Here is a 51,022-nt window from a genome sequence, read left to right on the forward strand (position 1 = left end):
ATCCTCCCGAGCGGGCGTGGCGTCGGGCCGAGCGCGACCGGTCTGCGGTTCGCAGGCGGGAGCACGGCGACTCCGTCCAGCGTGACGTCCCGACCGCACTCCGACCGGCGAGACGGCCACCCGCCGCCGGTGTCCTCGGCGGTACCCTCGCGGCATGACCTTCGTGAACGTCGGCACCCTCGGGGCCGTCCCCGGCAGACGCGACGAGCTCGTCGCCGTCCTCACCGAGCACAACGACGACCTCGTCGACGCCGGCTGCCTACTCTACGAGGTCGGGGTCGACGACGAGCAGCCCGACACCGTCTTCGTCGTCGAGCTGTGGGAGAGCGCCGAGGCGCATCGGGCCTCCCTCGCCCTCCCCCGGGTCCAGGCCGCGATCGCGACGGCGCGCCCGCTGCTCAGCGGCGCCTTCGGCGGCTACCGCTTCGACGCAGCAGGCTCTCCCCTCCGGAGCTGACTCGCGCCGAAGGCCTGCCGGCCGTCGGCACAGGCCGACCTGGAGTGAGCGGGCCGTCCGTCAACGGAAGACCTCTTCCTCTCCCGCCACCCCGACACCTCGAAGCGGAGCACCGTGATCAGCACGTTCCTCGTCGACCACGCCGCGCTCGTCCCGATCGCCTTCTGGATCGCGGTCGCGGTGGTCACGGCGATCGCCTGGCTGCTGCACCGGCGCGGCGCGGAAAGGTCTCTTCTCGTCCTCGCCGCGCTCGCCTTCGTCGTGGGGATCGCGCTGACCGTGTATCCGCCCGACGGGACGCCGCGGGTCTTCTGCACCGTGCAGTTCTCGGTGCCGTTCGACGGCATCGACACCCTCGCGAACATCGCGCTCCTGCTCCCCGGGGCCCTGCTGCTCGCGGTCGCGGTCGGCCGGCCCCTGCTCGTCGCCGCCGCCGTCTCCGGCCTGTCCGCCCTGATCGAGCTGGTCCAGGCGGGCGTTCCGGCGATCGGCCGCTCCTGCGACACGAACGACTGGTTCATGAACACCATCGGCGCAGTCCTCGCCGCGTTCCTCGCCGCCCTGATCCTCAGAGGGGAGAAGCGGCGCGGGCGTCGGCGAATGGTCCGCTGACACCGCCTGTCACGTCGCCCTGCTCTCGGCCGGGTGTCTCGGCGGCCGACATCAGCACGGGTCCGTCGATCCACGTCCCTGTGACGCGGACCTGCTCAGAGGACGGCCGACGCCACGGGTGCCGTCTCGGCGACGCCGAGGACGACCGGGCGCGACCGGGCGTCACCGGGTGGCGCGGTCGCGTCTGTCGACCGCCCCAGGAGCTGTCAAGTCTCTCCCCCGTCGGCCTCGGCGCTGCGCACGCTGGGGGCATGAAGCATCTCCTCTTCGCGAACAAGACGATGCTGGTCGGAGACGACGCGGCGGACGCTCTGATCGAGTACGGCGTCGCCCTCGCCGCGAGCAGCACGGCGGACCGCGTGGAGTACACCGGCATCGGCGGCGACGGCGGCACCGTGCAGTCGGTGTTCCTGCTCAACGCCGGCGCCGCTCTGGTCGCCGAGACCACTCCCTCCGATCTCCCGGAGCCGGACAACACGGCCGAGGTCGCCCGCATCCGCGAACGCACCAGGACGCTCACGGGAGTGTTCCCCGTGCAGCCGAGCGAGGACGACGTCACCTTCGACGTCGAGCTCGAGCACGGCTTCGGGCACTGACCGGCCCGCCCATGCCCTCCCTCCACGCCCCCTGGCCGACGCTCTGACCGGGGACACGGACGACGCCGAGGTCCGTCGCTGGGCGGCGTCCCGCGCCCCGCTCACGCCGGGGACGATCGCCGTGCTGCAGGCCGTCGGCTTCATCAGCGCAGCGCAGCGGGTCCCCGCCGACACGGCCCTCGCTCTCCTGCTGACGGCGGCGGAGCACGACCGGCGCGATCCGCCCGACGTGGCTCGCGATGTCCTCGCGCGCCGCCATCCCCTGGCCGATCCCGGTGACGATCGCGGCGCGTCGGTGACCCCGTGATCACCGCCCTTCCAGAGCCGTGGTCGGTCCGCCGCCGGAGGCGCTGTCTCCCGAGTCCGCGACGTGAAGCGCACCGCGCGCCGCCCGCCCCGCGCGCTGGATGCGCGCCCGCACCAGCCGCTGCAGCAGCGCGGGGTAGAGCTGAACGGCGATCGTCGACCCGAGCAGCCAGGCCGCGCCGCCCGTCGCACCCGTGACTGTCGCGGCGAGGGCGAGCGCGACTCCGACGGCCGTGCACGCGACGTGCACCGCCTCGGAGCGGCGGGTGTGCTGATCGAGAGCGGCCAGCCCCGCGCGCGTGCCGTCGAAGCCGCGCTCGCGGGTGACGAGGCGGTTCCACCCGACGACGTCGAGCAGCCGACCGAAGACGCCGACCCCGAGCGCTCGCAGCAGCGCCGGCTCGCGGCGACCCACGTCGAACCAGGACTGCTCGAGCGGACGCGTGCGCCCGCCGAAGGTCAGTGCCGCCCAGCTGGTGAGGACCATCTGCGCGACCGCGGCGAAGACCGGATGCGAGGGTCCGATCGCGGTCCAGCCGGCCGCGAGGAGGGCGGCCGCGAGGACGGTGGCGACGAGGATCCGGATCACGTCCGCTCCCTCCTGCTCGTGCTGCTGTGCTCGAGGCCAGTCCAGCAGATCCGCGGCATCCGTGCGCCGAGTCCTCCTCCGGACGCCCCGCGCCGGGCATCCACCGCCTACTCGGCAGCGCTTCCTTGACACCGCCGCCGGCCGGTCATCATCATGCAGTCACGACCGGCGGCGGCGCGCCACCGGCGTCCCGACAGGAACGGTGCACCGATGCCCACCATGCTCTTCGTCAACCTGGCCGTCGCCGATCTCGCCCGGGCGAGGGCCTTCTACGAGTCGCTCGGCTACTCGATCAACGAGGGCTTCAGCGACGAGAACGCCGTCAGCGTGGTGATCAGCGACACCATCACCGCGATGCTGCTCACGAGGGAGTTCTTCGCCGAGTTCACCAGCAAGCCGATCATCGACGCCACCACCTCGACCGAGGTGCAGCTCGCCCTCAGCGCCGACAGCAGGGAGGAGGTCGACACCCTCCACGGGAAGGCCCTCGCCGCGGGCGCGACTCCGGCCGGCGAGCAGGACCACGGGTTCATGTACTCGAAGAGCTTCGACGACCTCGACGGCCACCACTGGGACTTCGTCTGGATGGACCCGGCGGCCGCGGCGGGCGGTGCGCCGGAGCTGTCCGTCGAGGAGATCCGGGCGAACACGACGCACAGCTGAGTCACGACCCGCGGACTCCGAGCGGTCGACGTCCACGACCCGCGACGGCGCGCCCGCGCAGTCACACTCCGTCACGATCCGGCGCGCACTCCCCTCGGCCTGACAGGCTCCCGGCATCCGCCTTCAGGGCGTCTGGACAGGAGCACACCGTGACGATCACTGCACCGGCGACCACCGCGACCACCGCTGCGGCGACCACAGCGACCACTGCGGCGAGCGCCGCGACCTCGACCCCGGCGCCCGAAGACCGTGCCTCCGCGGCGGCCGGCTTCACCACGCGCCAGGTGCACGCCGGTGCCGCGCCCGACGGCGCCCACGGAGCGCGCGTCACGCCCGTGCACCTCAGCGCCGGCTTCGTGTTCGACAGCTTCGAGCACGCCCGCGAGCGGTTCGCCGGCGAGGACGAGGGCTACCTCTACACCCGCAACGGGAACCCGACCACCGAGGAGGTCGAGCGTCGGCTCGCCGATCTCGAAGGCGGCGCCGAGGCGATCCTGGTGGCGAGCGGCCAGGCGGCGACCGCCTCCGCTCTCCTGGGGATGCTGCAGGCCGGCGACCGGGTGCTCTCGTCGCGCCGCTTGTACGAGGGCAACCGCGGACTGCTGGTGCAGAACTTCGGTCGGCTCGGGATCGGCGTGGACTTCGTCGACGACGCGTCGGACCTCGGCGAGTGGGAACGGCGGATCGGGCCCGACACCCGGGTCCTCTTCGGCGAGCCGATCCCGAACCCGAAGAACGATCTGCTGGACCTCCCGGCGCTGGCCGCGATCGCGCATCGGCACGGGCTGCCGTTCGTGGTCGACAACACGCTCGCGACCCCGTACCTCCTCCGCCCGATCGAGCACGGGGCCGACGTGGTCGTGCACTCGACCAGCAAGTTCCTCGCCGGGCACGGCTCCGCCCTCGGCGGCGTGATCGTCGACGCCGGCACGTTCGACTGGGCGGCGCGCCCCGCGCTCTTCCCGCACCTCAACCAGGAGGAGCGGTCGTTCGGCGGCCGCAGCTGGACCGAGCAGCACGGCCGGCGCGCCTTCGTCTCGTACACGCGGGACATCGTGGTCTCCCGCCTCGGACCGACGCCGTCACCGCTGAACTCCTTCCTGCTGCGGCAGGGCGTCGAGACGCTGTCGCTGCGGGTCGAGCGGCACTCCGCGAACGCCCTCGCCGTCGCCCGCTTCCTCGAGGGGCGGCCCGAGGTCGTGTCGGTCGACTACTCCGGCCTGGAGTCGAGCCCGTCGTTCGCCCTCGCGCAGCGGCTGCTCCCCCGCGGGCAGGGCTCCGTCTTCTCCTTCACCGTGGCCGGAGGCGAGGCGGGCGCGGCCGCCTTCATCGACGCCGTCGAGCTGTTCAGCCACATGACCCACCTCGGCGACGTGCGCTCGCTGGTGCTGCATCCCGCGTCGACCACCCACGCCGGACGCACCCCCGCCGAGCGCGCCGCCGCCGGGATCCACCCCGGGCTCCTCCGGCTGTCGATCGGGATCGAGGACGTCGACGACCTCCTCCGCGACCTCGAGCGCGGGCTCACCGCGGTGCGCGAACGCGCCCTCCCCGCGCTCGCGGAGGTGTGAGCGTGGCGCGCCGTCAGCACTTCGGCTGGTTCTTCTCCCGGGGCTTCGGACCGCAGGGATGGGGGCACCCCTACCGGGAGTGGAACCACGACTGGACGAAGCCCGGCCTCTACCAGCAGTCGGCCCGCGAGCTGGAGCAGGCCGGCTTCGAGCTGATCGTGATGGAGGACGCCGTCTCGCTCGGCTCCCCGGAGACGCTCGACCTGCGGGTGCGGGGAGCGTACGGCGGGCCGAAGCACGATCCGCTCCTCCTGGCGCCGTACCTGTTCGCAGCGACCGAGCGGATCGGGCTGGCACCGACGATCAACGCCGGCATCACGCCCCCGTACCTCGCCGCCCGGCAGGCGGCGACCCTTCAGCACCTCAGCTCCGACCGCTTCGGGATCAACCTGGTCACCGACGTCGGCAGCGCCCGCCACGTGGGGCTGGAGCCGCTGTCGCACGACGCGGCCTACGACCGGGCCGACGAGTGGATGGCGGTCGTCCGCCGGCTCTGGCACAGCTGGGGCGAGGGCGCGCTGGTCGCCGACCCCGGGTCGGGCCGCTACGCCGACGGCACCCGGATCGACGCGTTCCGGCACCGCGGGGAGCACTTCCGCGTGGACGGCCCCCTCAACGCCGTCCCCTTCGAGAACGGCGACCCGATCGTGGTCTCCCCCGGCGGCTCGCCCCGCGGGCTGGCCTTCGCCGGCACGCAGTCGGACGTGCAGCTCGCTCTCGCACCGCTGGAGGCCCGGGCGGTGCGCGACTACCGGACGCGCGTGCTCGCCGCGGCCGAGCAGCACGGGCGGACGGCGGATGACCTGCGCGTGCTCTTCGTCGTGAAGCCCGAGATCGTGTCGAGCCCGGAGGAGGCCGCGCGCGTCGTCGAGGCGTCGCGCCACCCCGACGAGGACGCGCTGCGGCGGATCGCGCTCGGCTGGTCGAGCGACCTGGAGACCGACCTCACCGGGCTGAACCTGGACCTCCCCGTCCCGCGGTCGGTGTTCGGCGAGCACGTCTCGCACGGCACCATCGCCGGCCTGTACGGCGGCACGGAGGACGCTCCGCTGCGGGAGCTGCTCACCAGGAAGGCGCGCAAGGGCCGCGTCGCCGAGCGCGCCGGCTTCGTCGGCACCGCGGAGGAGTTCGCCGACTTCGTCGAGGAGCTCGGCGACGACGGCGGCAGCGACGGGCTCCTCCTCTCCGGGGACCTGCACCCGGTCACCCTGCACCGGATGCTCGACGACCTCGTCCCCGTCCTGCGCCGCCGCGGGATCCTCCGCGACGAGCTCGCTCCCGGCGGGACCCGCGCCAACCTCTTCGGGACGTAGGGGGGGGGTCCGCCCCGTCTCACTCCGGATCCTGCGACCGGCCGGGCACCGGGCGGAAGGATCCGTGCTCGATCTCGTGGGCGAGCTGCACCGCCTCGACACGCGAGGCCGCCCGGTCCACCGCCGGCGGCCCGGCCTCATCGGGGGTGCAGAGGGAGCGGAGGCGCTGAATGACGGCTCCTCGCCACTGTCGTGCGATGCCGCCCGCCTCGGTGCTCCGCCGTCCCACCTCGTCGAGTCCCCGCGAAGGCGCTCCGCCGTTCACACAGCGGCCCGCACGGCTTCGAGCGCCTCGAGGAGGAGGGGACGCGGCATGGCGAAGACGAGACGCACGTGGTCGGCGTAGCCGGCGCCGCACAGGCGTCCGGAGGTGAGCGTCACTCCCGCCTCGCGCTGCAGGTGCTGCGCGGGATCGGCGAGGCCGAGAGCACCCAGGTCGAACCAGGCGAGATACGTCGCCTCCGGGGTGCGGTGCCCGATCCGGGGCAGCTCGGAGGCGAGGAAGTCGGCGATGAGGCGCCGGTTGCCGTCGAGGTAGTCGACGACCTCGTCGAGCCACGCTCCGCCCTCCCGGTAGGCGGCCGTCGAGGCGATCACGCCGAGATTCGAAGCGCCGTGCTGCACCGCGAACCCGAAGCGCGAGTAGACGTCCTCGTCTGCGTCGTTCGTGGTGATCAGCTGCGCGGCCTTCAGGCCGGGGATGTTCCACGCCTTCGAGGCGCTCGTTCCGGTGACGGAATGCCGGGCGGCCTCCTCCGAGACCGAGGCGTAAGGGATGTGGGGGACGCCGTCGAACCGCAGCGGCGCGTGGATCTCGTCGGCGAAGACCCGCCCGCCGTGGCGCTCGACGACAGCGGCGAGACCTTCGAGCTCGGACCGCGGCAGGACCGAGCCCGTCGGGTTGTGCGGATTGCAGAGCACCAGGGTGCCCGCTCCCTGCGCGAAGGCCTCATCGATCCCGTCGAGGTCGTGCTCCCAGCGGCCGTCGACGATCGTTCCCGGGACCTCGATCACCTCGCGTCCGATGGCCGACAGGTAGGTGAGGAACGGCATGTAAGCGGGGGTAGGCACGATCACCGGTGAGCCGGGGCGGGAGAACTCGGTGACGGCCACTCCGAGCGCGGCCATGACATCCGAGACGGAGTGCACGCGGGCGGGGTCGACCGTCCACGCGTACTGCTCAGCGAGGTACTCCGCGGCGGCCTCGCCCAGCTCGCCCGCAGTCGAGGGGGACAGATAGCCCAGCACGTCGCCGGCCACGGCGTCGTGGAGTGCCCTCCGAACGGCCGGCGCCGTACCGAAGTCCATCTCGGCGACCCAGGCTCCGATGGTGCCGGGGCGGAGGCTCCACTTGCGGCTCGTCGGGCGGTCGAGTCGTTCGCGCGTGAGCGAGTCGAACAGGTGCATGGGAGTCCTCGGGGAAGCGGGCGGAGGGCGCCCCGCTGGTCGATCGGGGCGCCCGAGGCGGGGGCGGCTCAGCTGTTGTCGAGCGGGAGCCCGGGCGGGTTCACCAGGGCCTCGTCCACGGCCTCGTCCTGCAGGCCGTAGGCCGACAGCCAGTCCTGGTACTGACCGTTCCCGATGAGGTAGCCGAGGGCCTGGGCGATCGGCTCGGCGAGTCCGGAGTCCTTCTTCACAGTCGCCGCGATCAGCCCGTCGAGCGATTCGCCCGCTCCGGAGAACGTGCCGGCGTTGCGGGTCGGGTCGGCGCCGTCCTCCAAGATCCGGTTCTGGTAGACCGTCGTCGGGTTGGGCCCGAAGTAGGCGTCGATCCGGCCGGAGCCGAGAGCGAGAGTGACGGAGTTGGCATCGGGCAGTCGCGTGATCTCCAGGGACCTGCCCTCGGACTGCAGACGGGCCTGCCACTCGAGCAGGATCTTCTCCTGGTTGGTGCCGCTGCTGACCGCGACGGTGAGTCCGTCGAGGTTCTCGTAGTCGCCGTCGAACTCCCAGTCGTTCGAGGCGAGGACCTGGAACGCGAGGGTGTCGGCGCGGTAGGAGGCGAAGTCGTACTTCTCCTTGCGCTTCTCCGTGACGGTGATGTTCGAGAAGCCGACGTCGCTGCCTCCGGTGTCGATGCCCACGAAGAGGTTGTCCCAGGTGGAGTTCTCCACCTCGGGCTGCAGCCCGAGGACGGCGGCGACGAGGCGGCCGAGATCGGGCTCCGAGCCGGTGAGGGTCTCGGTGTCGGTCCCGGTGAACGCGAGCGGAGGGAAGCCTGCGGGGAGAGCGCCGACGCCGATCGTCAGGGTCCCGCGGTCGAGGATCTCCTGCGGCAGCGTGCCGCGGATCTCGTCGACGACCGGCACGTCGATGTCCGTCTCGGTCGCCGCTCCGTTGGAGAGGGCACCCACGGTGACGGTGGTGGTGCCGGAGGCGGCTCCCGGGGAGGCCGGGTCGGAGGCGGCGGCACCGGAGCAGGCCGCGAGGCCCGTCGTCAGCGCGGCGGCAGCGAGAAGCGCCCCGACTCTGGTCCAACGAGTGATGTGCGGTCTGGTCATGATTCGATTCCTGTGTCTGTCGTGCGGATGGAGAGGAGGAGGAGTGCGGGGGCTCAGCCGAGGACTCGGCCGAGGAAGTCGCGGGTCCGCGGATTCTGCGGGCGGTCGAGGACCTCGCTCGGGCTGCCCTGCTCGACGACGAGGCCGTCGTCGACGAACACCACCCGGTCGGCGACCTCGCGGGCGAAGCCGATCTCGTGGGTCACGACGATGAGGGTGCGGCCGCTCTCGGCCAGCGACCGGATGACCTGCAGCACCTCCCCGACGAGCTCGGGATCGAGAGCCGAGGTCGGCTCGTCGAAGAGGATCACCTCGGGGTCGAGCGCGAGCGCACGCGCGATGGCCACGCGCTGCTGCTGGCCGCCGGAGAGCTGCCTCGGATAGGCCGCCGCCTTGTCGGCGAGACGGACGTGCTCGAGCAGGGCGCGTGCCCGCTCGCGGGCCTCCGCGGGCGGCTGCCCCTGCGAGATCGGCGCCTCGGTGACGTTCTCGAGGATCGTCAGGTGCGGGAAGAGGTTGAAGCTCTGGAAGACGAAGCCGATCCTCGCCCTCTGGCGCAGGATCTCCTTCTCGCGCAGCTCCTTGAGCCGACCGCCGCGCAGCCGCACCCCGATCAGCTCGCCGTTCACGGAGACGAACCCCTCGTCGAGCTTCTCGAGATGGTTGATCGCCCGCAGCAGGGTCGACTTGCCCGAGCCGCTCGGACCGAGGATGACCGTGACGGTGCCCGCCTCGACGCGCAGGTCGACTCCCCGGAGCACGGTCCGGTCGCCGTAGGACTTGGTCGCGTTGTGGATCTCGATGGCGGCGGTCATCGCGCACTCCTCAGGCCGGCGAGCGAGCGCCGCACCCGCTGGAGGGGCGTGGGCGCGAGCTCCCGGTGCGCGCCGCGGGCGTAGAAGCGCTCGATGTAGAACTGCACGACCGAGATCGCCGAGGTCAGCACCAGGTACCAGATCGTCGCGACGACGAGCAGGGGGATGATGTCCGTCGGGTACGTGCTGCTGAGGTTCTGAGCGACCCCGAACAGGTCGAGCAGCGAGACGTAGAACAGCAGCGAGCTCGCCTTCAGCAGGCCGATGATCTGGTTCACGTAGGCGGGCACGATCGAGCGGAGCGCCTGCGGGAGGACGATGCGGGTGAACTGGCGGCGCTGCGGGATCCCGAGCGCCTTCGCCGCTTCGTGCTGCCCCTGATCGACCGCGAGCACCCCGGAACGGACGACCTCGGCGCTGTAGGCGATCTCGGACAGGCTCAGGCCGATCACGCCGAGGGCGAGCGGAGGCAGCAGCGACAGCGTCGGCACCGACCACTGCGGACCGAAGGGGATGCCGATGCCGACGGTCGGATACAGGTTGCCGAGATTGAACAGGAAGATGAGGACGAGGATCAGCGGCACCGAGCGGAACAGCCAGATGTAGACCCAGCTGAGCGTCGACAGCACCGGATTGCCCGAGAGCCGGGCTACGGCGACGACGATGCCTCCGACGAAGCTGATCACGGCGCTGATGGCGGTGGCGAGGAGCGTCAGCTGCAGCCCCTTCAGGATCGCCGGACTGAAGAGCCAGGTCCCGACCTTCGGCCACTCCCACGACGGGTTCGTGAAGAGGGTCTGTCCGGCGTTCAGCAGGAGCACGAGGACCAGTGCGGCGACCACCCAGCGCACCGGGTGGCGCAGCGGCAGCACCGGCCGCTCGCCGAGTCGGGCGAGGTCGATGCCTCCGGGAAGGGGGCCGGACGTGTCCCGCTGTCGAGGCGGCGCGATCGTGCCGCTCATGAGGCACGCCCCGTGACGCCACCGCGCAGGCGTGCTCCGCCGTCGGGCAGGGACGCGGTGAGCTGCGCGAAGGAGTCGTCGTGCGCGGTCCGGATCCTCGCGACGTCGAGCGGCCGATCGGTGAGCGTCCGCGCATAGCCGTGCAGGACGACCACCTCCGGAGGCTGGGTCACGTCGTAGAGCGGTGTGTAGCCCGCGGTGAGGTAGAGCCGCTGCGCCTCCGGCTGGAGCGGCCCGGTCGTGAGGTAGACGGTCGAGTAGCCGAGCCGGCGGGCCTCCGCCTCGAGCTCTGCGACCACGCGCAGGGCGAGTCCCTGCCGACGGTGCGCCGAGGATGTCCAGATGCGCTTGAGCTCGGCGGTCGTGTCGTCGAATCTCTTCAGCGCGCCTCCGGCGATCGCGGTGCCGTCGCGCAGAAGCAGGACGAAGGATCCCTCCGGCGGGGCGAACACCTCGCTCGGGTAGCGCGCGAGCTCGGCCGATGCCGGCTCGCCCCAGGCGGTGCCGTAGCGGGTGTCGTACTCGCGCTCGAGCTCGTCGAGCAGGGGCCGGGCCCGCGGGTCATCGGCCCGCACATGGACGAACTCGTCGGCCGCGACGGTGTCAGACGAGGACACGAGCGGCCTCCTCGGCGGCCTGGGCGGCCGCGGCGTCGCGTCGAGCGACCTCCTCGCGCACCAGCGGTATCACGTGGCGACCGAAGTCGAGGGTGTCGTCGACGTAGTCGTAGCCGCGCGCCGAGATGATGTCGACCCCGAGATCGACGTAGTCGAGCAGCGCGGCGGCCACCGTCTCCGGCGTCCCGACGAGGGCGTTCGAGTTGCCGCGCGCTCCCGCGGCGACTCCCGCCCTGGTCCAGAGCGCGCGATCGAAACGGTCGCCTGCGGCGGCGATCGCGAGGAGGCGCTGCGAGCCGGTGTTCTCCGGCGCGGCGAGGCCTCCGGGGGCGGTCTCGCGGGTGCGCGCCTCGATGCGGCGGAGGATCCCCTCCGCCTTCTCCCAGGCCTGCTCCTCGGTGGCCCCGAGGATGGGTCGGAAGGCGACCTGGATGCGCGGCGCGACGTCGCGGCCGGCCGCCGCCGCCGCCTCCCGGATGCTGCGGATCTGCTCGGCGGTGTCCCGCAGCGGCTCGCCCCAGAGTGCGTAGACGTCGCTCTCGGCGGCACCGACGGACAGAGCGGCGGGAGAGGAGCCTCCGAACGAGATCTGCGGCCGAGGCTGCTGCACCGGCCAGACGTCGCTGACGAACCGGGAGAAGCGGTAGTGCTCCCCGACGTGATCGAACGGCTCACGGGTCGTCCAGACCTGCTTGACGATCCTGATGTACTCGGCGGTGCGCGCGTAGCGCTCGTCCTTGCTCAGGTAGTCGCCCTCCGCGGCCTGGTCCGCGTCCGACCCGCCCGTGATCACGTGGACGCTCAGGCGGCCTCCACTCAGCTGATCGAGGGTCGCGAAGGCTTTCGCCGCGACCGTGGGGTAGGAGACGTTGGGCCGGTGCGCCAGCAGCAGCTGGATGCGCTCGAGCCGCGACGCGATGAAAGCGGCGGCGACGGCGGGGTCGGGGGCTCCGGAGTGGTAGGCGAACAGGATGCGGTCCCACCCGCTGTCCTCATGAGCCGCGGCCAGACGCACCGTGTACTCCGGGTCGAAGCTCGCGCCGCTGCGTGCTCGTGTCTCGCTGCCGTCGTTGAGCGCGGCGATGCCGAGGAATTCGATGGGCACTCGAGGCTCCTGCCTGTCGGGGCGCACCGTTCTGCACGCCGTGGGGGCCGACGCTAGGGTCCGCGGCCACCCGGCTCCAACCCGCCGCTACACACTTCTTCACATCGTCACGAGTCGTCACAGAGCGGCGTCCTCACGGGGGAAGGGTCATCGTGGACGCATGTCAGCGCCATCGGACGGGACCCGCTCCCTCGTGATCGTCGGGGGAGGTCCCCGCGCGGTCGGGGTCCTCGAGCGCCTCGCCGCGAACGCCGCCGAGGACGCCCTCGGGCCGGCCGCGCTCGTCGTCCACGTCGTCGACCCGTACCCCGTCGGCCCCGGCCGGATCTGGCGCTACGAGCAGTCGCCGCTGCTGAAGCTCAACTCGCTCGCAGCCGACGTGACGATGTTCACCGACGCGAGCGCGACGATCGAGGGGCCGGTGCGCCCCGGACCCTCGCTGATCGAGTGGGCGGAGGCGGTGCGGGCCGGCCGGATCGCGCTCGCAGAGGGCGACGAAGCCGTGCGCCGCGAGCTCGACGGGCTCCGCGCCGACAGCTTCCCCACCCGCCGGCTGCAGAGCCTCTATCTGCGCTGGTTCCACCGGGAGGCGCTCGCCGCTCTCCGCCCTGACGTCGAGGTCCGCGAGCACGCGGCGCGCGTCGTCGAGGTGCTCGGCCGCGACGACGGTGCGCAGCGGGTCGTCCTCGACTCCGGCGACGTGATCGAGGCGGACCTGGTCCTGTTCTCGCTCGGGCACAGCGGCGCTCTGCCGACGGTCGACGAGACCCGGCTGGCCGGGTTCGCCGAGCGCCACGGCCTCGCCTACCTGCCGCCGTCGTTCACGGCCGACGCCGACCTCGGATCCCTCCGCGCCGGACACGACGTGATCGTGCGCGGCCTCGGCCTCGTCGCGGTCGACCTCCTGGTGCTGCTCACCGAGGGCCGGGGCGGCCGCTTCGAACGGGACGACGCCGGCGGACTGCGCTACCACCCGTCGGGACGTGAGCCGCGCATCCTGATCGGCAGCCGCCGCGGGGTCCCCTACCACTCGAAGATCGGCTCGACGCTCCAGGGAGCCGCGCCCGAGCCCCGCTGGTTCTCGGCGTCCGTCGTCGAGGAGCTGCGCTCGCGACACCGCCCGCTCGACTTCAGCGAGGACGTCTGGCCCCTGATCGCCCAGGAGATGCTCTGGGGCTACTACCGTGAGCTCTTCACCGGGCACCCCGACCGGGTGAGCACCGACTGGACGCACTTCTCGGAGGTGTTCTCGCGGCTCGACCCGCGCGCCTCGGTCCTCGCCGGCTCCCGCGGCCCGCGACCCGAAGCGGGACAGGGGTACGCTCTCCCCGCACTCGGGGCCGACGCCGAGCGGGTCCTCGGAGATGCGCGGACCCTGACCGCGCTCGTCGCGGACACTGTGCCGGACAGCCTCGACAGGCTGCTCCTCCCCGATCTCGACCGCCCGTTCGCCGATGTGCGGTTCGCCGACGGCTCGGCGCTGCAGGAGGCGGTGCGCGCCTACATCCGGGACGACCTGGCTCTGCGCAGCGGGCAGGAGCACAGCGCCACGATGGCGCTCTTCCTCGCGCTTCTGCGCAGCCACTTCCTCGTCGCCGATCTCACCGCGTCCGCGAGGTGGACGCCCCGCTCGCGGATCGAGGATCTGCACGGATGGTGGCTCGGCTGGTTCAGCTTCCTCGCGAGCGGGCCGCCCGCGCACCGTCTCGAGGAGCTGCTCGCACTCTCGGACGCGGGCGTCGTCGACTTCCTCGGCCCGGGCATCCGTGTGGAGACCTCCGAAGAGGAGGGCCGCTTCGTCGCGAGCGGCGGGGCGACCGATCAGGTCGTCCTCGCTGACGCTCTCGTCGACGCGCGCCTCCCCCGGACGTCCGTTGCGAGGAGTGACGACGCGCTGATGCGAGCGCTCGTCGCGTCGGGGTCGGCGGTCGAGGACCTCGTCGACGTCGGCGACACTCTCCTGTCGACCGGGAGGCTGCGCGTGCACCAGGACGACACCCTGCTGCGCTCGACGGCGGGAGGCCGCGTCGGCCGCCGGTACGCGATCGGCCCGTACACCGACTCGCCGTTCGTCGGCGCCTTCTCCCGGCCGGGCACGAACGCGGTGTCGTTCCGCGAGAACGACAAGGTCGCGCGCGCGCTGCTGCGCCGCCTCCGCGCACTCGACGACGAGGAGCTCGTCCGAGCCGGCACCCTGATCCGAGGAGCACGATGACCGCCGCCCCACCCCTCAGCCTCGCCGTCGCCCTTGAGGGCGCCGGCTGGCACCCCGCGTCCTGGCGCGAGCCTGGCGCCCGTCCCGACGCGCTCTTCACCGGCGCGTACTGGGCGGACATCGTGCAGCGGGCGGAGCGCGGCGGGATCGACTTCGTGACGATCGAGGACTCCTTCGCCCTGCAATCGGCGGACCCCTTCCTGGCCGACGACCGCACCGACGAGGTCCGCGGCCGGCTCGACGCGCTGCTGATCGCCTCCTACGTCGCCCCCCTCACGAGCCGCATCGGGCTCGTGCCCACGGTCACCGTGACGCACACGGAGCCCTTCCACGTGTCGAAGGCCGTCGCGACGCTCGACCACCTGAGCCGGGGGCGGGGCGGTTGGCAGGTCAGGGTGTCGTCACGCGTCGACGAAGCCTCGCACGTCGGACGACGAATCGCGGCGATCGTGCCGCCGGAGCCGGGCACGCCCCTTCTCGAGGACCCCGCGATCCGCGCCGTCGTCGACGAGCTCTTCGAGGAGGCGGCCGACGCCGTCGAGGTCGCACGGAGACTCTGGGACAGCTGGGAGGACGACGCCGAGATCCGCGACGTCGCCACCGATCGCTTCCTCGACGCCGACAAGGTGCACCGCGTCGACTTCGCAGGACGCTGGTTCTCGGTGCGCGGCCCCGCGATCACTCCCCGGCCGCCGCAGGGGCAGCCCGTCGTCGCCGCGCTCGCACACGCCGACATCCCGTACCGTTTCGCCGCGCGCTCGGCCGACGTCGTGTTCGCGACGCCTCAGAACGCAGCGGACGCCGAGAGGATCCTCCAGGAGATCGCCGAGGCGGAGCGCGGGGCGGGGCGCACGGGCGAGCGCCTGCGGGTCCTCGCCGACCTCGTCGTCGTCCTCGACACCCCGGCGGAGTCCGCCGCGGCCAGACTCTCGCGCCTCGACGCTCTCGGCCGACCGCTCACCGGCGACGCCGCCGTCGCCGCCGGGTCGGCCGCGTCCGTCGCCGACCGCATCGCCGAGCTCTCACGGCTCGGCTACGACGGCGTCCGCCTCCGACCCGCGGTTCTCGCCACCGATCTGCCGCTGATCGCCGACGACCTCGTGCCCGAGCTGCGCCGACGCGGTCTGCTCGTCGGGACGGAGGAGGGCCGCACCCTCCGCTCAGCCCTGGGCCTGCCCACGTCGATCCCGAACCGCTACGCCTCCGAGGAGCAGTCATGACGCGGCGACCGAAGCAGATCGTCCTCGCCGCCTACGTGGGCGGGGTGAACGAGCACACCCTGTGGGAGCACCCCGACGCCGGCAGCCAGGTCGACTTCTCGACGTTCCGCCGCGTCGCAGAGACCGCGGAGCGCGGGCGGTTCGACTACTTCTTCCTCGCCGAGGGTCTGGCCCTGCGGGAGCGCGCGGGGCGCCCGTTCGACCATGACATCGCCGGACGACCGGACACTCTGCCGCTCCTCGCCGCGCTGGCCGCGGTCACGGAGCACATCGGCCTGGTCGGCACGCTCAACGCGACGTTCAACGAGCCCTTCGAGCTCGCCCGTCAGATCGCGACCCTCGACCACCTCTCAGGCGGACGAGCGGGGTGGAACGTGGTCACGTCCTTCGACGCCTTCACGGGCGCGAACTTCCGCCGCGGCGGCTTCCTCGACCGCGCCGACCGCTACGCCCGTGCCGAGGAGGCCGTCCGCGCGGTGACGACGCTCTGGGACACCTGGACCTCCGACGCCGTGCGAGCCGATGCCCCCTCCGGCGAGTTCCTCGCCGACTCGTCGACGGGGTCGTTCGCCGTCTCGAGCAGCCAGTTCGACGTCTCCGGCCGTTTCACCGTGCCGCGCAGCCCGCAGGGCCGCCCGGTGATCGTGCAGGCGGGCGTCTCTCCGCAGGGTCGCGACTTCGCGGCGTCGAGCGCCGACGTGATCTTCTCCCCCTACCACCGGGGACCTGAGGCGCACGAGTTCGCGCGCGACATCGCGGCCCGGGTCGCGGCGGCGGGTCGCCCGGCCGGCTCCGTGCGGATCCTCCCGTCAGCCGCCGTCGTCCTCGGCGGCACCGCTGCGGAGGCGGAGGAGAGAGCGCGGTGGATCCGCGATCAGCAACTCACACCGCGCACGATCCAGGTGCTCTTCGAGCAGGTCTGGAACCGGGACCTGTCGGGCTTCGACGTCGACGGGCCGGTACCCGATCTCGAGCCCGACCTCGAGGCGCCGCCGCTGATCGAGGGCCGCGCACTGATCCACGGTGATCGCGCGGGGACCGTGCGCGCCTGGCGTGCGCTCGCTCAGGAGCGCGACCTCACCCTCCGCGGTCTCGCCGAGACCGTCTTCGACCGCACGGAGTACGTGGGCACGGCTGAGCAGGTCGCCGACCGTCTCGACGAGTTCGTGCAGAGCGGAGGCGGCGACGGGGTCGTCCTCGGATCGCACCTGCACCCGGGTGGTCTGGACGAGTTCGTCGACCGCGTCGTGCCGCTGCTGCAGGAGCGCGGTTCGCTGCGCACCGAGTACGAGGGCACGACCCTGCGGGAGAACCTCGGCCTGGAGATCCCCGCCCGGCCGTGACCTCATCCCCTCCGCCCCCTCTCCGACCTCCGAAGGAAGACCATGACCGACGCCTACTACGACCGCGCAGCCGACCGCCGCTACACCGCCGCCTACAAGAAGGAGACCCCCGACGTCCTTGCGGCGTTCACCGCCTTCGACACCGCCGTCTTCGCTCCGCAGGGTCGCGAGATCCCGCTCAAGTACCGCGAGCTCATCGCCTACGCCGTGGGCATCAGCAAGCAGTGCGTCTACTGCATCGACGGCCACGGCCAGAACGCCGTGCGCGCCGGTGCGACCGAGACCGAGCTCGCCGAATCAGCCTGGGTCGCGGCCGCCATCGGAGCCGGAGCCGCCTTCGCGCACGGCCGACTCGGCTTCAAGCTGACCGAGGACCACCCGCACTGATCGTGCCCCCGCCCCAGTCCCTCCTACCGATCGGCCGATCATGACGAACGAACCCGCCTTCAGCATCACCCTCACCCCCTTCGACGAGGACTACTCGCCGGCCCAGAGCTCCCGGATCACCACCAACTTCGCGAATCTGGCCCGCGGCGAGCGCCGCCGGGAGAACCTCCGGACCGCGCTGCGGATGATCGACGACCGGTTGAACGATCTCGTGCCGGGCGACGATCCGAGCCGCGGCCGCTACACGGTCGGGCTCGACATCGTCTCCGTCGGGCTGCGGCTCACCACGGACGGCGAGGACCGGGAGTTCCCCCTGCTGGAGGTCCTGCGCACCCGGATCCTCGACCGCCGCACCGGCCGATGTCAGCCGGGGACACTGGGGAACAATTTCTCCTCCTACCTCCGCGACCACGACTTCAGCGTGCGGCTGCCGGCGGTCAACGCCGCGCAGGCCGGCTTCACCGTCCCCGACGACTTCGGCGTCCTGCACGGCGCGCTCTTCCAGCACTTCCGGGACTCCGCGCAGTACGCGGAGCTCTCGTCGACGCCGCCCGTCATCTGCATCAGCGTCTCGACGAGCAGGACGTACCGGCGCACCGGGACCCTCCATCCGATCCTCGGCGTCGAGTACCGGCAGGACGAGCTCTCGCTGACCGACCGGTACTTCGCGGAGATGGGCCTCGGGGTCCGCTTCTTCATGCCGCCCGGCAGCACGGCGCCGCTCGCGTTCTACTGCGGCGGCGACCTGCTGGAGGACTACTCGGACCTCCAGCTCATCGCCACCATCAGCACGATGGAGACGTTCCAGAGGATCTACCGGCCCGAGATCTACGGCGCGCGCTCAGCCGCCGCCGACGTCTACCGGCCGGACCTGGAGCAGCAGGACTACGTGCGGCCCGCGGTCTCCTACGACCGCGAGGAGCGCGGTCGGCTCGCGGTCGAGCAGGGGCGGTTCGCGGAGGAGCACCTCATGAAGCCGCACGGGGAGCGGCTGCGGCAGTGGGCCGCCGGGTACGCGGGAGCGGTCCGATGAGCGCCCGCGGATCCTCGACGTCCCTCCCGCTCCTGCCCACCTCGATCGCCGGCAGCCTGCCGAAGCCGTCGTGGCTCGCGCAGCCGGAGACCCTGTGGTCCCCGTGGCGCCTGACCGGCGACGCCCTGGCCGAGGGCAAGCAGGACGCCCTGCGCGCCGCCGTCCACGAGCAGCACCACCGGGGCGTGGACATCGTCAGTGACGGGGAGCAGACCCGGCAGCACTTCGTCACGACGTTCATCGAGCACCTCACGGGTGTCGACTTCGAGCGGCGCGAGACGGTGCGCATCCGCGACCGGTACGACGCGAGCGTGCCGACCGTCGTCGGCGCCGTGGGGCTCGAGAGGCCCGTGTTCGCCGACGACGCCCGGTTCCTGCGCGAGCAGACCGATCAGCCGATCAAGTGGGCGCTGCCCGGCCCGATGACGATGATCGACACCCTCTCCGACCGGCACTACGGGAGCCGCGAGAAGCTGGCGTGGGAGTTCGCGACCATCCTCAACGAGGAGGCGCGAGCCCTCCAGGACGCCGGAGTCGACATCGTCCAGTTCGACGAGCCCGCCTTCACCGTCTTCTTCGACGAGGTGCACGACTGGGGCGTGGCCGCGCTGGAGAGGGCGGCGGAGGGACTCCGCATCGAGACCGCGGTGCACATCTGCTACGGCTACGGGATCAAGGCGAACACCGACTGGAAGGCGACCCTCGGGTCGGAGTGGCGGCAGTACGAGGAGTCGTTGCCGCTCCTCCAGCAGTCCTCGCTCGACATCGTCTCGCTGGAGAGCCACCACTCCCACGTGCCGATGGAGCTGATCGAGCTCGTCCGCGGCAAGAAGGTCATGCTCGGAGCGATCGACGTGGCGAGCGGGACCGTCGAGACGCCCGAGGAGGTCGCCGACACCCTGCGACGCGCCCTCCGGTTCGTCGACGCGGACCTGCTCCTCCCGAGCACGAACTGCGGCATGGCGCCGCTGCCCCGCGACCTCGCCTGGGGGAAGCTCAGCGCGCTGAGCGCGGGAGCGGCGATCGTCCGCGAGGAGCTCGCGCCCTGACGGGCCTTCGGGGAGACGTGTCGCGGCCGGCCCGTCTCCCCGGAGGTCCCGCCCGCCTCACCCCTCCGCTCGCGTCTCCTGCGCCGCGATGTCCTTCATCGCCAGGTCCGCCCGGCGGAACTGGTCCGTCTCCGGGAGCGCGAGGTGCAGTCCGGCGACGGTCGTGAGCGAGACCGTCACCTCGGCCACGGTCACGTCGAGGACGTGCCCGCCCTTCTCGCGGGCGTCGTCGACGTAGTGCAGGTGGTACCCGGGGACCGACACGGCCTGCTCGAACTGCGGAGTGCGGAAGCCCGCGATCGTGCCGCGGGTGTCGGCGATGCCGGTGACGCTCTGGTGGGCGGTCGCCTCGATCAGGGGCGGGTACGGCTCGGTCTGCGCGCCCACGGTCCGGGTTCGGACCTCGGTGAACCGGCCGTCGATCCGCAGGGCGACGGGGATGTTCCCGCCGTCGACCGCGTCGTCGATCAGCCGGGTGAGGCCGGCGAGACCGGTCGGCTCCTCCACCGTGAACGTCGTGGTCGCGTGGAAGGGCAGCACGGCGGCGAAGGGCGTCCGGTCGTCGCCGTCCGCGACCTGGACGGAGCCGTCGCTGCGCAGGTGGTAGCAGACGCCGTCGACGATCACCATCTCGCCGTCCAGGTGGTTGAAGGTGCCCAGCCCGAGGTCGCCGTGGGTGAGCAGCTCGCCGATCGTCAGGTCCCCGTCGTAGACCCCGGCCAGCAGGGCGGCCATGGTCGAGCTCTGGTAGATCGCGTAGTCGTCGGTCGAGTCGACCGTGTGCGTGCTCATTCGAAGGCGTCCTCGACCAGGTGGGCGGCGATGTCGACGTTGCGGCTGTAGTCCACCGCGACGTCGATGATCGAGACGCCCGGCTCGGCGAGGGAGGCGCGGAAGGCCTCCTCGAACTCGGCGAGGCCGCTCACCCGCCTGCCCGTGGCGCCGAACGCCGCGGCGAACTTCTCGATGTCGTAGTCGCCGAGCTGGACCCCGGACTTGCGGCCGTACTTCAGCAGCTGCTGGAAGCCGACCATGTCGTAGGTGTCGTCCCGCATGATCACGTGCGTGAACGAGAGGCCGAGCCGCGTCGCCGTCTCGATCTCCGTCGCGGAGAACAAAAACCCTCCGTCACCCGAGACGGAGACCACCGGGGTCCCGGGGCGCAGGAGGCTCGCCGCCATGCCCCACGGGAAGGAGACGCCGAGGGTCTGCTGCCCGTTCGAGAAGAGCAGGTGCTTGGGCTCGTACACGCGGAAGTGCCGGGCCATGAAGATGTAGTTCGAGCCGATGTCGCAGGCCACGGTGGCGTCGTCCGAGAGCAGGTCGCGCATCAGGAGCACGAGGCGGGCGGGATCGACGGTCCCGAGAGCCGCCTCGGCCGTCCGCGCCGCGTCGTCGATCCGCTCCAGCTCGCTCCGGTGCCGGGCGACCCGGTCGGCCGCGTCCTCGTCGAGCTGCAGGCCGGAGACGAGGGGCGTGAGGGCCGCGACCGTCTGCGCGAGATCGCCCTTCAGCTCCAGCGCCGGCAGGTAGTGGTTGTCCAGCGGGGCGTCGACGGAGTCGATGTGGACGATCCGGCGGTCGACGTCGCTGTTCCAGATCACCGGGTCGTACTCGACGGCGTCGTAGCCGATCGCGACGACGAGGTCGGACTCGGCGAGGGCGAGGTCGGCGGGCTGGTTCTTGAACAGGCCGACGCGGCCGAGGTAGTGGTCCTCGAGCTCGCGAGAGACGAGGCCGGCCGCCTGGAACGTCTCGATCACCGGCAGCTCCGTCTCGCTGATCAGGACCCGCAGTGCCGCCACGGTCGCCGGCTCCGACGCGCGGAGTCCCACGAGGAGGACGGGCCGCTCCGCGGTGTTGATCAGGTCGGCGGCGTGGGTGAGGTCCTCGGCGCGCGCCGGACCGCTCGTCGGCCCCGTGGCCGCCCGGGTGATGACCTGCGAGGTCGGCGCGGCCATCACGCTGGCCGACAGGACGACCGCCGCGGCGCCTCGGGGCTCGGTGACGGCGGCGCGGAAGGCGTTGCTGACCGCCTCCGAGACGTCGTCCGGATCCGTCGACTCGACCGTGTACTTCGTCACGGTGGTGAGGAAGGCGGCCGCGTCCATCGACTGGTGCGTGCGCTTGAGACGGTCGGAGAGCTGCACGGCCCCGGCGAGCGCGACGACCGGGTCCTGCTCCGTGTTGGCCGTGAGCAGGCCGGTGGCGAGGTTGGTCGTGCCGGGGCCGGAGGTCACGAGGACGACGCCCGGGCTGCCCGTCAGCCGTCCCACCGCGGCGGCCATGAAGGCGGCGTTCTGCTCGTGCCGGCAGACGATCAGCTCCGGCCCCTCGTCGGCGAGGACGTCGAAGACCGCGTCGATCTTCGCTCCCGGGATCCCGAAGACGTACTTCACGCCGTTGGCGGTCAGGGTCTCGATCACCCGCCGTGCACTGCGCGTCTCGACGTTCGGCTGCTCCATGGTCCGCTCCGCTCTCTCCTCGGTTGTACCGACGAGCGTAGGAACGGGGGCACCCGGAGCGACCCGGTCAGATGACTCGTTCCCACCGGTGCATCTCCGGCGGCGTACCGATCGCAGTGACGGAGCGCTCGGCCGGGACACGCTCGGCTCCCCCGCCGACGGTCTGCTCCGAGAGTCGTCCGACGCTCGCCGCGACGTCCCCGGTCGTGATGGACTTGCCCGCATGATGATCTCTCCGCGCGAGTCCGCGCACGACACGAAGGCAGGCGTCTGATGGCCGAGGAGCGCGCGATCCTCGCGGGCGGATGCTTCTGGGGGCTCCAGGAGCTCATCCGCGACATGCCGGGCGTCTTCAGCACCCGCGCCGGGTACGCCGGCGGCAGCACGCCGAACGCGACCTACCGCCACCACGGCGACCACGCGGAGGCGGTCGAGATCGAGTTCGATCCCGAGCAGCTCTCCTACCGCGACCTGCTCGAGTTCTTCTTCCAGGTGCACGACCCGACGACGAAGAACCGTCAGGGCAACGACATCGGCACGGCCTACCGGTCCGTGATCCTCTTCCTCTCGCCTGAGCAGGAGAGGGTCGCGCGTCAGACGATCACCGAGATCGACGCGTCGGGCCGCTGGCCCGGACCGGTCGTCACCGAGGTCGAGCCCGCGGGAGAGTTCTGGGACGCCGAGGAGGAGCACCAGGACTACCTGCGCAAGCACCCCGGCGGCTACACCTGCCACTGGGTCCGGCCGAAGTGGGCGCTCGACGCCTGATCCCGGTCACGCGGGACGCGGGGCCCAGGGCTCCGCTCCCGCGGGCACGGCTCGCGCGCGGTGCGCGAAGAGCAGCACGACGGCGAGCGCCGAGAGCACGAGGGCCGGCGTCGGAGCCCAGGCCGGGGCGAGCGTCACGGTCGCCGCTCCGACGACCGCCCCGCCCGCGAGGCTCGCGACGATGAGCGCCTGGAGGGTCCTCGACCCGGACGAGCGCTCGGCGAGCTCCTGCATCAGGCTCGTGAGCGTGCCCGTGACGAACGTCGTCGTCAGGCCGGCGGCGCCGGAGATCCGCTTCGCGAGCACGGTCTGCAGCCCCAGCGCAGCCGCGCTGGTCGCGATGAACGCGCAGTCCACGAGCAGCGACGCGCCGCCCTGCACCGTCGGCCAGGCGACCGCGACGGCGAGCTGCAGGACGACCCCCACGAGCGCGATCGCGCGGAGCGGACGTCTCCCGTCGCCGGTCGACGGCGTGCGCGCCCGGGTCGTGCGGAACCCGGCGTAGACCGCTCCGGCGAAGAAGACGATCGCCGTGACCGCTCCGGCCGCGGTCGTCAGCCAGGCGGAGCGGGGGTACAGCCCCAGCAGCACCAGGTTGCCCGTCATGTTCGCGGTGAAGATGCCGCCGAGCAGGAGGAACGCGAACGCGTCTGTCGCGCCCGAGGCGATGGCCAGCAGCACCAGGGCGAGCCGCAGTCGCGCGGGCCCGGTCACCGCCGTCACGCGAGGCCCTCAGCCATGGAGCTGCCGCCAGGTGACGATCTGCTCTCCGCGGAGCTCGTAGCTCCCGAAGCAGCGGCGCCAGTGGCCCTTCCCCGTGTCCGAGCGGAGGTGCAGGGCGTGCTCGGTGAGGACGACGCTGCCGGCCACGGCGATCGTGACGAGGGCGATCCGGATCTCGGTGAACGCCCGATGGACCTCGTCGCACATCTCGAGGACCCGCGCCCGCCCCGCGATCTCCTGCGAGCTCGACGCGCTGTAGACGACCTCCGGATGCAGGAACGGGACGAGCTGGCGGCTGTCGCGAGCGCTCCACACCTCGAGGAAGTCGCGCACGACCAGCTCGTTCTCGATCATCGCGACGCCCCGCACCGACGCGTCCTGCCAGCTCTCGGCCATGGGTCCTCCCGCCGTCCCCGCACCGACACTCGTCGATGGCGACGAGCCTGCCCGAGACAGCCCCGGGCGCCTACGCGTCGGATGACCCGATCTCCCCGCAGGCGGGGTCACCGCGCGTGCGCCGTCGCCAGCTCGCCCCAGTGCGTCGTCGCCCGGAGCGAGAGGGCGTCGCGCTTCATCGTCCACACCGGCCCGGTGCGGATGCCCGCCAGCCCGAGGCCGACCGCGGACCGGCCGTGGCGCTTCGTCACGGCGTCGATGGTGGCGCCGAGGCCCTTCGTGTCGAAGGCGGTGTCGAAGATCTCGAGCAGCGCGTGGGAGTGCCGCGGCGACAGGTTCGTGAGGATGACGCCGGCCCGCACGTAGCGCGCGCCCTCCCGCAGCCGCGGGCGCAGGGTGCCGATCGCGGCCCTCACCATCGCCACCGGGTCGTCCGTGGGGACGGGGAAGCCGGCCAGGCCGCCCGCGGACTCGTAGGGCGCGTCCGCGAACGGCGACGTTGACGCGAACACGCTCATCGTCCTGGTGACCGACTCCTGAGCGCGGAGGCGGTGGGCGGCGCGCTGCGCGTAGACGGAGAGCACCTGCTCCATGCCCGCGATCGTCGTCACGGGAGTGGCGAACGACCGGGAGAAGATCAGCTGGTCCCGGACGGTGCGGGCGGGCTCGAGGGGGATGCAGTCGACGCCGCGCAGCTCGTAGACGGAGCGCTGCAGGACGACCGAGAACTTCTTGCGGATGAGCGCGGGGTCCGCGTCGCGGAGGTCGCGGACGGTGTGGATGGACAGCTCCGCGAGGCGCTTCCCGGTGCGGCCGGCGACGCCCCACAGCTCGGTGACGTGCTGGGAGGCCATGAGCGCGTCGAGCTGCTCGGGCGTGTACCAGTCGGTGTCGCAGACGCCCCCCAGGCGCGGGTGCTTCTTCGCTCCGCCCTTGTTGACGAACTTCGCGAGCGTCTTGCTCGGGCCGAAGCCGACGCAGACGGGCAGCCCGACGTTCTTCGCGACGGCCGCCCGCATCGCCCGGCCGACCTTCGCCCGCTCCGCCACGTCGCCGTCGACGCCGAGGAAGGACTCGTCGATCGAGTACACCTCCTGCCAGGCGGAGTAGCGGCCCAGCAGCTCCATGACGCGCGCGGACAGCTCGCCGTACAGCTCGTAGTTGCTCGATCGGGCGATCACCTCCGGGAGGCGACCGGAGCGGATGAGCGGCTCGATCTGGAACCAAGGCGTGCCGTTCTCGATCCCGAGCCTCTTCACCTCGTCGGAGCGGGCGACCACGCAGCCGTCGTTGTTCGAGAGGACGACGACCGGCCGGCCCGCGAGCCTCGGATCGAACAGCCGCTCGCAGGAGACGTAGAACGAGTTCACGTCGACCAGGGCGATGCGCCGCTCAGAGCGCACGGTGCAGCCGGTGGAGGCAGACGGTGACGACGCCCCACACCTGGAGGTCGCTCAGCTCGGCGACGTGGATCGGCGGGTACTCCGGGTTCTCGGCCCGCAGCACCACTCCCCCGGGGTGCAGCTCGAGGCGCTTGACGGTCAGCTCGCCGTCGAGGATCGCGATGACCACGCTCCCGTGCGTCGGCGTGATCGACCGGTCGACCACGAGCTCGTCGCCGTCGCTGATGCCCGCGCCGACCATGCTCTCGCCCGAGACGCGGACGATGAACGTCGACGTCCTGTCGCGGATCAGGTGGTCGTTGAGGTCGAGGGACCCGTCGAAGTAGTCCTGCGCCGGCGACGGGAATCCGGCCGCCACCGCCTCGCTGGTGACGAGGAACATGACGGCGACGGCGTCCGAGGCCGGGGTCGCGATGCGCTCCACGACGGTCACGCCCATGGTCGGCCCCCTCCTCGTCTCATCGAACGGGTGTTCGAACGCGTCCGAGTGTAGGTCGGGGGCACCGACATTCGGGAGGCGCTCGGCGCCGTCCTCGACCGCTCGCGGGGACGATCACCGGAGACGCCGCTGGGCGCCCGGAGGAGTGGCGCGTCGGCCGACGCGAGTCCAGCCTCCCTGGAGCCTTCTCCGGCACGATCCGACCTCATCCCCTCGGAAGGAGCTCCTCTCATGCGCGCATCCCGTCCTCTTCCCGGCGACCCCTGGCCGTCGGAGATGGTCATCACGGTCGAGGACAACCCCGCGGCGCTGCTCGAGCTCCTCTGGATCCGCGAAGCGTGGGGCTTCACTCCGGCGGGCGACGGGCCGCCGCCGCTCGAGCGGTCCCCGGAGCGGGTCGGGTCGGCGGAGCCCGGCGCCGACGAGCAGCGCGCCTGGCCTCAGCTGTGGCAGGACTGCGTCGAGCATCTGGCGGTCGAGACCGGCCCGCTCCTCCGGCAGCTCTCCAGCACCGCCGACGGATCGCTCGAGCGCGCACGCCTCCTCGACCTCGCTCGCGGCCCCGGCTGGCGCGAGCGCTTCGGCGACGACTCCCTCGGAGCCCCCCTTCCGCGCCTGGCACGACGAGCTGCGGTCCGCCCGGATGGACGCGCGGGACGTCCCGCTGGACGCCGCCCCGGAGCGGCGCTGCCTCGGCTCCCTCGTCCCCGCCTGGGAGGCCGGACTGAGGACGGTGGTCACCCTCCCCTGCCGCGGCGAGTACACGCGCGCCGTCTCCGGCTCGGTGCTGCTCCTGACCGACAGCGACCACCGGGACCCGGACCGCTACGCGGCCGCGCTCCGCCGGTTCGCCGACGGCTCTCTGGAGTGACGGGGCACGGATCTCCGGATCGGATGAACGCTCGCGCGCTCCGGACGGTATCCCCCTCCGAGCCGCCGATCTCCGGCGACCGCAAGTCTCGAGGAGTGCACGATGACCAGGAACATCAGAGTCGGTATCGCAGCTGTCGCCGTCGCGGGCGTGATGGCGGTGGCACCCGTGCTCGCCGGTGCGAGCAGCGTCGCTCCCGCCGCGGCGACCAGCGACTCCAGCAGCGCGTCGGACAGGAACCTGATCAACGCGGTCCGCTCCGTAGCGGCGAAGCTGCGGGTCGTCGGACTCTCCGACGGCGGCACGAAGCTCGTGCAGTTCAACCCGACCAAGCCCGGCAAGGTCACGAACCGCGTCGCCGTCACCGGCCTCACCGGCGGCGACACCGCGCTCATCGGCATCGACTACCGGGTCCAGGACGGCGCCCTCTACGGCGTCGGCGACAACGCGGCGAGCGCCGGCGTCTACTCCATCAACCCGTCCACCGGCGTGGCCACCCAGGTGACCCGTCTCACCGTGGCGCTGAGCGGCACCTCCTTCGGCGTCGACTTCAACCCCGCCGCGAACGCGCTCCGCGTAGTCAGCGACACGGGCCAGAACCTCCGTCAGCCGTTCGCCACCGCGGGCGCCGCGACGGTCGCCGACGGCACGCTCAGCTACGCCGCGCCCGCCGTGGCCACCGGTGTCGCCGGGGCCGCGTACACGAACAACGACCTCGACGCGAACAGCGCGACCACCCTGTTCGTCCTCGACACGGCCCTCGACCAGATCGCCATCCAGTCCCCGGCCAACGCCGGCACCCTGGCGCCGACCGGGAAGCTCGGCCTCGACGCAGTGGGTGCGACCGGCTTCGACATCTACTCCGTCCTCCGCAACGGCAGCTCCATCGGCTCGGTCGGCCTCGCCGCCGTCAACGGGTCGCTCTACGAGATCGGACTGCTGAACGGCACGGCGACTCCGCTCGGCGCCATCGGCGCGAACGTCACGGACATCGCCGTCCCGCTCGTCCAGCGCTGACCCGAAAGGCTCCCGGCGACCGCGCCCCTGCCGACCGACGCTCCCGGTGAGCGCCGGTCGGCAGGACGCCGGTCGGCAGGACGCTCCGGCGGGCCGCCGGGGCCGAGAGCCCTCGTCGGAAAGTTCACTCAGCTATGCATCACCGTTCACCCACCGATGCGGCGATGAGGAGTGAGATGAGCGTGCCCCTTTCCGGGGTCTCACCTCTCAAGGAGTCCACGACGTGACACGACTGTTCCGCTCCGCGAACCGCGGACGCTCCGCTCTGGCCCTCTCGGCCGCTGCTCTGGTCTGCGCCGCCGCCCTGGCCGCACCCGGCGCCGCCACTGCCGTCGGTGCCGCCGACCTCTCCGCCACCGGCGGAGCCGCCCGCATCTCCCCGGTCGACGCCGACCTCTCCGACTCGCTGCGCGCAGCGGTGAAGGAGCAGGACGCGAAGAACGTCATCCTCCTCATCGGGGACGGCATGGGCGATTCGGAGATCACCGTCGCCCGCAACTACCAGTACGGAGCGGCCGGCCGCTTCCCCGGGATCGACGCCCTGCCGATCACCGGCCAGTACACGACCTACTCGCTCTACCGCGCGGACGACCCGGCGACGGGCGCCGTCAAGGGCGCCCCGGACTACGTGCCCGACTCCGCCGCCACCGGCAGCGCCTGGGCCACCGGCACCAAGACCTACGACAACGCCATCTCGGTCGACATCGACCAGCAGCGCAAGGACACCCTCCTCGAGATCGCGAAGGCGAACGGCCTGAAGACCGGCAACGTCACCACCGCCGAGATCCAGGACGCCACCCCGGCCGTGCAGGCCGCCCACGTCGACGCCCGCAGCTGCTACGGACCCGACAGCGCGAGCTGCGGCGACGACGCGCTGGAGAACGGCGGACTCGGCTCGATCAGCGAGCAGATCCTCGACACCCGCGCCGACCTGACCCTCGGCGGAGGGTCGGCCAGCTTCGCGCAGGTCGCCCGCGCCGGCGACTGGAGCGGCGAGCCGCTGTTCCAGCAGGCCGCGGAGCGCGGCTTCCAGGTGCTCGGGGACGCCACGACTCCCGCCACCGCCGCGCAGCTCGACGCGCTGACCGTCGCCGACCAGGACGCGCCCGTGCTCGGACTGTTCAACTCCGGCAACCTGCCCGTCCGCTACGCGCCCACCCCGGCGACGGTCGGCGGAGCGGACGCCGCCCCGCAGACCTGCGTCGCGAACCCCGACCGTCCGGCCGAGCAGCCGACGCTCCGCTCCATGACCGAGAAGGCGATCGACCTCCTCGACACCGGCGACCAGGGCTTCTTCCTCCAGGTCGAGGGCGCGAGCATCGACAAGCAGGACCACGCCGCGAACGCGTGCGGCCAGATCGGCGAGACCGTCGACCTCGACGAGGCCGTCCAGGCCGCGCTCGCGTTCGCCGAGGCGGACGGGAACACCCTCGTCATCGTCACCGCCGACCACGCCCACTCCAGCCAGATCGTCGACTCGACCCCGCCGACCTCGCTCAGCACCGCGCTGAAGACCGCCGACGGCAGCACCATGAAGGTGTCGTACGGCACGGCCGCCGAGGGCGGATCGCAGCAGCACACCGGAACGCAGCTGCGCATCGCCGCCTACGGGCCGGGCGCGGCGAACGTCGCCGGGCTCACCGACCAGACCGACACGTTCTTCACCATCACGAACGCGCTCGGAGTGGACCGCGACATCCGCTCGATGAGCTTCGGAGCCACCGCCGAGCTCTCCGGCTCGTCGTTCGCCCCCGGAGCCGACGTCACTCTCACCGCGAAGGGCTTCAACGGAGACACGCAGCTGATCGGCTCCGCGCCCCTCTTCACGGACCGCACCGCGACCCGCGACCTCGCCGGCGGCGGCCTCACCGTCACGGCGAAGGCGCCCGCCACGCCCGGCGACTACAGCGTCACGGTGACCGGCGACCAGACCGGCAAGGCGATCACCCTGCCGTTCACCGTCACCGAGCGCCCGAAGTCGAGCACCCCCATCACCGACAAGGTCAAGGACATCGGCGGGAAGCTGATCGACAGGATCCGCCAGCACTGAGCACTCGTCGGCCCGGCTTCTCTGGAGGAGCGCGGGCCGGCGGAGTCGCAGGAAGGGCCGTCCCTCGGGGCGGCCCTTCCTCGCGTCGGGGGGGGTGTCGGCACGACCGGACCGGTGAGCCCGCCTCCGATCAAGCCGCGCCGACTCCCGGCGACCGGTCGCGATGCGGCACGGCCCCCGCGCGCTGCACGATCGAGCGGATCAGCGCTTCGAGCAGCAGCGCCGCCCGGCTCGCTGTCAGCGGAGTGGGCTGCCGATCCGACGAACCACTGCGACTCCCCTCGGAGGAACAGCCCGCTGCTCGAAAAGGTCCGGCTCATCAGAGGGAAGCGCGACTCGGCGGTCGGTGCGGTTGATGTAGAAATCGAACCCGCTGCCGTCGATCGTCCGCCGCGAGTGGAAGACGGCGCCGACCATCTCCGACGGGAGCTCGGAGGCCACTCCGGCGGCCTCGAGAAGTTCGGCGACGACATCGAGGAGGTCACCCCCTCGGAGACGGGTCGAGACGTAGGAGGCGCTGCCCGCTCCGGCCGCGCGCCGCGTCACCGCCGGCTCGCCCGCGTGCGGTCCTGTCGCGTAGCGGCGGACCACCCGCGTCTCAGGACTGCGGAGCTGGATCCCCTCGGTCCACAGGGATCCGCGCAGGTCACCCTCCAGCAGGACGTGCTCCTCCTCGAGGAGCGGGTGGAACTCCTCCACTCGGATGCCGAGGAGGTCGCGCAGAGCACCCGGGTAGCCGCTGGCGACGACGTGGTCGTTCTCGTCGGCGATCCCCGAGAAGTACGTGGTGATCAGGTTCCCGCCGCCCTCGACGTAGCCGGTCAGCTCGCGACCTGTCCGCCCGGAGACGAGGTAGAGCATCGGAGCGACGACGACGTCGTACGGGGTCAGGTCGGTGCCCGGGGTGATCACGTCCGCGCGGACGCCCGCGTCGGCGAGCGCGCGCCACCAGTCCAGCGCCTCGCGTCGGTAGCGCAGCAGCGTGCTGGGGTGCGATTCCAGCTCGCTCGCCCACCAGGAGTCCCAGTCGAACAGGACGGCGACCGGGGCCGCCTCGCGCCGGCTCCCCGCCACATCGTCCAGCCGGCGCAGCCGCTCCCCCAGCTGGACGACGTCGCGGAACAGCTGGCTGTCCTCGCCGGCGTGGGGCAGCATCGCGGAGTGGAACTTCTCCGCTCCGGCGACGGACTGCCGCCACTGGAAGTAGCAGACGGCGTCGGCGCCGTAGGCGACGTGGGTGAGGGCGTCGCGCGCCATCTCCCCCGGCTGCTTGGGCTGGTTGACCGGCTGCCAGTTCACCGCGCTGGTCGAGTGCTCCATCAGGAACCAGGGCGATCCCTGCGCGACGCCTGAGGTCAGCGCCGCTGAGAAGGCCAGCTCGTCGAAGGACTGCTCCCCGGCGAAGCGGTAGTGGTCGTTGGAGACGAAGTCGACCTCCCGCGCCCAGTCGTCGTAGGCGGCGTGGTTCTTGCCCTCCATGATCATGAAGTTGGTCGTGACCGGGATGTCGGGGGTGATCCGCCGCAGCACCTCGCGCTCGGCGACGAGGTACTCCTTCAGGGCGTCGGAGGAGAAACGGAGGAAGTCCAGGCGCTGGGTCGGGTTCGGCAGGGCCGCCACCAGACGCGGAGTGAGCACCTCCTCGAACGAGCTGTAGCGCTGCGACCAGAACGCTGTCCCCCACGCCGCGTTGAGGCCGTCGATGCCGGTGTAGCGGCGCTCGAGCCAGGTGCGGAACGCCCGCGTGGCGTCCTCGGAGTGGTCCCAGGCGTTGTGGCAGCCGAGCTCGTTGCTGACATGCCAGGCGACGATCGCGGGGTGGTCCCGGTAGCGCTCGGCGATGCGCTCGACGAGCCCGAGGGCGTGCGCTCGGAAGACCGCCGAGGTGGGACGCCAGTGCTGCCGGCCCCCGGGCGAGAGGATCCTGCCGTCGGCGGTGACGGGGAGGATCTCCGGGTGGGCCAGCGTGAGCCAGGGCGGCGGGGAGGCGGTCGCCGTCGCCAGATCGACTCCGATGCCTCCGGCGTGCAGCAGGTCGAGGACCTCGTCGAGCCAGGCGAAGTCCCACTGGTCGGGGGCGGGCTGGATCTTCGCCCAGGAGAAGATGGCGACGGAGACGACGTCGACCCCGGCCTCCTGCATCAGCCGGACGTCCTCGGCCCAGACCTCGCGCGGCCACTGATCCGGGTTGTAGTCGGCGCCGAAGGAGATGCGCGGGGTGCGCTCCTCGCCGGTGCGGAGCCATCGGTGGTTCATGGGAGCCTCTCGTCGGTGTCCGGGCGCAGTGAAGACGGCGACCGCGGGTCGTGTGGGGTCGGGTCGGGTCGAGCGCGGGTCGAGCGCGATCAGGCGGAGCGCTGGGAGAGCGGGGAGATGACGAGCTCGTCGATCCGCACGTGGCGGGGTGCGTCGACCACGAACATCGCCGAGCGGGCGATATCGGCGGGCGCGAGCATCACCGAGCGGGCCGCCGCGCCGGGGACCTCGGGCCGCTGGCGCAGGAAGTCGCTGTCGATGTCCCCGGGGCAGAGGAGTGTCGCGCGGACGCCCGAGTCCGCCTCCTGGTCGTTGAGGGTGCGGACGACCGGCGCGAGCGCCGTCTTCCCGGCGCTGTAGGCGACTCCGGCGCCGGGCGAGGGGCGCCATCCCGCGATCGAGGAGACCACGACGATCACGCCGGATGCGGCGCGCAGTCCCGGAAGTGCGGCGTCGGCACTGCGGACGACGCCGAGGAGGTTGGTCTGCACGACGCTCGCGAACTCCGCCATCGACTGGTCCGCCCACGCCCGCCGCGGGGTGTTGGCACCGGCGGAGAGAATGACGGCGTCCAGGCGGTCGGTGCCGGTCGCGGCGGCGATCGCCTCGACGCGCTCACGGGCGTCGTCCGCGGCGACGTCGAACGGCAGCTCGAGGGCGGTGCCGCCTGCGGCGCGGACGAGTCCCGCCGTCTCGGACAGCTCGGGCGCCCTGCGCCCCGAGAGGGCGACGGTCCACCCCCGCTCCCCCAGGGCCGTCGCGCAGGCGCGCCCCACTCCGCTTCCGGCTCCTGTCACCCAGGCGACTCGCATCTCCGCGTCCATGAGATCTATAATAAGCAGACTTTTCAGAACGACGGGGGTAGGACATGCTGATGGATCTCACGGATCGGGTCGTCCTGGTGACGGGTGGCGGCCGGGGCATCGGGCGGGCGCTCGCTGAGCGGTTCGCCCTCGAGGGTGCGAAGGTGGCGGCGTTCGACGTCGCCTTCCCTGAGGGCGCACCCGAGGGCGTCCTCCAGATCGAGGGCGACGTGACCGAGCCCGACTCCGTGGCGAGCGGCGTCGCTCGCGTCGCCGAGGAGTTCGGCGGTATCGATGTCCTGGTCAACAACGCGGGCATCAACGTCGAGGGCCGGGTGGAGGATCTCGATCTGGCCGCCTGGCGCCGCTGCTTCGACGTGAACGTCGGCGGCGTGTTCCTGATGTCGCAGGCGGTGCTTCCGCATGTGAAGGCCTCCGGTCATGGACGCATCCTCAACGCGGCCTCGTTCGCGGCGATCGTCCCCTCGGTGGGCGCGGCCGCCTACGGCGCATCGAAGGCGGCCGTCGTGCAGTTCAGCCGGGTGCTCGCCGGCGAGCTGGGGCCGTGGGGCGTCACGGTCAACGCCTACGCTCCCGGTATGATCCCGAGCGCCATGAACGGTTTCGAGACGATGCCCCAGGCGGCTCAGGACCGGCTGCTCGACACGCTGACCCTCCGCCGCTGGGGCACCGCCGACAGCATCGCCGATCTGCTCGTGTTCCTCGCGAGCGACGCCGCCGACTACATCACGGGCACGCTCATCGACGTGAGCGGCGGAAAGCTCGCCACGCAGCTCCCGCAGCGCGCCTACGAGGGAGTGGTCCCACCCGTCTCATGACTCATCAACGCTCCCTCGTCGACACCATCGGCACCGCCATCGTCGGTGGAGATCCGCCGACGGGCACGGTGCTGAACATCGAGACGCTCACCCGCGAGCACGGCGTCTCGCGGTCGGTGATCCGAGAGGCTCTGCGCATCCTCGAGACGCTCGGGATGATAGTCGCCCGCCAGCGGGTGGGGATCACCGTCCTCGGCCGCGAGCACTGGCAGCTCCTGGATCCGCGGGTCATCGCCTGGCGGTCGCACACGGACGACGCGCAGATCCAGCTCCGCGAGCTCATGCAGCTGCGCACCATCATCGAGCCGGCGGCGGCGGAGCTCGCCGCGGTCCAAGGCACGGAGGAGCAGCTGACCGCGATCGTCCGGGCCGCCGAGGAGATGACCGCGACCTACCGCGACCGGCGCGTCGCCGCGTTCACGCGGGCCGACCTCGACTTCCACTCGGCGATCGTCGTCGCGGCCTCGAGCTCCGTCCTCGCGCAGCTCTCCGACACCGTCCTCGCCGCCCTCCGGCTGCGCTACTCCGGCAGCGTGCCGGTGTTCGACGAGGAGGGCGAGCGGGCCCTGGCCATCCACGTCCGGCTCGCCGACGCGCTCACCGCACGCGACGCCGGAGCAGCGGTCGGCCTCACCCGTGCGCTCGTCGATCAGACCCGGGGCCGCCTGGAGGAGCCCGTGGAGCACCCGGACGACGCGGTCGCGGCGACGCCGGGAGGCGGCGCATGAGCTCCGCCGTCCCCGCCTACTGGGAGGCCGCGGTGTGCATCCCGCCCGTGTCGCATCACGCCGAGGGCCCGCTCTGGGACCCGCGCGGCGACACGCTGATATGGGTCGACCAGTACGCGGGACTCGTCCGCTCCGCGACCCCGGAGGGTACGAGCTTCCTGCTCCGCCCCCCGATCGCCTTCGACGGTCCCGTGGGCGCCGTCGTCGGAGACGTGCGCGGCGGCTGGCTCGTCGCGGCTGCGGACGGCCTGTGGTCCCTCTCCCCAGAGGGCACCGTCTCCCCCGTCGTCGACGTCCTTCCGCGCGACGGCGTGCACCGGCGCATGAACGACGGGAAGGTCGATCCGGCCGGCCGGTTCTGGTTCGGCACGATGGCGATGGACAAGCGCTCGGGCGCCGGCTCCCTCTACGCCCTCGACCAGGGCGTCGTCACGGAGGCGGTCCCCGAGGTCACGATCTCCAACGGTCTGGCCTGGTCCCCAGACGGCGGCACGATGCATTACATCGACACCCCGACCCACCGCATCGACCGGTATCTCACGGAGGGGTCCGCCCTCCGTCGTGACGGATCGCTCGATCTGTCGTCGCGGCCAGGGAGCCCGGACGGCATGACGATCGACGACGAGGGGGCGCTGTGGGTAGCGATGTGGGGTGCTTCGGCAGTGCATCGCTACGACCCCTCCGGCGAGCTGATCGGTGTCGTCCACGTCGACGCCCCGCAGGTCTCCAGCGTGACCTTCGGCGGACCCGATCTGGACACCCTGTTCATCACGACGTCCCGCGAGGACTACTCTCCCGCCGATGCCGCCGCGCACCCTCTCGCCGGAGCGCTGTTCCAGGTGCGGCCGGGAGTCCGCGGCACAGCGGCCGTCCTGTACCGGCCCTGATCGCTCCGCGCCGATCCTCTCCGGTCCCGAGGAGCGCGGCGGCTGTCGCGGGACAGTCGATCGCGCCCTCGACCGCGCAGGAGAGCGCGGCGCGGGGAGGCCCCGCGCCGCGCTCTCGTATCGCTCAGCGACTCCGTATCACTTGTTGACGGAGAAGCCCTGCTGGTCGCCGTACTCGACGAGCTGGTCCTGCCAGTCCATCAGTCCGCTGCCGATGTCCTCGTGGTTGACGAAGGACTGACCGACGGTGTCCGGGAAGACGCTGTTGGCGTAGACCTGGAAGGGCAGGTACTGCCAGCCCGTGCTGACGGTGCGGGACGCTTCGACGAGGATCTCGTTGATCGCCTGCCCGCCGAAGTACTCGGGGGTCTGCGCCAGGAACTCGTCCGACTCGAGGTCGGCGACCGTCGCGGGGAAGCCGCCGGACTGGAGGAAGATGTCGATGCTCTCGTCGTCCGAGTTCAGCCACCGCACGAACGCAGCGGCCAGAGCCTTGTTCTCGCTCTGCTCGAGCACGACCTGTCCGCCGCCGCCGTTCTCCGAGTTGCCGCCCGTGCTGCCGCCGTCGGCGGTGGGCAGGGCTGCGGCGCGCCAGTCGCCCGCGGCCTCGGGCACGGAGGACTCCAGCACGCCGGGCATCCAGGCCCCGCTGAGGAGCGTGGCGATGGTGCCGTCGCCGAGTGCGCGGTACCACTCGTCGCTCCAGCTCGGGATGTCCGGCAAGAGCTCGCCCTCGGTCAGGCGGGACCAGTTCGCGGCGAAGGCCTGAGAGCCCTCGTCCTCGAGGTCGACGGAGATCGTCGTGCCGTCGTCCGCGACCTCGAACGGGCGGCCGCCGGCCTGCCAGATCATGCTCGTCGCGAAGCCGGGGTCGCTGGTGTCGCCGGCGATGTAGGCGTCGGGGTTCGCTGTGTGCAGCTTCTGTGCGGCGGCGTAGTACTCGTCCCAGGTAGTGGGGACCTCGATGCCGTACTGGTCGAAGACGGCCTGGTTGTAGAACATGGCCATGGGGCCGGAGTCCTGCGGCAGGCCGTACAGGCCGCCGCCGATGCTGACCGAGCTCCAGGGACCGGTACTGTACAGATCCTCGAGGTCGGCGAGGCCGTACGGAGTCAGGTCGACGAAGGAGTCGGCCAGCGCGAACTGCGGGATGGCGAAGTACTCGACCTGGGCGACGTCGGGCGCGCCGGAGCCGGCGGTGATCGCGTTCTGCAGCTGCGTGTACTCGGTCGTGCCGGTGCCGACGTTCACGACGTTCACATCGACGTTCGGGTAGGCCTTCTCGAACGCGGCGACCTGCGCCTCGGCGGACGGAGTCCATGTCCAGTAGGTCAGGGCGCCGCCCTCTTCGAGGGCCGCGTCCAGGTCGGCCGCATCGGCGTCCGAGTTCGTCGCGCCGCCGGCGGCGGAGCAGCCGGAGAGCACCAGGCCGAGGGTGAGCGCGGCGCCCGCCAGGGTGCCGAAGCGGCCGAGACGCCGCCTGCTGGTGGAGTGAGTCATGGGAGTTCCTTTCGAGTGACTTCGTTGTACGGGAAGGGAGGGGAGGAAGGAGGTGCGGAGGTTCACTGCTTGACGCTTCCGGCGGTCAGACCCGACTGCCAGTAGCGCTGCAGGAACAGGAACGCGATGACGATCGGGACGATCGTGAGCAGCGAGCCGGTGATCACGAGGTTGTAGATCGGCTGGGCTCCAACGCCGGTCGCCTGCGCGCTCCACTGGCTGAGGCCGACCGTGAGCGGATACCAGGTCGGCTCGCTGAGCATGATGAGCGGCAGGAAGTAGTTGTTCCAGGTGGCGACGACGGTGAGGAGGACGACCGTGACGATGCCCGGGGAGAGCAGTCGCAGCGAGATGGTGAAGAAAGTGCGGAACTCGCTCGACCCGTCCATGCGTGCCGCCTCGAGCAGCTCGGTCGGGACGGCCTCGGTGGCGAAGCTCCAGATGAGGTAGAGCGCGAAGGGGCTCACGAGCGAGGGCAGGATGACCGCCCAGGGCGTGTTCGTCAGTCCCACCTGGCTGAACATCAGGAAGGTCGGCACGGCCAGGGCGGTCCCGGGCACCGCCACCGCCCCGAGGATCAGGGCGAAGACGCCCCGCTTCCCGGGGAAGTCGAACTTGGCGAGTCCGTAGCCGGCGACCGTGGCGAGGAGTGTCGCTCCGCCCGCTCCGACGACGACGTAGAGCAGGGTGTTGGCGAACCACTGCAGGAACACGCCGTCGCGGTAGGTGAGTGTCTCGTAGATGTTCTGGAAGAGCGCGAACTCGCCGCCGAAGCCGAGGCCGAAGGTGGAGAGCAGATCGCTCTGGCTCTTGGTCGCGTTGATGAGGAGCCAGACCAGCGGGACCACTGAGTACACGACGAAGACGACCATCATGACGGCGAGCACGATCGAGCGGCGCGGGCGTCGAGCGCGGGGGCTGGTGCGTGCGTAGGAGACGGTCATCTCAGCGCACCTCGGAGCGCTGTCCGCGCAGCTGCACGATGTAGGCGATAACGGCGGTCAGGAGCCCCATGACGATCGCCACCGTGGCCGAGTAGTTGTACTGCTGGCCTGCGAAGGAGAGGTTGTAGGCGTACATGTTCGGGGTGAAGTAGGTGGAGATCACGTTGGGGGCCAGCACTTTCAGGAGGTTCGGTTCGTTGAAGAGCTGGAAGCTGCCGATGATCGAGAAGATGGTGGCGATCACGACCGCGCTGCGGATGGCCGGCAGCTTGATGCTCCACACCACTCGCAGGCCGCCCGCTCCGTCGAGGTCCGCCGCCTCGTAGATGTCGGCGGGGATGACCTTCAGTGCCGCGTAGAAGATGAGCATGTTGTAGCCCAGGAACTCCCAGGTGACGATGTTGCCGATCGAGCCCAGCACCCACTCCGAGCTGAACGGCTGCAGGATCTCCGCGCCGAGCAGATCGTTGACGCTGCCCGTGAGGCCGAACTGGTTGCCGTAGAGGAAGCCCCAGATCAGTGCTGCCACGACGCCGGGAACCGCGTAGGGCAGGAACAGCAGGATCCGGAACGCGCCTCGGCCGACGAGGTGGGCGCTGTCGATGGCGAGAGCGGCGACGAGGGAGAGCACCAGCATCACCGGAACCTGCACGACGAGGAACAGCGTGACGCGGCCCAGCGACTCCCAGAAGCGCGGGTCCTGCAGGAGGAGGACGTAGTTCTCCACTCCCACGAACGCGTTGCCGCCGACCAGCTGCTGGCGGAACAGGCTGAGGTAGATCGCGTAGACCACCGGCGCGACCAGGACCGCCAGGAACACGAGCATGAACGGGCCGATGAACCCCCAGCCCCGCCAGTCGCGGCGGGCGCGGCGGGCGCTCACCGGTCGGGCTGTCGTCAGAGACACCATCGTCGCTCCTCAGTCGTTGAGATTTTTGGTCACGTGACCATCCGGGTCCGGACTCTAGCATGGAGCCATGAGCAACGAGAAGGATCCCCGTGCGACGCCTCCTCCCGCGGCCCCGGTGCGCGCGGACGACCAGGATGTCTGAGGCGCACCGTCCCGGTGCGACGAGGCACAAGGGACCGTCTCAGAGCGACGTCGCCGAGCGGGCGGGGGTGTCGAAGCAGACGGTCTCGCGCGTCGCGAACGGGGCGCCCGAGGTCGACTCCTTCACCCGGGAGAAGGTCCTCCTGAGCATGACCGAGCTCGGCTACCGGCCCAATCGCGCGGCCCGCGCGCTCCGATCGGGCCGGTACCGGAACATCGGCGTGGTGCTCTCGACCCTCTCCTCGTTCGGCAACCGCCGAACCCTCGAGGCGATCTCCGCAGAGGCCAACCGGGCCGGGTACTCTCTCACGCTCATCACCGTGGACGTCTCCAGCCGGGACGAGACGAGCAACGCCTTCTCGGTGCTCGCCGACCAGGCCCTGGACGGCATCATCATCGTGCTCGAGCAGTTCCACTACCGAGACAACCCGGACGTGCACCTCCCGCCAGGCGTTCCCGTCGTCTCCCTGGACGCCAGCCGGGAGACCAGCCATCCCGTGGTCGACTCCGACCAGAGGCACGGCGCACTGCTCGCCACCCAGCATCTACTCGACCTCGGGCACGACACGGTCTGGCACGTCAGCGGACCGAGCGACAGCTTCGCGGCTCTGCGACGGGAGGCCGCCTGGCGGGAGGCGCTGCGTGAGCGCGGCATCGAACCGCCGGCCACCCTCGCCGGCGACTGGTCGACCGGATCGGGGTACCGCGCCGGAGTCACGCTGAGAGAGCGGGATGACGTCACCGCAGTGTTCGCCGCCAACGACCAGATGGCGCTAGGAGTCCTCCTCGCCTACCACGAGGCGGACATCCCCGTGCCCGGCCGGGTCAGCGTCGTGGGGTTCGATGACATCGAGGAGGCCGAGGCCTTCTGGCCCCCTCTGACGACGGTCCGCCAGAAATTGATGGAGGTCGGCCGTGTGAGCGTTCGGACACTCGTCGCGGTCATCGAGGGCCGCGAGGCCGTGGATGCTCGAACGACGGTCTCCACCGAACTGATCGTGCGGCGAAGCACGTCGTCCCCTCCTCCGCGAAATGGCAACGCGACCGATCATCGGGGTGGATGAAGCCGTCGGAGCGGCGATTCGAGGTCGACGGCAGGCGGCCGATCGGCGAGTGACGCGAGATGAGCACACGGCTCATCCGAAGATCCGCGGTGCGGCTGGGTGTGGACCGAGCCGAAGCGCTGGCTTGCGTGGACTCGCTGACCAGCGCGCGCCGTCCGGCTCGGCGGCGATCACGAGGGTGCAGTGGTTGGTCGAGGGGATGTGCACGAGCGCGAACCGACGCCCGTGCGAGAAGCTGCCGGTGGGCAGGGGCGTCCTGGTGGTCTCCTGCCCGGACGCGGACAGCGACAGTGCGGATCGGCTCAGCATGCTCTCCGCCTGGGACGGCAGCGAGTCCGGATCCGCGGTGGGCGAACGCGGGTGAAGACGCTGAGGGGGGACGACCTGCGCGCCGTCGCCCGATCCCTCTGCTGCGCCGCCTGCGTCGGCGATCAGTCCGCGGCTGCTGCGCCGAGCGCCGCCTGCACCGCGCGGATGCTCGATCCGAGCACACCCGAGGTCAGGAGTCCCGGACCGAGCGGGCCGGACGGGTCCTCACCGAGGAGCGGCAGGGTCCGCAGCGCCGCCCGCACCTGCCCGCTCATGTGCCCCAGCTGCCACCGGATCTCGGCCTCGCCGCCCTCCCGCGTCGAGGCCAGCCCGACCGCCTTCACTGCGTAGGCGGCGGCGCCGAGCGCGTGAGCTCCCATGTGGGCGACGCCGGACGCCTGTCCCGCCGACCGCGCCGCAGCCTTCGCCGCCGGAGAGATCGCCGACTGCGCCGCACGACCCGCGACGAAGCGGAGCCGGATCTCCCCCGCCGCGTCCGACTCGCCCCGCGAGAAGGCTCGGGCGCGGGCGATGCCGTCCCGTGCCCGGACGTCGTCGGGGGCCTCGGCCTCGAAGAGGGGGAGCACCCTCTCCGCGCAGTCGGCGGCCCACGCGGCGACGAGGCGACGATCGGCTTCGGACAACGACTGCGGGGACATGCCAGCACTCTCGCAGACGGCTCGAGCGTCCGTCCGTCCGGAGCCGCCCGTGGCCGCGGTCGTCGGGGCGGATGTGCCGGTAGTTCCCGCTCACCGGCGCCCGACCCGCGGAGGGGCTCGCGGCTAGAGCACGTCGGCGATCGCGGCGAACGTCCTCTCCGGGTCCTCGAGCTGCATGTCGTGGTGCACGCCCGGGAGCCGGCGCACCTGCCAGCCCCGCTGCTCGAGCCGCGCGGCCAGGGCGTCCGGCAGCACCGCCGGCGACTGGTCGGAGAGCACGATCGTCGACGGGACCGCCGGCGCCTCGACCGGGACCTGGTGGAAGGCGACGTCCCGGAACACGCCGACGGCCATCCGCGCGTCGAACCGCTTCTTCGCGTCGTCGAGGAGCGCGCGGGTCTCGGGGCTGTAGGCGGCGCGGACCGCGGCGCTCGCCCGCGCCTGTCCGAGCTGGGCGATGCCGAGCGACAGGAGCGGCGCCGCCCAGAACAGCCGTCCGGCCAGGCCGCTCGTCGGGAGTGACAGGGCGAACCCGGGATCGAGGTGGACGGCCCGGCCGGGCGCGAGTGCGGCGACGGCGCGCTGCAGCACCGCGCCGCCGAGCGAGTGGCCGACCACGCTGTCGAGTCCCGCCGGCAGCGACTCGACCAGATCGGCGGCCATGTCGTCGATCCGGTACGACCCCGCCCGCGGGCTCACGCCGTGTCCGCGCAGGTCGACGGCCGTGACCGTGTAGCGGCCGGTCGCGACGAGCCGCTCGACGAACGGCCCCCAGGTCGCCGCCGACGCACCGAGCCCGTGCACCAGCCCGACGTGTCGCGGTCCGGATCCGGTGGTGATCGTCTGCAGGAGCATCCCCTGATCCTGCCCGAGACGGTGCCCGAGGCCGAGGTGCCCAGCGGAGAGAGCCTGCGGCTGCACGCTCCGCGTCGATGATCGCGCCACACCTCCTGCCAGCGAGGTGCCCGCTCTTGACTCCGTCGACGAGCGCTGAGAAGTTCTCCGAATGCGGAGGGCACCCCGCTTTCCGTCCGAGCAGCCGAGACGAGAGGTTCTCCATGACAGCGATGAGCAGACCCACGGGAACGGTCGGCGGGATACCCCTCGTCGGGGCGGCCGGTCTCGTCGTCGGCGCGGTCCTGGGCGGAGCCGCCGTCTTCGCAGCGGGACACCTCCTCGACGACTCGAGATCGAGGATCACGATCCAGGACGTCACCCGCGCGGACCTGGACGGCCTCGAGCGGGCCGCCGCTCCGAGCAGGGACGCCTGCGGAGATCGTCGCGGGTGCGTGGAGGGCGTCGACGGGCCCGGGGCGTCGATCCACCGCTACCGCTCCCTCGATCTCGCGCGGCAGGCGACGGTCTACAACACGAGGGACGTCTACCGGTCGGACCGGCTCGTCATCGAGTTCGAACCCCACCTGGGTCCCGCTGAGCGGCACGACCTGATCCAGGTGATCGAAGGGACCTGGACCGGAAGCAGCGATTGACGGGCGTGAAGCGAGCCGGTCTCCCGAACCGAGCGGCTCGACGTCCGGCGAAGGGACACGTCGGTCCCGCGCCGCGAGCGCCTCCGCTCACTCGTCGTCGTCGACGAACGGTGGGAACGGTCCGATGTCGCCGGTGCGGAGGTTCCCGTAGTAGCTCGGCACCCAGGCCTCCTCGGGGACCCGCCCGGCCACCGGTGACACGATCACGACGTGATCGAGGAACTCCTGCTCCCACACGAGGCAGTCACGGTAGATGTGCCCGCGCAGCGGCCCGTCCACATCACGGGCCGGCAGCTCCCTCGCGTGGACGGGGAGGAAGAGCGCGTTGACCGGCGTCATCGTGATCGTGTGGTCGATGTGGGGCTGCTCCGCCTCGACCTTGTCGAGCATCGCGTCGACGAGCTGCTGAACGCCGTTGCTCACCGTGTCCTCGCTTCCTCGTCCGGGGCCCTCCGCGTCCGCGAGGCCGGCTCGCGACGACCGTACCCATCCCGCGCCGCCCGGCTGAAGCCCGTGGCGCAAGCATCGGGGGCCACGTCGCGAACCGCTCGGACGGCGTCGACGGGCGACCGGAGGACCGGGCCGGTCGACTGCGCACCCAGCGCCGATCCTCCTCCGGAATGCCCACCGGACAGGGGCCTCCACAGGGGGTCCGCCCTGGTGCGGTCCGGGCCTACGCTCGCCCCATGCATCTCCGCACTGTCGCGATGAGGCCTGGCGCCGCCGCTCTCGGGCCGGTCGGCGCGCCCCCACGGACCGCGCTGGACGACGTGCTCGCCCACCTGGTCGCGGCGCTCGCGATCGGATCCGGCCTGCTGCTGGTGCCGGCGGGCGTCGGCGGAGTGCCGCTCCTCGCCACCGGATCGACCGGAGCGAGCGCCTTCGAGGCGTGGGCGCTGATCCGGACGACGGTGGCCCTGCAGATCGGCATCGCCGTGCTCGCGATCGGGCTCGGCGCCGTGGCGCGGACGCGCGGAGCCGCAGGGACACGAGCGGAGCGCTGGTGCGTGGTGGCCGCGGTGAGCGCCGCGATCGGCGTGGTCCTGCTGGTCGTGCCGCCGGTCTGAGGAGCCTCCGGAGAGCGACGACCACCGGCCCGTCGGAATCGCCGCGCCCGGCCGTGACCGAACCGTCACCTCGCGCCGCGCGGCGTGATCGGATCGTTGCAGGATCCGGCACAGGCTGAGGTTCCGCATAGGACACACTCGGCCACAGGGGGCGATCGTCCCCCGCTCATGGGGAAGCCGACCGCGATCAGCGGCTCGGAGAAAGCAGGAATCGTGCGTTCTGCGCGACGACGCCACGGCGTCACCATCATCACCACTGCGGCACTGCTGGGGGCGCTCGCGTTCCCGTCCGTCGCCCTGGCCACCGAGGTCGTCCCTGACGCCGCCTCGAGCCCCGCACCGGCCGAGCCGGCTCCCACCGCGGAGCCCACCGCCACTCCGGAGCCGACCGCGACTCCGGAGCCGACTCCGACCCCGGCGCCCACTCCGGCTCCGACCACCGCGCCCGTCGAGAGCGCGCAGTCGCCCCTGGCGATCGCCCTCGACCGCACCACCTACGAAGCGGGCTCGGCGTTCTCCGCGATCCCGTCGGCGGAGGGCTGGGCCGGCGGCCTGGACGTGTCCGGGACCGGTTTCCAGCCCGGCACCGTCGCCGTCGTCGTGCTCCGCGACGGCGACTCGGAGGAGGCCGTCACCACCAGCGTGATCACCGCCTCCGGCGAGCTCCGCCTCCGGGACTGGCTCCCCACCGGCGCGGACGGCGTCGCGGTGGACCCCCATCTCCCGCTCCCCGGCGAGACGATCTCCGTCATCGCGGAGGGACTCGACGCCTCCGGCGCCCGTGTCGCCTCCGATGCCGTCGAGCTGACCGTGACGCAGCCCGACACGAGCGTCGTCTTCCAGAACCGGGAGGACGGCGGGGTGCTCCCGGCCGGTGCGGACATCCAGGTCGGAGAGTTCCGGATCTACGGCGTCGTCGCCTCGTTCCGCGGATTCGACCGCGGCGAGGACGTGTCCGTCACGCTCACCGCGCCCGACGGCAGCACCTCCGCCCTCGTGCCCCCCGCGCCGACCCCGCTCTCGGGCGAGGCCTTCGTCCTGCTCGACGCCGACACCATGGCGGACCAGCTGGGCACCTTCACCGTCACCGCCACGGGAGAGACCAGCGGACGCTCCGTGACGTCGTCGCTCGAGCAGGTCCCCTCGCGCACCGCGATCCGGATCTGGCCCCAGGGGGCTTCGCCCGAGCCCGCCCCGGCGGACGGACAGCCCACCAGCGGTGGCGCACTCCTCGGCTTCGGCGCGGACGAGACCGTCTCGATCGGCGTCTTCTCGACCTCGGGTGCGCGCCAGACGCTCACGGGCGGCGGCTCGAGCCTCGAGGTCGGCGTCGACGCGCTCGGCTGGAGCCTGATCTCCCTCGGCGAGTACCCGCTGCAGGACCCGGCGAGCGAGATCTACTGCGTCATCGCCCGCGGCACGTCGAGCGGTCTCGTGGCGAGCACCTCCTACGACTACACCCTGACGGAGGAGGACCCGATCGCCGGAGAGGCCGACTGCTCCGCCGCGGTCGCCGCGGTCACGGCGCACCCTGTCGGCGCCGGGCCCGCAGGGCACCCGGCCGGCTCCGGACCCGCTGCGCAGACGGGCGGCCACCGCCCCATCCTCGCCTCGACCGGCGTCTCTACGACCGCGCCGCTCGCCCTGGCCGCCTTCGGCATCCTCGGCGGTCTCGCCCTGACGGTGCTCCGCCGCCGCCGCGCGTAGACGGCCGCGCACCGCGCACGACGAAGGCGCCCGGGCACACCGCCCGGGCGCCTTCGTCGTCGCGAGACCCGTCGGGTCAGTCGGACGGCACCGCGCAGGTCTCCTCCGCCGCGGTCTGGCCCGGAGCGTCGACGGCGACGGGAGCGGGATCCGTCGGAGCCGCGCCGCCCTCCGCGGGCGCCTCCGCCGCGGGCGCCTCCTCCGCCGGAGCGTCGGACGCGAGGGTCACCGGCTGGTCGTTCAGGACGCGGTTCATCAGCTCGGCCCCGACCTCGGCGTTCGGCACGACCTTGCCCGGGTAGTCCGGGTCGTCGAGCGCCGGGTACTGCACGAACACCATCTTCGAGAGGTCGACGTCCTTCAGCGCGAGGGCGAGCGAGATCATCGTCGCCGGGCTCGTGAGCGACGTCGACAGGTGCACGTTCGACGAGGTCGCCTGCGCGAGGCCGTAGAGGGCGGGGATGTTCGAGAGGGTGTCGGCCGAGCGGACGGTGCGCATCAGGGAGGCCAGGTACTGCTGCTGCGACGAGATGCGGCTGAGGTCGCTCTGGTCGCCGACGCCGTGGCGGCTGCGGAGGAACGAGAGGGCCATCGACCCGGAGACGGTGGAGGTGCCGGCGGGCAGGTCGAGGCCCGAGTCGGTGTCGAGGATCGGACCCGTGAGGCAGATCGGGACGCCGCCGACGGCGTTGCTCATCTCGATGACGCCGTTGAAGGACACCCAGCCGGCGTAGGGCACCGTCAGGCCGGTGAACTGCTGCAGGGTGTCGTTGACGCAGGCGAGCCCGCCGTACTGGAACGCGGAGTTGAGCGGGACACCGGCGGCGGCCTCGGTGACGACGCCCGTCTCGGGGTCGGTGCAGGCGGGACGGTCCAGGATCAGGTCGCGCGGGAAGCTGATCACCGTCGCGCTGCGGTGGTCGGCCGAGACGTGGAGCAGGATGTTGACGTCGTTGAGCGTGTCGTCGCGGACGCCGAACGTGTCGCCCTGCGTGGCGTCGTTGTCGGTGCCGACCACCAGGACGTCGAAGCCGCCCTCGACCGCGCCCATCTGCACGTTCCCGGTGGGAGGAGCGACGCCCAGATCGACCGCGTTGTCGGCGACGTTCCGGCTGATGCTCACCGTCGCGATCGCCACGAGCGAGGTGGCGCTGACGGCGAGGACGCCGACCACCGCCGCGATCCCGACCACCACTGTCCGCACCCCGGACCGCCGCCGGAGCCGCCCGTGCCGCACCGCGCGCTCGTGAACCCTCATGCGCTCCCACCCCTCGCCCCGCCCGCCCGTTCGCGGACGCAGTCGCTCGTCAGTGTAGGCAGGCCCCCTCCGATGCGGCGCGGAACGGCCCTGCTACCGTCGTGCGCGCATCGAGGAGCGGAGGAGGAGCCGTGGAACGCCGAGTCGTCGATCCCGTCACGCAGATCGAATGGATCGTTCCGCCGTTCGCGACCGAGGAGGACACCCTCGCCCGCGCGCGGGCCGATCGGGAGGGGCGGCTCGCCGACCTCCGCCTGTACCCGGACCACTGCGCGGAGTATCCGCTCTGGGCGGTCGACGGCCCGATCGACGATCCGGGTGCGATCGGCGTCCCGGAGGCCCTGCACGGACCGCTGCTCCGCTGGCAGGAGCTCTGGGCGTCCGGATGCGACGTGTTCGAGGGCTGGAGGAGCGCCGAGGCGGAGGAGCGCTGGCTCGCCCTCGGCCGGGAGCTGCACACCGAGCTCGAGGCCGCCCTCTGGCTGACGACCCGGGTGCTCGCCTGCTTCTGAGGACTGCTGCCCGGGCATCCGCGCAGAAGCCGCCGCCGCAACCCGTCCCCGGACCGGCCCCCGCGTGCCTACCCTGGACGGTGCGCTCTCCTCGTCTTCTGCAGCAGGTCGTCGGCAAGCTCGGCGGGCAGCGGCCCGCGGCCCCAGTGAGCCGTCGAGCGCAGCGCGCGCTCCTCGCCGAGCAGACGGTCCGCGGAGTGCTCGAGCTGGCCGTGCGGCTGGGCGAGACGCTGCTCTCGCTGGGGTCCGCGGCCGCCGAGGTGACCGAGACGATCCAGCGGGTGTGCCGCGCCTACGGCATCGAGTGCCAGGTCGACCTCACCTTCACGTCGATCCTGGTCGTGCACGACGGAGGCGACGACTCCCCCAGCGTGAGCGTGCTGCGCGTCGTCCCCTCCCGCAGCGCCGACTACGAGCGGCTCGCCCGCGTGACGGCGCTCGTCACCGCCATCACCGAGGGCTCGCCGGAGGTGCGGGTCGCCGACGCCGTCGATTCCGCCGAGGCCCGCGAGGAGGCCCGGCACCAGTTCGAGGCCGCGCACGACCGGCTCGACGCGATCCTCGTCCAGCCGCACCGCTACCGCCGCGGAGTCGTCACCCTCACGCTCGCGCTGATGGCGGCGGGCGTCGCGCTCCTGCTCGGGGGCGGACCCCTCGTCGTGCTCCTCGCCGCCGCGACGGCCGCCGCGATCGACCTGGTCAACCAGCTCCTCGCCCGCTGGGGTCTGCCCGCCTTCTTCCAGCAGATCGCGGGCGCCGCGCTGGCGACCGGAGTGGCGGTGGTGCTGCTCGCGGTCGTGCCGCGGCTGCCCGTGGAGCTGGCGGTGCTGCCGCCCGCGCTCGTCGTCGCGTCGGGGGTGGTCGTGCTCCTCGCCGGGCTCTCGTTCGTGGGAGCGGCGGACGACGCGATCAACGGGTTCCCGATCACCGCGGGCGGCCGGCTGCTCGAGGTCGGGCTGCTGACGCTGGGCATCGTCGTCGGCATCGCCGTGGTGCTCGACGGCGCGCGCTCGCTCGGGGTCGAGCTGGTGCTGGTCGACTCCTACGCCCGCCCCTGGCCGGCCGCCGTGCAGGTACTCGGTGCCGGGGTCGCGGCGGGCGCCTGGGCGCTCTCGTCGCACACCCCTCCGCGGCCCGCGCTCATCGCCGCCCTCACCGGCGCCGGTGCATTCCTCGTCTCCGACTCGCTGACCACCTCGGGCTTCGCGCCGCTCATGGCCAACGCCCTCCCGGCGCTGGCGATCGGCCTGCTCGGCGAGATGCTGGCCGAGCGGATGCGGGTGCCCGCCGTGGTGACGACCGCGTGCGCGATCGTCCCCCTCCTGCCCGGCCTCACCCTCTACCGCGGCGTCCTCGGCCTCACCTCGAACGCCGGCCCGAGCGCCGGGATCGAGCTCCTGCTCCAGGCGGGCATGATCGCGCTGGGCCTCGCCGGCGGAGTCACGCTCGGCCGGATCGCCTACCGCCGCCTGCGCACCCCGATCGTGCGGGCGGTGGCGCCGGTCCGCGCCCGGACCCGCCGGGACCGCGGGATCGAGCAGGCCCTCGCCGCCGACGTCCTCTACCCCGACGGCGCCGAGGCCGGGCAGGCTGACACCGCACAGGACGCCACGGCGTCGGGCAGCGGATCCGGCCTCCCGGCGTCCGACCCGTCGGCGTCGGCCGCGGTCGACCCCGCACCGCTGCCCGCCGAGCCGGCGGCTCCCGCCGAGGAGCCGTTCGCCCGCACCGGGATCGTCCCGATCGTCAGCACGATCGGCGTGACGGAGCCGGTGCCGATCGTCACCGGGGAGGATCCGGCCGACCGGGGCTGACGACAGGGCCGGCTCCCGCGGCCTGCTCCTCGCCGCAGAGGGAGCCGCCCCGCCGGTCAGCCCGCGTCGCCCCGCACGACCGCGGTCCGGCGGGTGTCGATGACGATCACCGAGCCGAGCACGATCAGGGCGAGCGACACCGAGGCGAGCGTGTCGGTCAGCCAGTGGTAGCCGAGGTAGAGCCGGGCGACGATCTGGCCGGCGATCATCCCGAGCGAGAGCGCGAAGCCCCCGATCATCCAGCTCCGGGAGGAGCGGCGGGAGGCGAGGAGGAACGTGGTGATCAGGAAGAAGTCGCTCACGCCGGTGACGTGGCCGGAGGGGAACGAGAACGTGCCGTCGGGCCCGAGCAGCATGTACTCGACCGGCGGGCGCATCCGCATCACGAGGTGAGCGGCCAGCTGCACGCTGAGCATCCCGACGAGCATGCCGCCGGCCAGGAGGATCGGCCGCCAGAGGTGCCGCGCGAGGACGAACCAGAGCACGAGCACCGCCAGGATGATGACCGGCAGGTAGACCGGCCCGAAGACGGTGGCGAGCGCGTCCATCACGACCGTGCCCTCGGCGGAGCGCTTCTCGCGGAACCACTCGGCGACGACCGGATCGAGGACGGTGAGGCCGGTGCCGCTCGCGACCTGCGCGGTGAAGGCCGCGAAGAGGACGACGCCGACGCCGATGAGGCCGAAGCCGGCCCGGTCGAGGCCGCGGCGCGCCTCCGGGGCCATCACTCGCTCCTCCACGAGGAACCGCTGGTGGAAGCGGGCGCGGCGCGAGAGGGCGGGGGCGGTCATCCGCTCACCCTAGGGCTGCGGAGGCGCCGCCGACCGGGCCGTTCGCTCAGCGTCCTGCCGCGTAGTGCGTCTGGATCTGCTCCGGCGTGAGGACCGTCGAGTACACCGCGGCGTAGCGCAGGCTCCCGCCGAAGTACGAGGAGCCGACGTTCGGCCACTGGCCGCCCAGGCTGTCGTATCCGATCTTCCAGGTGCCCGTCGTGTTCTCGGCCGTGCGGTACGTGCTGTTCGAGGCGACCTTCACGCCGTCGACCCAGAGCGCGATGCCCGCCGTCGGCGAGAGCGTGGAGACGACGTGGTGCCAGAGCCCGTCGTTGACGGCTCGGGTGCTCGTGATGGTCTGCGCGGCGCCGTTGTAGACGCCGAAGACGAGCTTGCCGTCGGCACCGATGTAGGTGTGGCGGTCGTACTGGCCGCCGGGAGCGGTGGCGCCCGCGCTGAAGCTGAAGAGCTTGCCGCCGGCGTTCGTGGTCTTGAACCAGATCTCGGTGCTGAAGGTGCCGGGGTTCCTGATCTCCAGCGGCGTGCTCAGGTACTGGTTGGTGCCGTTCGGCGTCCACGAGCCGCCCGCGTCGCGCGGGCAGGCCTTGGGCGTCGCGGCGGAGCTGACCATCGCGGTCGGGAAGAGGCTGGTGGAGCGGTAGGTGCCCGGGTACTGGCCGGAGTCCGTGTCGGGCGCGGTCGTCGATCCGCTCGGCTGCGCGAGCGTGTAGGCGAAGAGCGCGGCCCCGCGGTCGGCGGCGAGGGCGCCGTCGCAGGTGAAGAACGCGGCGGCGCTGCCGACCGTGTTGGTCGAGTTCAGGATCGAGGCGGTGTACGCGCCGGAGGTGGCCGGGGCGGTGAGCAGCACGGCGGCCAGGGCGGCGGCGGCGAGGGCGGCGACGACAGACCTCGGGCGGGCGAGGAGGGTACGCAGCCGCGCGGCCGGCGAGGCGGCGGAGAGGCGGTGCCGGCTCATGCCGTCTCCTCCTCGCGGGCGGCGCGGCGGCCTCGCTCGGCGGTCCGCTCCGGCTCGCCGGGGAGGCCGACGAAGACCGTGTAGAGCACCGGGATCGCGCAGAGCAGGACGAAGAGGACCCAGCCCCAGAACGGCAGGTGCAGAGCGGAGGAGAGGGCGTAGGCGTCTCCGTCGTGCGCCGGGATCTGCAGGCGGCCGACCTGTCCGGAGACCAGGTCGACGGGGTCGGCGCCCTCGGCGCTCACGCGGATGGGGAGGACGCCCGTCGAGACGAGCGTGGCGTTCGTCGTGCCGCTGTCGACCGTGGCCTCGAGGACGACGATGCCGACCAGCGGGCGGAGCACGAAGACGGTGACGGACGCGACGAGCGAGAGGCCGAGGATCCGCATCGACGCCCGCTGGGTGGGCGAGGCGATGAAGCGGGTGAGCAGCTGCACGAGGACGGCGCCGATGATCAGCAGCGGCAGGCCGCGCACGAGCCAGCCGAGCACCGGCAGCGCCGTGGTGACGACTCCGATGAGCTGGTCCTGGCCGGTGGCCCACGGATCGACGGCTCCGTTGATGTCGCCCTGGGTGCGGAGCGTGCCGTCGTCGGCGATCTCGACGACCCGGTGGGTGTAGGTCTCGTCGGGCGTGGTGGTGGGGTGGAAGCTGACCGCGTCGCCGACCCGGACGTCCTCGAGGGCCGTCGGCTCGGTGAGGACGAGGGTGCCGACCGGGGCGGCCGTGCCCATGGAGGGCGTCTGCACGATGAACCAGCGTCCGCCGGACGCGTGGAACAGGAGCGCCGCCGCGACCAGGACGGCCAGCAGAGCGGTCGTCGTCCCGATCAGGGCGGTGCGGAGGAGGGACCGACGGGGGCGGTCGGTGCGGGGGCGAGCCGTCGGTCCCTCCTCCGC

51 protein-coding genes are annotated in these 51,022 nt (G+C 72.1%); 26 read left to right on the top strand and 25 right to left on the bottom strand.

Annotated features, from left to right (window positions below; all coding sequences use genetic code 11):
• Positions 1–154: 154 nt before the first annotated feature.
• The 4 genes from C5B93_RS03760 (at position 155) to C5B93_RS03775 (ending at position 1,972) form a co-directional block, all read left to right on the top strand.
• Entirely contained in the window at positions 155–457 is a 303-nt protein-coding gene (locus C5B93_RS03760; RefSeq protein WP_104226533.1) for a putative quinol monooxygenase, read from the top strand.
• 114 nt (positions 458–571) lie between these two features.
• Complete coding sequence (locus tag C5B93_RS03765) at positions 572–1,069, top strand: VanZ family protein (protein WP_104291807.1); 498 nt, start codon at positions 572–574, stop codon at positions 1,067–1,069.
• A gap of 251 nt (positions 1,070–1,320) precedes the next feature.
• On the top strand, positions 1,321–1,665 hold the full coding sequence (locus tag C5B93_RS03770; RefSeq protein WP_104291808.1) for a hypothetical protein: 345 nt from the start codon (positions 1,321–1,323) through the stop codon (positions 1,663–1,665).
• 121 nt (positions 1,666–1,786) lie between these two features.
• Positions 1,787–1,972, top strand: coding sequence for a hypothetical protein (locus C5B93_RS03775; protein WP_104247105.1), 186 nt, complete (start codon positions 1,787–1,789; stop codon positions 1,970–1,972).
• Here the strand turns inward: C5B93_RS03775 and C5B93_RS03780 are convergent, their stop codons facing one another.
• A complete protein-coding gene (locus C5B93_RS03780; protein WP_104291809.1) occupies positions 1,973–2,560 on the bottom strand; it encodes a hypothetical protein in 588 nt (195 codons plus the stop codon).
• A gap of 210 nt (positions 2,561–2,770) precedes the next feature.
• On the opposite strand from C5B93_RS03780, the gene C5B93_RS03785 reads away from it, so the two are divergent.
• The 3 genes from C5B93_RS03785 (at position 2,771) to C5B93_RS03795 (ending at position 6,107) form a co-directional block, all read left to right on the top strand.
• Complete coding sequence (locus C5B93_RS03785; protein WP_104250854.1) at positions 2,771–3,223, top strand: VOC family protein; 453 nt, start codon at positions 2,771–2,773, stop codon at positions 3,221–3,223.
• 284 nt (positions 3,224–3,507) lie between these two features.
• The gene (locus tag C5B93_RS03790; protein WP_104291849.1) at positions 3,508–4,794 is read left to right on the top strand and encodes an O-acetylhomoserine aminocarboxypropyltransferase/cysteine synthase family protein; all 1,287 of its coding nucleotides are present in this window, start codon (positions 3,508–3,510) and stop codon (positions 4,792–4,794) included.
• Between the two features lie 2 nt (positions 4,795–4,796).
• Positions 4,797–6,107, top strand: coding sequence for an LLM class flavin-dependent oxidoreductase (locus tag C5B93_RS03795; protein WP_104291810.1), 1,311 nt, complete (start codon positions 4,797–4,799; stop codon positions 6,105–6,107).
• 261 nt (positions 6,108–6,368) lie between these two features.
• Here C5B93_RS03795 and C5B93_RS03800 read toward each other — a convergent pair whose 3' ends face one another.
• The 6 genes from C5B93_RS03800 to C5B93_RS03825 all read right to left on the bottom strand — a co-directional run bounded on the left by C5B93_RS03800 (position 6,369) and on the right by C5B93_RS03825 (position 12,107).
• The gene (locus tag C5B93_RS03800) at positions 6,369–7,514 is read right to left on the bottom strand and encodes a MalY/PatB family protein (RefSeq protein ID WP_104291811.1); all 1,146 of its coding nucleotides are present in this window, start codon (positions 7,512–7,514) and stop codon (positions 6,369–6,371) included.
• A gap of 68 nt (positions 7,515–7,582) precedes the next feature.
• On the bottom strand, positions 7,583–8,608 hold the full coding sequence (locus tag C5B93_RS03805) for a transporter substrate-binding domain-containing protein (protein ID WP_104257613.1): 1,026 nt from the start codon (positions 8,606–8,608) through the stop codon (positions 7,583–7,585).
• A gap of 53 nt (positions 8,609–8,661) precedes the next feature.
• Positions 8,662–9,423: an amino acid ABC transporter ATP-binding protein gene (locus tag C5B93_RS03810; RefSeq protein ID WP_104223287.1), complete on the bottom strand. Its 762-nt coding sequence runs from the start codon at positions 9,421–9,423 to the stop codon at positions 8,662–8,664.
• Positions 9,420–10,385, bottom strand: coding sequence for an amino acid ABC transporter permease (locus C5B93_RS03815; RefSeq protein ID WP_104291812.1), 966 nt, complete (start codon positions 10,383–10,385; stop codon positions 9,420–9,422). Before C5B93_RS03815 ends, C5B93_RS03810 begins: the two co-directional genes overlap by 4 nt.
• Positions 10,382–11,002 (bottom strand): GNAT family N-acetyltransferase, encoded by a 621-nt coding sequence (locus C5B93_RS03820; RefSeq protein WP_219812286.1) that lies wholly within the window; start codon positions 11,000–11,002, stop codon positions 10,382–10,384. The genes C5B93_RS03815 and C5B93_RS03820 overlap by 4 nt, the downstream gene beginning before the upstream one ends.
• Complete coding sequence (locus C5B93_RS03825; protein ID WP_104223289.1) at positions 10,989–12,107, bottom strand: LLM class flavin-dependent oxidoreductase; 1,119 nt, start codon at positions 12,105–12,107, stop codon at positions 10,989–10,991. The genes C5B93_RS03820 and C5B93_RS03825 overlap by 14 nt, the downstream gene beginning before the upstream one ends.
• Positions 12,108–12,267: 160 nt before the next feature.
• On the opposite strand from C5B93_RS03825, the gene C5B93_RS03830 reads away from it, so the two are divergent.
• The 6 genes from C5B93_RS03830 to C5B93_RS03855 are packed head-to-tail and all read left to right on the top strand — an operon-like array spanning position 12,268 to position 19,354.
• Positions 12,268–14,322 carry an FAD/NAD(P)-binding domain-containing protein gene (locus C5B93_RS03830; protein ID WP_104291813.1) on the top strand — a complete coding sequence of 685 codons (2,055 nt, stop codon included), beginning with the start codon at positions 12,268–12,270 and terminating at the stop codon, positions 14,320–14,322.
• Entirely contained in the window at positions 14,319–15,542 is a 1,224-nt protein-coding gene (locus C5B93_RS03835) for an LLM class flavin-dependent oxidoreductase (protein ID WP_104226542.1), read from the top strand. The genes C5B93_RS03830 and C5B93_RS03835 overlap by 4 nt, the downstream gene beginning before the upstream one ends.
• Positions 15,539–16,885, top strand: coding sequence for an NtaA/DmoA family FMN-dependent monooxygenase (locus C5B93_RS03840; RefSeq protein ID WP_104223292.1), 1,347 nt, complete (start codon positions 15,539–15,541; stop codon positions 16,883–16,885). The genes C5B93_RS03835 and C5B93_RS03840 overlap by 4 nt, the downstream gene beginning before the upstream one ends.
• A 42-nt stretch (positions 16,886–16,927) precedes the next feature.
• Positions 16,928–17,272 carry a carboxymuconolactone decarboxylase family protein gene (locus C5B93_RS03845; RefSeq protein ID WP_104223293.1) on the top strand — a complete coding sequence of 115 codons (345 nt, stop codon included), beginning with the start codon at positions 16,928–16,930 and terminating at the stop codon, positions 17,270–17,272.
• A gap of 40 nt (positions 17,273–17,312) precedes the next feature.
• Complete coding sequence (locus C5B93_RS03850; RefSeq protein WP_104291814.1) at positions 17,313–18,305, top strand: putative oxygenase MesX; 993 nt, start codon at positions 17,313–17,315, stop codon at positions 18,303–18,305.
• Complete coding sequence (locus C5B93_RS03855) at positions 18,302–19,354, top strand: methionine synthase (RefSeq protein ID WP_104291815.1); 1,053 nt, start codon at positions 18,302–18,304, stop codon at positions 19,352–19,354. Before C5B93_RS03850 ends, C5B93_RS03855 begins: the two co-directional genes overlap by 4 nt.
• A 57-nt stretch (positions 19,355–19,411) precedes the next feature.
• Here C5B93_RS03855 and budA read toward each other — a convergent pair whose 3' ends face one another.
• Positions 19,412–20,146 (bottom strand): acetolactate decarboxylase, encoded by a 735-nt coding sequence (gene budA, locus C5B93_RS03860; RefSeq protein ID WP_104291816.1) that lies wholly within the window; start codon positions 20,144–20,146, stop codon positions 19,412–19,414.
• Positions 20,143–21,819, bottom strand: coding sequence for an acetolactate synthase AlsS (alsS, locus tag C5B93_RS03865; protein ID WP_104291817.1), 1,677 nt, complete (start codon positions 21,817–21,819; stop codon positions 20,143–20,145). Before alsS ends, budA begins: the two co-directional genes overlap by 4 nt.
• A 273-nt stretch (positions 21,820–22,092) precedes the next feature.
• Here alsS and msrA point away from each other — a divergent pair, with 273 nt between their 5' ends.
• Positions 22,093–22,587: a peptide-methionine (S)-S-oxide reductase MsrA gene (gene msrA, locus C5B93_RS03870; RefSeq protein WP_104226547.1), complete on the top strand. Its 495-nt coding sequence runs from the start codon at positions 22,093–22,095 to the stop codon at positions 22,585–22,587.
• A 6-nt stretch (positions 22,588–22,593) separates the two neighbouring features.
• Here the strand turns inward: msrA and C5B93_RS03875 are convergent, their stop codons facing one another.
• The 4 genes from C5B93_RS03875 to C5B93_RS03890 form a co-directional block, all read right to left on the bottom strand.
• A complete protein-coding gene (locus tag C5B93_RS03875) occupies positions 22,594–23,310 on the bottom strand; it encodes a YoaK family protein (protein ID WP_104291818.1) in 717 nt (238 codons plus the stop codon).
• 9 nt (positions 23,311–23,319) lie between these two features.
• Positions 23,320–23,706 (bottom strand): nuclear transport factor 2 family protein, encoded by a 387-nt coding sequence (locus tag C5B93_RS03880; protein ID WP_104291819.1) that lies wholly within the window; start codon positions 23,704–23,706, stop codon positions 23,320–23,322.
• A 107-nt stretch (positions 23,707–23,813) separates the two neighbouring features.
• On the bottom strand, positions 23,814–25,109 hold the full coding sequence (locus C5B93_RS03885; protein ID WP_104291820.1) for a Y-family DNA polymerase: 1,296 nt from the start codon (positions 25,107–25,109) through the stop codon (positions 23,814–23,816).
• The gene (locus tag C5B93_RS03890; protein ID WP_244230689.1) at positions 25,099–25,491 is read right to left on the bottom strand and encodes a LexA family transcriptional regulator; all 393 of its coding nucleotides are present in this window, start codon (positions 25,489–25,491) and stop codon (positions 25,099–25,101) included. The genes C5B93_RS03885 and C5B93_RS03890 overlap by 11 nt, the downstream gene beginning before the upstream one ends.
• Positions 25,492–26,191: 700 nt before the next feature.
• Between C5B93_RS03890 and C5B93_RS03895 the strand changes: the two genes are divergently transcribed.
• The 3 genes from C5B93_RS03895 (at position 26,192) to phoA (ending at position 29,486) form a co-directional block, all read left to right on the top strand.
• Complete coding sequence (locus C5B93_RS03895; RefSeq protein ID WP_104291822.1) at positions 26,192–26,419, top strand: hypothetical protein; 228 nt, start codon at positions 26,192–26,194, stop codon at positions 26,417–26,419.
• 102 nt (positions 26,420–26,521) lie between these two features.
• Positions 26,522–27,436: a DUF4394 domain-containing protein gene (locus C5B93_RS03900; RefSeq protein WP_208543349.1), complete on the top strand. Its 915-nt coding sequence runs from the start codon at positions 26,522–26,524 to the stop codon at positions 27,434–27,436.
• A gap of 223 nt (positions 27,437–27,659) precedes the next feature.
• A complete protein-coding gene (gene phoA / locus C5B93_RS03905) occupies positions 27,660–29,486 on the top strand; it encodes an alkaline phosphatase (protein WP_308471244.1) in 1,827 nt (608 codons plus the stop codon).
• Between the two features lie 237 nt (positions 29,487–29,723).
• Here the strand turns inward: phoA and C5B93_RS03910 are convergent, their stop codons facing one another.
• Together C5B93_RS03910 and C5B93_RS03915 are read right to left on the bottom strand one after the other, a co-directional pair.
• On the bottom strand, positions 29,724–31,742 hold the full coding sequence (locus C5B93_RS03910) for a beta-galactosidase (RefSeq protein ID WP_104291823.1): 2,019 nt from the start codon (positions 31,740–31,742) through the stop codon (positions 29,724–29,726).
• Positions 31,743–31,831: 89 nt separating this feature from the next.
• Positions 31,832–32,566 carry an SDR family oxidoreductase gene (locus C5B93_RS03915; protein ID WP_104223304.1) on the bottom strand — a complete coding sequence of 245 codons (735 nt, stop codon included), beginning with the start codon at positions 32,564–32,566 and terminating at the stop codon, positions 31,832–31,834.
• Positions 32,567–32,616: 50 nt separating this feature from the next.
• On the opposite strand from C5B93_RS03915, the gene C5B93_RS03920 reads away from it, so the two are divergent.
• The 3 genes from C5B93_RS03920 to C5B93_RS03930 are packed head-to-tail and all read left to right on the top strand — an operon-like array spanning position 32,617 to position 34,999.
• The gene (locus tag C5B93_RS03920) at positions 32,617–33,384 is read left to right on the top strand and encodes an SDR family NAD(P)-dependent oxidoreductase (protein ID WP_308470860.1); all 768 of its coding nucleotides are present in this window, start codon (positions 32,617–32,619) and stop codon (positions 33,382–33,384) included.
• On the top strand, positions 33,381–34,112 hold the full coding sequence (locus C5B93_RS03925) for a FadR/GntR family transcriptional regulator (RefSeq protein ID WP_104223306.1): 732 nt from the start codon (positions 33,381–33,383) through the stop codon (positions 34,110–34,112). The genes C5B93_RS03920 and C5B93_RS03925 overlap by 4 nt, the downstream gene beginning before the upstream one ends.
• Complete coding sequence (locus tag C5B93_RS03930) at positions 34,109–34,999, top strand: SMP-30/gluconolactonase/LRE family protein (RefSeq protein WP_104238876.1); 891 nt, start codon at positions 34,109–34,111, stop codon at positions 34,997–34,999. The genes C5B93_RS03925 and C5B93_RS03930 overlap by 4 nt, the downstream gene beginning before the upstream one ends.
• Positions 35,000–35,137: 138 nt before the next feature.
• On the opposite strand, the gene C5B93_RS03935 is transcribed toward C5B93_RS03930, so the two are convergent.
• From C5B93_RS03935 to C5B93_RS03945, 3 genes are all read right to left on the bottom strand, one after another.
• Positions 35,138–36,499: an ABC transporter substrate-binding protein gene (locus tag C5B93_RS03935; RefSeq protein WP_104233995.1), complete on the bottom strand. Its 1,362-nt coding sequence runs from the start codon at positions 36,497–36,499 to the stop codon at positions 35,138–35,140.
• Between the two features lie 62 nt (positions 36,500–36,561).
• Entirely contained in the window at positions 36,562–37,443 is an 882-nt protein-coding gene (locus C5B93_RS03940) for a carbohydrate ABC transporter permease (protein ID WP_104233996.1), read from the bottom strand.
• Between the two features lies 1 nt (position 37,444).
• Positions 37,445–38,353: a carbohydrate ABC transporter permease gene (locus C5B93_RS03945; RefSeq protein ID WP_104223310.1), complete on the bottom strand. Its 909-nt coding sequence runs from the start codon at positions 38,351–38,353 to the stop codon at positions 37,445–37,447.
• Between the two features lie 134 nt (positions 38,354–38,487).
• Between C5B93_RS03945 and C5B93_RS03950 the strand changes: the two genes are divergently transcribed.
• On the top strand, positions 38,488–39,558 hold the full coding sequence (locus tag C5B93_RS03950; RefSeq protein WP_104223311.1) for a LacI family DNA-binding transcriptional regulator: 1,071 nt from the start codon (positions 38,488–38,490) through the stop codon (positions 39,556–39,558).
• Between the two features lie 431 nt (positions 39,559–39,989).
• On the opposite strand, the gene C5B93_RS03960 is transcribed toward C5B93_RS03950, so the two are convergent.
• Together C5B93_RS03960 and C5B93_RS03965 are read right to left on the bottom strand one after the other, a co-directional pair.
• Positions 39,990–40,526, bottom strand: a complete 537-nt coding sequence (locus tag C5B93_RS03960; RefSeq protein ID WP_104238872.1) for a putative immunity protein — start codon at positions 40,524–40,526, stop codon at positions 39,990–39,992.
• Positions 40,527–40,649: 123 nt separating this feature from the next.
• Entirely contained in the window at positions 40,650–41,381 is a 732-nt protein-coding gene (locus C5B93_RS03965) for an alpha/beta fold hydrolase (RefSeq protein WP_104291825.1), read from the bottom strand.
• A gap of 212 nt (positions 41,382–41,593) precedes the next feature.
• On the opposite strand from C5B93_RS03965, the gene C5B93_RS03970 reads away from it, so the two are divergent.
• Entirely contained in the window at positions 41,594–42,016 is a 423-nt protein-coding gene (locus C5B93_RS03970; protein ID WP_104291826.1) for a hypothetical protein, read from the top strand.
• A gap of 87 nt (positions 42,017–42,103) precedes the next feature.
• Here the strand turns inward: C5B93_RS03970 and C5B93_RS03975 are convergent, their stop codons facing one another.
• Complete coding sequence (locus C5B93_RS03975) at positions 42,104–42,439, bottom strand: hypothetical protein (protein WP_104291827.1); 336 nt, start codon at positions 42,437–42,439, stop codon at positions 42,104–42,106.
• 263 nt (positions 42,440–42,702) lie between these two features.
• On the opposite strand from C5B93_RS03975, the gene C5B93_RS03980 reads away from it, so the two are divergent.
• Together C5B93_RS03980 and C5B93_RS03985 are read left to right on the top strand one after the other, a co-directional pair.
• Positions 42,703–43,083: a hypothetical protein gene (locus tag C5B93_RS03980; RefSeq protein ID WP_146078433.1), complete on the top strand. Its 381-nt coding sequence runs from the start codon at positions 42,703–42,705 to the stop codon at positions 43,081–43,083.
• A gap of 213 nt (positions 43,084–43,296) precedes the next feature.
• Positions 43,297–44,790: a hypothetical protein gene (locus C5B93_RS03985; RefSeq protein ID WP_181068317.1), complete on the top strand. Its 1,494-nt coding sequence runs from the start codon at positions 43,297–43,299 to the stop codon at positions 44,788–44,790.
• A gap of 76 nt (positions 44,791–44,866) precedes the next feature.
• On the opposite strand, the gene C5B93_RS03990 is transcribed toward C5B93_RS03985, so the two are convergent.
• Complete coding sequence (locus C5B93_RS03990; RefSeq protein WP_146078434.1) at positions 44,867–46,048, bottom strand: LCP family protein; 1,182 nt, start codon at positions 46,046–46,048, stop codon at positions 44,867–44,869.
• Positions 46,049–46,179: 131 nt separating this feature from the next.
• Between C5B93_RS03990 and C5B93_RS17135 the strand changes: the two genes are divergently transcribed.
• Positions 46,180–46,560, top strand: coding sequence for a hypothetical protein (locus C5B93_RS17135; RefSeq protein WP_104324363.1), 381 nt, complete (start codon positions 46,180–46,182; stop codon positions 46,558–46,560).
• 80 nt (positions 46,561–46,640) lie between these two features.
• Entirely contained in the window at positions 46,641–48,374 is a 1,734-nt protein-coding gene (locus C5B93_RS03995; RefSeq protein ID WP_181068318.1) for a threonine/serine exporter ThrE family protein, read from the top strand.
• A gap of 56 nt (positions 48,375–48,430) precedes the next feature.
• Here the strand turns inward: C5B93_RS03995 and C5B93_RS04000 are convergent, their stop codons facing one another.
• The 3 genes from C5B93_RS04000 to C5B93_RS17140 all read right to left on the bottom strand — a co-directional run.
• On the bottom strand, positions 48,431–49,165 hold the full coding sequence (locus C5B93_RS04000; RefSeq protein ID WP_104291831.1) for a phosphatase PAP2 family protein: 735 nt from the start codon (positions 49,163–49,165) through the stop codon (positions 48,431–48,433).
• A gap of 46 nt (positions 49,166–49,211) precedes the next feature.
• Positions 49,212–50,123, bottom strand: coding sequence for a LamG domain-containing protein (locus C5B93_RS04005; RefSeq protein ID WP_104247132.1), 912 nt, complete (start codon positions 50,121–50,123; stop codon positions 49,212–49,214).
• On the bottom strand, positions 50,120–51,022 hold a 903-nt coding region (locus C5B93_RS17140), incomplete at its 5' end, for a S26 family signal peptidase (protein ID WP_104291832.1). The genes C5B93_RS17140 and C5B93_RS04005, both read right to left, overlap by 4 nt.

This window comes from Rathayibacter sp. AY1A2 (genome assembly GCF_002930935.1).
GTDB lineage: Bacteria > Actinomycetota > Actinomycetes > Actinomycetales > Microbacteriaceae > Rathayibacter.

Bases quoted from the DNA above. Each gene is read 5' to 3' on its own strand.
- C5B93_RS03910 (WP_104291823.1), bottom strand. From the start codon at position 31,742: ATGAACCACCGATGGCTCCGCACCGGCGAGGAGCGCACCCCGCGCATC.
- C5B93_RS03960 (WP_104238872.1), bottom strand. From the start codon at position 40,526: ATGTCCCCGCAGTCGTTGTCCGAAGCCGATCGTCGCCTCGTCGCCGCG.
- C5B93_RS03830 (WP_104291813.1), top strand. From the start codon at position 12,268: ATGTCAGCGCCATCGGACGGGACCCGCTCCCTCGTGATCGTCGGGGGA.
- msrA (WP_104226547.1), top strand. From the start codon at position 22,093: ATGGCCGAGGAGCGCGCGATCCTCGCGGGCGGATGCTTCTGGGGGCTC.
- C5B93_RS03950 (WP_104223311.1), top strand. From the start codon at position 38,488: ATGTCTGAGGCGCACCGTCCCGGTGCGACGAGGCACAAGGGACCGTCT.
- C5B93_RS03880 (WP_104291819.1), bottom strand. From the start codon at position 23,706: ATGGCCGAGAGCTGGCAGGACGCGTCGGTGCGGGGCGTCGCGATGATC.
- C5B93_RS03895 (WP_104291822.1), top strand. From the start codon at position 26,192: ATGGACGCGCGGGACGTCCCGCTGGACGCCGCCCCGGAGCGGCGCTGC.
- C5B93_RS03855 (WP_104291815.1), top strand. From the start codon at position 18,302: ATGAGCGCCCGCGGATCCTCGACGTCCCTCCCGCTCCTGCCCACCTCG.
- C5B93_RS04005 (WP_104247132.1), bottom strand. From the start codon at position 50,123: ATGAGCCGGCACCGCCTCTCCGCCGCCTCGCCGGCCGCGCGGCTGCGT.
- C5B93_RS03915 (WP_104223304.1), bottom strand. From the start codon at position 32,566: ATGGACGCGGAGATGCGAGTCGCCTGGGTGACAGGAGCCGGAAGCGGA.
- C5B93_RS03900 (WP_208543349.1), top strand. From the start codon at position 26,522: ATGACCAGGAACATCAGAGTCGGTATCGCAGCTGTCGCCGTCGCGGGC.
- C5B93_RS03840 (WP_104223292.1), top strand. From the start codon at position 15,539: ATGACGCGGCGACCGAAGCAGATCGTCCTCGCCGCCTACGTGGGCGGG.
- C5B93_RS03935 (WP_104233995.1), bottom strand. From the start codon at position 36,499: ATGACTCACTCCACCAGCAGGCGGCGTCTCGGCCGCTTCGGCACCCTG.
- C5B93_RS03800 (WP_104291811.1), bottom strand. From the start codon at position 7,514: ATGCACCTGTTCGACTCGCTCACGCGCGAACGACTCGACCGCCCGACG.
- C5B93_RS03810 (WP_104223287.1), bottom strand. From the start codon at position 9,423: ATGACCGCCGCCATCGAGATCCACAACGCGACCAAGTCCTACGGCGAC.
- C5B93_RS03890 (WP_244230689.1), bottom strand. From the start codon at position 25,491: ATGTTCCTCGTCACCAGCGAGGCGGTGGCGGCCGGATTCCCGTCGCCG.
- C5B93_RS03845 (WP_104223293.1), top strand. From the start codon at position 16,928: ATGACCGACGCCTACTACGACCGCGCAGCCGACCGCCGCTACACCGCC.
- C5B93_RS03925 (WP_104223306.1), top strand. From the start codon at position 33,381: ATGACTCATCAACGCTCCCTCGTCGACACCATCGGCACCGCCATCGTC.
- C5B93_RS03980 (WP_146078433.1), top strand. From the start codon at position 42,703: ATGCATCTCCGCACTGTCGCGATGAGGCCTGGCGCCGCCGCTCTCGGG.
- C5B93_RS03850 (WP_104291814.1), top strand. From the start codon at position 17,313: ATGACGAACGAACCCGCCTTCAGCATCACCCTCACCCCCTTCGACGAG.
- C5B93_RS04000 (WP_104291831.1), bottom strand. From the start codon at position 49,165: ATGACCGCCCCCGCCCTCTCGCGCCGCGCCCGCTTCCACCAGCGGTTC.
- C5B93_RS03965 (WP_104291825.1), bottom strand. From the start codon at position 41,381: ATGCTCCTGCAGACGATCACCACCGGATCCGGACCGCGACACGTCGGG.
- C5B93_RS03945 (WP_104223310.1), bottom strand. From the start codon at position 38,353: ATGGTGTCTCTGACGACAGCCCGACCGGTGAGCGCCCGCCGCGCCCGC.
- C5B93_RS03990 (WP_146078434.1), bottom strand. From the start codon at position 46,048: ATGAGGGTTCACGAGCGCGCGGTGCGGCACGGGCGGCTCCGGCGGCGG.
- budA (WP_104291816.1), bottom strand. From the start codon at position 20,146: ATGAGCACGCACACGGTCGACTCGACCGACGACTACGCGATCTACCAG.
- C5B93_RS03970 (WP_104291826.1), top strand. From the start codon at position 41,594: ATGAGCAGACCCACGGGAACGGTCGGCGGGATACCCCTCGTCGGGGCG.
- alsS (WP_104291817.1), bottom strand. From the start codon at position 21,819: ATGGAGCAGCCGAACGTCGAGACGCGCAGTGCACGGCGGGTGATCGAG.
- C5B93_RS03815 (WP_104291812.1), bottom strand. From the start codon at position 10,385: ATGAGCGGCACGATCGCGCCGCCTCGACAGCGGGACACGTCCGGCCCC.
- C5B93_RS03940 (WP_104233996.1), bottom strand. From the start codon at position 37,443: ATGACCGTCTCCTACGCACGCACCAGCCCCCGCGCTCGACGCCCGCGC.
- C5B93_RS03770 (WP_104291808.1), top strand. From the start codon at position 1,321: ATGAAGCATCTCCTCTTCGCGAACAAGACGATGCTGGTCGGAGACGAC.
- C5B93_RS03930 (WP_104238876.1), top strand. From the start codon at position 34,109: ATGAGCTCCGCCGTCCCCGCCTACTGGGAGGCCGCGGTGTGCATCCCG.
- C5B93_RS03835 (WP_104226542.1), top strand. From the start codon at position 14,319: ATGACCGCCGCCCCACCCCTCAGCCTCGCCGTCGCCCTTGAGGGCGCC.
- C5B93_RS03785 (WP_104250854.1), top strand. From the start codon at position 2,771: ATGCCCACCATGCTCTTCGTCAACCTGGCCGTCGCCGATCTCGCCCGG.
- C5B93_RS03920 (WP_308470860.1), top strand. From the start codon at position 32,617: ATGGATCTCACGGATCGGGTCGTCCTGGTGACGGGTGGCGGCCGGGGC.
- C5B93_RS03760 (WP_104226533.1), top strand. From the start codon at position 155: ATGACCTTCGTGAACGTCGGCACCCTCGGGGCCGTCCCCGGCAGACGC.
- C5B93_RS03805 (WP_104257613.1), bottom strand. From the start codon at position 8,608: ATGACCAGACCGCACATCACTCGTTGGACCAGAGTCGGGGCGCTTCTC.